44 protein-coding genes (2 of these 44 cut by a window edge) are annotated in these 57671 nt (G+C 43.5%); 28 read left to right on the top strand and 16 right to left on the bottom strand.

Annotated features, from left to right (window positions below; all coding sequences use genetic code 11):
* From ACFSR5_RS20095 to ACFSR5_RS20000, 20 genes are all read left to right on the top strand, one after another.
* Positions 1–253, top strand: partial view of a DUF5106 domain-containing protein gene (locus tag ACFSR5_RS20095; protein WP_380906342.1) — the 3' end only. 656 nt of this gene lie to the left of the window's left edge; the window shows 253 of its 909 coding nt (coding positions 657–909); the start codon falls outside the window, past its left edge; its stop codon occupies positions 251–253.
* 20 nt (positions 254–273) lie between these two features.
* The gene (locus tag ACFSR5_RS20090; RefSeq protein WP_380906341.1) at positions 274–1410 is read left to right on the top strand and encodes an MraY family glycosyltransferase; all 1137 of its coding nucleotides are present in this window, start codon (positions 274–276) and stop codon (positions 1408–1410) included.
* 2 nt (positions 1411–1412) lie between these two features.
* Entirely contained in the window at positions 1413–2372 is a 960-nt protein-coding gene (locus ACFSR5_RS20085; protein WP_380906340.1) for an NAD-dependent epimerase/dehydratase family protein, read from the top strand.
* A gap of 9 nt (positions 2373–2381) precedes the next feature.
* Complete coding sequence (locus tag ACFSR5_RS20080) at positions 2382–3914, top strand: lipopolysaccharide biosynthesis protein (protein WP_380906338.1); 1533 nt, start codon at positions 2382–2384, stop codon at positions 3912–3914.
* The gene (locus ACFSR5_RS20075) at positions 3904–4767 is read left to right on the top strand and encodes a polysaccharide pyruvyl transferase family protein (protein WP_380906336.1); all 864 of its coding nucleotides are present in this window, start codon (positions 3904–3906) and stop codon (positions 4765–4767) included. The genes ACFSR5_RS20080 and ACFSR5_RS20075 overlap by 11 nt, the downstream gene beginning before the upstream one ends.
* A gap of 33 nt (positions 4768–4800) precedes the next feature.
* Positions 4801–5337 carry a serine O-acetyltransferase gene (locus tag ACFSR5_RS20070; protein WP_380906334.1) on the top strand — a complete coding sequence of 179 codons (537 nt, stop codon included), beginning with the start codon at positions 4801–4803 and terminating at the stop codon, positions 5335–5337.
* 9 nt (positions 5338–5346) lie between these two features.
* Positions 5347–6279 (top strand): glycosyltransferase family 2 protein, encoded by a 933-nt coding sequence (locus tag ACFSR5_RS20065; RefSeq protein WP_380906333.1) that lies wholly within the window; start codon positions 5347–5349, stop codon positions 6277–6279.
* A gap of 18 nt (positions 6280–6297) precedes the next feature.
* Positions 6298–7239 carry a glycosyltransferase family 8 protein gene (locus ACFSR5_RS20060; protein ID WP_380906331.1) on the top strand — a complete coding sequence of 314 codons (942 nt, stop codon included), beginning with the start codon at positions 6298–6300 and terminating at the stop codon, positions 7237–7239.
* 2 nt (positions 7240–7241) lie between these two features.
* Positions 7242–8102, top strand: a complete 861-nt coding sequence (locus ACFSR5_RS20055; RefSeq protein WP_380906329.1) for a beta-1,6-N-acetylglucosaminyltransferase — start codon at positions 7242–7244, stop codon at positions 8100–8102.
* A 10-nt stretch (positions 8103–8112) separates the two neighbouring features.
* Positions 8113–9060, top strand: coding sequence for a capsular polysaccharide synthesis protein (locus tag ACFSR5_RS20050; RefSeq protein WP_380906328.1), 948 nt, complete (start codon positions 8113–8115; stop codon positions 9058–9060).
* Between the two features lie 7 nt (positions 9061–9067).
* Entirely contained in the window at positions 9068–9979 is a 912-nt protein-coding gene (locus tag ACFSR5_RS20045) for a beta-1,6-N-acetylglucosaminyltransferase (protein WP_380906326.1), read from the top strand.
* Entirely contained in the window at positions 9969–10964 is a 996-nt protein-coding gene (locus tag ACFSR5_RS20040) for a glycosyltransferase family 2 protein (protein WP_380906325.1), read from the top strand. Before ACFSR5_RS20045 ends, ACFSR5_RS20040 begins: the two co-directional genes overlap by 11 nt.
* Positions 10965–10973: 9 nt before the next feature.
* Complete coding sequence (locus ACFSR5_RS20035) at positions 10974–12230, top strand: hypothetical protein (protein WP_380906324.1); 1257 nt, start codon at positions 10974–10976, stop codon at positions 12228–12230.
* Positions 12227–13378, top strand: a complete 1152-nt coding sequence (locus tag ACFSR5_RS20030) for a glycosyltransferase family 4 protein (protein WP_380906322.1) — start codon at positions 12227–12229, stop codon at positions 13376–13378. The genes ACFSR5_RS20035 and ACFSR5_RS20030 overlap by 4 nt, the downstream gene beginning before the upstream one ends.
* The gene (locus ACFSR5_RS20025; protein ID WP_380906320.1) at positions 13371–14522 is read left to right on the top strand and encodes a glycosyltransferase; all 1152 of its coding nucleotides are present in this window, start codon (positions 13371–13373) and stop codon (positions 14520–14522) included. The genes ACFSR5_RS20030 and ACFSR5_RS20025 overlap by 8 nt, the downstream gene beginning before the upstream one ends.
* Before the next feature lie 13 nt (positions 14523–14535).
* Positions 14536–15654: a glycosyltransferase gene (locus tag ACFSR5_RS20020; protein WP_380906593.1), complete on the top strand. Its 1119-nt coding sequence runs from the start codon at positions 14536–14538 to the stop codon at positions 15652–15654.
* 172 nt (positions 15655–15826) lie between these two features.
* On the top strand, positions 15827–16096 hold the full coding sequence (locus ACFSR5_RS20015) for a PqqD family protein (RefSeq protein WP_380906319.1): 270 nt from the start codon (positions 15827–15829) through the stop codon (positions 16094–16096).
* 1 nt (position 16097) lies between these two features.
* Entirely contained in the window at positions 16098–17180 is a 1083-nt protein-coding gene (locus tag ACFSR5_RS20010; protein ID WP_380906317.1) for a nucleotidyltransferase domain-containing protein, read from the top strand.
* Positions 17181–17233: 53 nt separating this feature from the next.
* Positions 17234–18025 carry a polysaccharide biosynthesis/export family protein gene (locus ACFSR5_RS20005; protein ID WP_380906316.1) on the top strand — a complete coding sequence of 264 codons (792 nt, stop codon included), beginning with the start codon at positions 17234–17236 and terminating at the stop codon, positions 18023–18025.
* A 6-nt stretch (positions 18026–18031) separates the two neighbouring features.
* A complete protein-coding gene (locus ACFSR5_RS20000; RefSeq protein ID WP_380906314.1) occupies positions 18032–20449 on the top strand; it encodes a GumC family protein in 2418 nt (805 codons plus the stop codon).
* Positions 20450–20495: 46 nt separating this feature from the next.
* Here the strand turns inward: ACFSR5_RS20000 and ilvA are convergent, their stop codons facing one another.
* The 15 genes from ilvA to ACFSR5_RS19925 all read right to left on the bottom strand — a co-directional run bounded on the left by ilvA (position 20496) and on the right by ACFSR5_RS19925 (position 38074).
* Positions 20496–21743 carry a threonine ammonia-lyase IlvA gene (gene ilvA, locus ACFSR5_RS19995; protein WP_380906313.1) on the bottom strand — a complete coding sequence of 416 codons (1248 nt, stop codon included), beginning with the start codon at positions 21741–21743 and terminating at the stop codon, positions 20496–20498.
* 119 nt (positions 21744–21862) lie between these two features.
* Positions 21863–23020, bottom strand: a complete 1158-nt coding sequence (locus tag ACFSR5_RS19990) for a 2-isopropylmalate synthase (protein ID WP_380906311.1) — start codon at positions 23018–23020, stop codon at positions 21863–21865.
* Between the two features lie 97 nt (positions 23021–23117).
* Positions 23118–24194, bottom strand: a complete 1077-nt coding sequence (gene leuB / locus ACFSR5_RS19985; RefSeq protein ID WP_380906310.1) for a 3-isopropylmalate dehydrogenase — start codon at positions 24192–24194, stop codon at positions 23118–23120.
* Positions 24195–24375: 181 nt separating this feature from the next.
* Positions 24376–25842 carry an ATP-binding cassette domain-containing protein gene (locus ACFSR5_RS19980; protein ID WP_380906308.1) on the bottom strand — a complete coding sequence of 489 codons (1467 nt, stop codon included), beginning with the start codon at positions 25840–25842 and terminating at the stop codon, positions 24376–24378.
* Positions 25842–26426, bottom strand: coding sequence for a 3-isopropylmalate dehydratase small subunit (leuD, locus tag ACFSR5_RS19975; protein WP_380906307.1), 585 nt, complete (start codon positions 26424–26426; stop codon positions 25842–25844). The genes ACFSR5_RS19980 and leuD overlap by 1 nt, the downstream gene beginning before the upstream one ends.
* Before the next feature lie 16 nt (positions 26427–26442).
* Positions 26443–27846 carry a 3-isopropylmalate dehydratase large subunit gene (gene leuC, locus ACFSR5_RS19970; protein ID WP_380906305.1) on the bottom strand — a complete coding sequence of 468 codons (1404 nt, stop codon included), beginning with the start codon at positions 27844–27846 and terminating at the stop codon, positions 26443–26445.
* Between the two features lie 87 nt (positions 27847–27933).
* A complete protein-coding gene (ilvC, locus tag ACFSR5_RS19965; RefSeq protein ID WP_380906304.1) occupies positions 27934–29415 on the bottom strand; it encodes a ketol-acid reductoisomerase in 1482 nt (493 codons plus the stop codon).
* 50 nt (positions 29416–29465) lie between these two features.
* A complete protein-coding gene (locus tag ACFSR5_RS19960; protein ID WP_380906302.1) occupies positions 29466–29930 on the bottom strand; it encodes a DinB family protein in 465 nt (154 codons plus the stop codon).
* Positions 29931–29936: 6 nt separating this feature from the next.
* Positions 29937–30527 (bottom strand): acetolactate synthase small subunit, encoded by a 591-nt coding sequence (ilvN, locus tag ACFSR5_RS19955; protein WP_380906301.1) that lies wholly within the window; start codon positions 30525–30527, stop codon positions 29937–29939.
* Entirely contained in the window at positions 30527–32269 is a 1743-nt protein-coding gene (ilvB, locus tag ACFSR5_RS19950) for a biosynthetic-type acetolactate synthase large subunit (RefSeq protein WP_380906300.1), read from the bottom strand. The genes ilvN and ilvB overlap by 1 nt, the downstream gene beginning before the upstream one ends.
* A gap of 92 nt (positions 32270–32361) precedes the next feature.
* A complete protein-coding gene (gene ilvD, locus ACFSR5_RS19945; protein ID WP_380906298.1) occupies positions 32362–34062 on the bottom strand; it encodes a dihydroxy-acid dehydratase in 1701 nt (566 codons plus the stop codon).
* Positions 34046–34936: a branched-chain amino acid transaminase gene (locus tag ACFSR5_RS19940; protein WP_380906296.1), complete on the bottom strand. Its 891-nt coding sequence runs from the start codon at positions 34934–34936 to the stop codon at positions 34046–34048. The genes ilvD and ACFSR5_RS19940 overlap by 17 nt, the downstream gene beginning before the upstream one ends.
* 507 nt (positions 34937–35443) lie before the next feature.
* Positions 35444–35692: an ATP synthase F1 subunit epsilon gene (gene atpC, locus ACFSR5_RS19935; RefSeq protein WP_380906295.1), complete on the bottom strand. Its 249-nt coding sequence runs from the start codon at positions 35690–35692 to the stop codon at positions 35444–35446.
* Positions 35693–35728: 36 nt separating this feature from the next.
* Positions 35729–37231 carry a F0F1 ATP synthase subunit beta gene (atpD, locus tag ACFSR5_RS19930; RefSeq protein ID WP_380906293.1) on the bottom strand — a complete coding sequence of 501 codons (1503 nt, stop codon included), beginning with the start codon at positions 37229–37231 and terminating at the stop codon, positions 35729–35731.
* Between the two features lie 246 nt (positions 37232–37477).
* The gene (locus ACFSR5_RS19925; protein ID WP_380906292.1) at positions 37478–38074 is read right to left on the bottom strand and encodes a hypothetical protein; all 597 of its coding nucleotides are present in this window, start codon (positions 38072–38074) and stop codon (positions 37478–37480) included.
* A gap of 370 nt (positions 38075–38444) precedes the next feature.
* Between ACFSR5_RS19925 and ACFSR5_RS19920 the strand changes: the two genes are divergently transcribed.
* From ACFSR5_RS19920 to ACFSR5_RS19900, 5 genes are read left to right on the top strand one after another with little or no spacing between them, the layout of a single operon-like run.
* A complete protein-coding gene (locus ACFSR5_RS19920; protein ID WP_380906291.1) occupies positions 38445–41198 on the top strand; it encodes an alpha-d-galacturonidase in 2754 nt (917 codons plus the stop codon).
* 28 nt (positions 41199–41226) lie between these two features.
* Complete coding sequence (locus ACFSR5_RS19915; RefSeq protein ID WP_380906289.1) at positions 41227–42756, top strand: MGH1-like glycoside hydrolase domain-containing protein; 1530 nt, start codon at positions 41227–41229, stop codon at positions 42754–42756.
* Positions 42756–44330 (top strand): glycoside hydrolase family 28 protein, encoded by a 1575-nt coding sequence (locus ACFSR5_RS19910; protein ID WP_380906288.1) that lies wholly within the window; start codon positions 42756–42758, stop codon positions 44328–44330. The genes ACFSR5_RS19915 and ACFSR5_RS19910 overlap by 1 nt, the downstream gene beginning before the upstream one ends.
* A gap of 5 nt (positions 44331–44335) precedes the next feature.
* Positions 44336–47122 (top strand): glycoside hydrolase family 95 protein, encoded by a 2787-nt coding sequence (locus ACFSR5_RS19905; protein WP_380906286.1) that lies wholly within the window; start codon positions 44336–44338, stop codon positions 47120–47122.
* A complete protein-coding gene (locus ACFSR5_RS19900) occupies positions 47122–50598 on the top strand; it encodes a malectin domain-containing carbohydrate-binding protein (protein WP_380906285.1) in 3477 nt (1158 codons plus the stop codon). The genes ACFSR5_RS19905 and ACFSR5_RS19900 overlap by 1 nt, the downstream gene beginning before the upstream one ends.
* A 75-nt stretch (positions 50599–50673) precedes the next feature.
* Here the strand turns inward: ACFSR5_RS19900 and ACFSR5_RS19895 are convergent, their stop codons facing one another.
* A complete protein-coding gene (locus ACFSR5_RS19895) occupies positions 50674–51549 on the bottom strand; it encodes an AraC family transcriptional regulator (protein ID WP_380906284.1) in 876 nt (291 codons plus the stop codon).
* A gap of 1248 nt (positions 51550–52797) precedes the next feature.
* On the opposite strand from ACFSR5_RS19895, the gene ACFSR5_RS19890 reads away from it, so the two are divergent.
* The 3 genes from ACFSR5_RS19890 to ACFSR5_RS19880 all read left to right on the top strand — a co-directional run.
* Positions 52798–53424, top strand: coding sequence for a DUF3826 domain-containing protein (locus tag ACFSR5_RS19890; protein ID WP_380906283.1), 627 nt, complete (start codon positions 52798–52800; stop codon positions 53422–53424).
* A 103-nt stretch (positions 53425–53527) separates the two neighbouring features.
* Complete coding sequence (locus tag ACFSR5_RS19885) at positions 53528–56794, top strand: SusC/RagA family TonB-linked outer membrane protein (RefSeq protein ID WP_380906282.1); 3267 nt, start codon at positions 53528–53530, stop codon at positions 56792–56794.
* A 22-nt stretch (positions 56795–56816) separates the two neighbouring features.
* Positions 56817–57671, top strand: partial view of a RagB/SusD family nutrient uptake outer membrane protein gene (locus tag ACFSR5_RS19880; RefSeq protein WP_380906280.1) — the beginning only. Its footprint extends 1179 nt past the window's final position; the window shows 855 of its 2034 coding nt (coding positions 1–855); its start codon is at positions 56817–56819; the stop codon falls past the right edge of the window.

Raw genomic sequence — 57671 nt, 5'->3', positions numbered from 1 at the left:
GGATCATGGCACATTGAAAGTGATCGCTGTGAGTCCGGTAGGTGACCTTCGGCACTGGCAAGCTTATCAAACAAATTTGCCAAGAAAGTGGGTAAACGGATTTGATGTTTCAGGAACGATCGTGCAAGAAAGGTTGTTCGACTTGAAAATGTTCCCGACATTTTATTTAATCGATGAAGGGAACCATGTCGTTCTAAAAGATACCGACCTACAGGAAGTTTTAAGTTATATGCAATTCAATAGTAAACAGTAGGAATACCTCACGCCGTTCTCATGGATTTAATCGTACTTGTTTTAGTTCCTTTTATTATTGCTGTGTTCTTAAGCAGGATGATGATCCCTGTGATTCTTTTTATTACCTATAAAAAACGACTTTTTGATCCGATAGATGCCAGAAAATTACATCAGCGCATTGTGCCTAGGTTGGGCGGGGTAGCATTTACGCCTATACAATGTTGTCTATTTGTCATCACACTGGTGATTGCCATCAAGGTGCTCCATATGGATATTGGCCTGGAGACCTGGGCGATTCTGCCGCATTTTATGGTATTGGTATGTGGACTGGTGATTTTGTTTATCGTAGGAATAGCGGATGACTTGGTGGGTGTGAATTATAAAGTCAAATTTGTGGCGCAGGTGTTGGTTGCATCTCTTTTTCCTATTTCAGGCTTGTGGATTAATGATTTATATGGACTGGGATTTGTGACGTCGCTGCCTCCATTAATCGGGATGTCCCTAACGATTTTTGTGGTCGTGCTGATCATCAATGCGATCAACCTCATCGATGGTTTAGACGGGCTTTGTTCTGGCGTTGTAGGCTTGGGATGTCTATCATTAGGGGTATTGTTTATGTACTACGGCGCTTGGTTTCATGCATTGTTTGCTTTTATTACAGCAGGCGTATTGATTCCTTTTTTTTACTTCAATGTGTTTGGTGTAACCAAACGACAACGGAAAATTTTTATGGGGGATACGGGGAGTATGACGTTGGGGTACTCTATTGCTTTTTTGGCGATCAGTTTTGCTATGAATAACTACTTCATAAAACCGTTTACAGATGGTGCTATTATCGTCGCCTTTTCGACATTGATTGTCCCGGTGTTTGATGTTGCTCGTGTAATGTATGTTCGTTGGCACGATAAAAAGCCTTTATTTCATCCCGATAGAAATCATTTGCATCATAAATTTTTACGGGCAGGAATGTCGCATCAAAGTGCTATGGTTGTGATCCAGGCGCTTGCGTTATTGTTCTTCCTCTTCAACATGGTGGCGGTACAAGTGATAAGCAACAATATTGTTGTTATATTAGATGTCCTGCTGTGGGTTGTTTTTCATCAGATTTTCAATGAGCTGGAAAAACGAAAGGTCTTTGTGAAACATTCCGGTCACTTATCTATCAAAAATTCTTAATTATGAAATTAGCCGTCTTGGGAGGTTCCGGATTTGTTGGGACAAAATTCATCACATTGATCCGTCAAACAACTGCTTATCAAATTATTAATGTAGATAAACAGTCCAGCGCCGTACATCCGGATATTACGATCCTAGCAAATGTATTGGACAAACTTGCACTGATCGAACAGTTGAAAGGTATAGATGTCGTTGTCCTGCTTGCTGCAGAACACCGTGATGATGTGACACCTGTTTCTTTGTATTATGATGTGAATGTGCAAGGCATGCGGAACACCCTAGAAGCTATGGAGCACAATGGTATAACACGCATGGTATTTACAAGCTCTGTTGCTATATATGGGTTGGACAAGCATAATCCGGATGAACATGCGCCTTCCGATCCGTTTAATCATTACGGTAAGAGTAAGTGGCAAGCCGAGCAGGTGTTACAAGCTTGGTATGAAGCGCATACTGATTGGAACATTAACATTATCCGGCCGACGGTGATTTTCGGCGAAGGCAATCGAGGCAACGTATTTAATTTGCTGAATCAAATAGCGAATGGTAGATTTATGATGATAGGCAAAGGTAATAATCAGAAATCGATGTCGTATGTCGGAAACATTATTGCTTTTATGGCCTTTCTTATTCAAGAGAAAACATCAGGCTATCGGGTGTACAATTACGGAGATACGCCGGATCTTACGACGAATGATTTGGTCTACTATACAGGAAGGATATTGAAAAAGCAAATACCAACCGTACATATACCGTATTGGCTGGGGATGATTGGCGGGTATGGATTTGATGTATTGGCATTTATCATGGGAAGAAAGTTGAACATTAGTTCTGTTCGTGTAAAAAAATTTTGCGCTGTGACAAAATATAACGCCAACAAGGCCATGCGCTCCGGTTTTGTGCCACCTTACACGCTGGAAGAAGGGTTAACGAGAATGTTGGACGAAGAGTTTGCGAAGTAATACGTTAAGATGAGCGGATCGACTAGCCATAGAGTAGCAAAGAACACCTTGATTTTGTACGTTCAGGTTGTCGTTGGGCTCCTCGTGGGCCTGTACACGTCGCGCATTGTATTACAAACCTTGGGCGTAGAGGATTTTGGGATCTACAATGTGGTGGGGGGAGTCATTACTTTTTTCGGATTATTGAATTCCGCGATGTCTTCATCTACGAGTAGGTACCTGACCTTTGCCTTAGGACGTCAGGACATAGAGCTTTCGAAAACCTATTTTGGGGTAAGCCTATTTGTGCATTTCGTCATAGCGGTATGTATTTGTTTGGTTGCAGGACCGATTGGAACGTGGTTTATCGAACATCGTATGGTGATTCCGGATGATCGATTGGACGCAGCGTTCTGGGTGTTTTATTGCTCAATAGCCACGACTTTCCTAGCGATCGTCAATGTACCACTAGGAGCGACCATTATTGCACACGAAAAGATGGGTTTTTTGGCCTATTTTTCCATTGCCGACACCTTGCTCAAGTTAGGTGGTGTTTTGGTGTTGCAAGTTGTTGGAGCCGACAAGTTGAAGGCGTATGCCCTGATCCTTTTGACCGTTCAAGTCATAGGTCAGGTAGTTTATTGGACCTATTGTTATCGGAATTTTATGGAGGCAAAGACAGGCATGGTTTGGAATAAACGGGTGGTTAAAGAGATGACATCTTTTGCTGGTTGGAGTTTGATCGGGGACTCTGCCGTGGTACTTTTTACCGAGGGTGTGAACCTATTGCTAAATATATTTTTTGGAGCGGTAGTCAATGCAGCCCGAGGTATTGCCGTGCAAGTACAAGGCCTGCTCATGCGATTTGTTGCCGGCTTCCAAACAGCGATCAACCCACAAATAACGAAAAGCTACGCAGGGAATGATCTGGCTTATATGCATAAATTGATTTATACGAGTTCAAAGTATTCGTTTTTTCTCATGCTTCTGCTTTCTCTACCTATTTTTTTGGAAGCGAAGGTTGTGCTTTCCATATGGCTTGGTACGGTACCTGAATATACTGTGGAGTTTCTGCGGTTTATGTTTGTTATATCTCTAATCGATTGTCTGGCAAATCCGTTGGTATTATCTGCGAAGGCTACCGGACGAATACGACAGTATCAATTGATCCTGGGTACATTGCTTCTGACCATCGTACCGATTTCCTATCTGTTTTTGAAATCGGGTTATTCACCATTGATTGTTTTTTGGGTACATCTGATAATTGTTTTAATCGGTCAAGTTGCTCGTGTATTATTGATCAGACGGCTTATAAACTTGTCTGTGCGCCAATATATGTCGAACGTCGTTTGGCCTTGCCTAGGTGGAATGATCGTTTCTGCGATTTTTCCAGTGATTTGTTATTTATCGTTAACGCCTTCTATCGTCCGGCTGCTATCAGTCGGCGCCCTAACCGTTTTCTCTACTGCATCTTATGTGTACTTTGTCGCCATGGAACATAGGGAAAGAAGTTGGGTTAAAAATTTAGTGTTTATGAAAAAAATGTCTCTCCATGAAGATTAACCTTATATACTGGAACGCTCCTAATTATGGAGATGCGTTAAGTCCTCGTTTGGTCGAGGAGTTGACTGGAGGGGTTGTACAATTTAAAGATATTACACTCTCGCGTGGTAAACGGATGAAAGCGCTTTTGACGGGCGATCGTCCCATTATACGAACCATACTGTTCCCGCATCAAGAGGTGTATGGGGTGATAGGTTCTATTTTGAGTTGGATGCCCAAAAGAGCAAAGGTTTGGGGGGCGGGTTTTATGAACGAGCACGACTCCTTCGCTGGGGGCGATGTCTATGCCGTGCGCGGAAAGCTTACGGAACAAAAGTTGATCGACCTGGGCGGGAATGCTTGCGGCATATATGGTGATCCGGCCCTGTTATTGCCACTTTGGTTGGAAGGAAGCTCTGAAAAATCGACAGAAATTGCGTTGATTCCGCATTGGAAAGAGGTAGATTATTTTAAAGATAAGTATGGTGACAACTACGCAATTATTGATTTTCGTAGCAAAGATGTAGAACGTATCACGAGCGAAATCGCTGCGTGTAGATACATTTTATCGAGTTCATTGCACGGATTGATCGTCGCGCATGCGTACGGTATTCCCGCTCTTTGGATCAAGCACGGCTACATCGACACAGATGGATTTAAATTTCACGATTATTTTAGTTCTGTGGATATTCCCCTTTATAACGGGTTTTCAAATATCGACGAGATATTGTCGGACGTGACCCATTGGCGACAACTGTTTGAAGAGCACAGCTCCTGTTCAAAAATCAATCGGTCGCTGAAAGAATTGCAGACAGATTTGTTGAAGGCCGCTCCTTTTGCGCTACAAGCTAAATATAAGAACTATGCCGTGTAGCAATGCCGGATGTTGAATCAATAAACAATAGACATGACACGTAAAGATTATATTGAGCAGGATCCCTATTTTTTTCCTGCGTTTTTGTCCAAGGCATTTTTTGTAGACTCGTTTTTAAAGTCTGAACAATATTATATCCGGCGCTATGTGTCTTTCTTGAGAAAGGAAGAATTTTACACCTTCCATGCACCGAATAAGCTGTTGCGGTATTATTATCAACGACGGAAGAATTTATTAGGTGTGAAATTGGGCTTTTTTATACCAGCCGGTTGCTTTGAAAGCGGATTAAAAATTTACCACTACGGATCCATTATCGTTAATCCGAAGGCTCGGATTGGTAAAAATTGTACGATACATGGGAATTGCTGCATCGGGAGCAAGGGAACATTCCCGGATGATTCGCCCCGTATTGGCGATCAGGTGGATATTGGGCAAGGCGCTCAAGTTCTTGGGGGAATAACCATTGCAGACGGCGTAAAGATTGGGGCAGGCGCAGTGGTCGTTCACGCTGTCTTAGAACCTCATGTTACGGTTGTTGGTGTTCCGGCTAAAATTGTTCATCCACATTAATTGTAAAGTATGGCTTTTGTATCCGTTGTACTCCCAGCCTATAAGGCCGCCTTCCTTCAGCAAGCACTGGACAGCATTTTGGCGCAGACCTTTACCGATTACGAACTCATAATTGTGGACGATGATTCGCCAGAAGATTTGGAGCGTATCGTCCGTCAATATGACGACCCTCGGATTCAATACTATCGGAACCCTCAAAATATTGGGGGAAGAAGTCTAGTTGCACAATGGACAAATTGTATAGCATACGCTTCAGGCACGTATTTAGTTCTTGCGGCAGATGACGACTATTACCACCCGGAGTTTTTGCAAACATGCGTTGGATTGTCCCAGCGATACCCACACGTGGACTTGATACGAACAGGCGCGCAACAAATTGATGAACACAATCAATTGATCGGAATCGACGGCATCCTTCCTGAATACTGTAGTAAATATCACTATCTTTTCTATTGGATTCAGGCCACGGCCTTCACCTGTATGGGCAATATGATGTTCAAGACGGAGGTACTCAAAAAGAATGGCTTTATAGATTTTCCATGTGCCTTCGGTTCGGATACTGCAATTGGGGTACGAATGTCGGAAAAGGGGGTGGCCAGCAGCCCTCGTATGCTGTTCAGTTTTCGAATTTCAGCTATCCACCTGTCGAGTAACATAAACAAGTTGGCGGAAAAACTAGAAGCAAATACTTTGTTGTTTGAATGGCTAAAAAATCTATCGTATGAACGGCCCGAAGATCCTTTGGATCAATTTATGTTCGAGAAAACAACCTGGCCCGTATTGTATGCAAAGTGTACATATGATTATTATAACCTTGTTATTCGGCATTTGCCGTTTTATAAGTTTTACGAGATTAATAAGTGCCGCCTTCTAACTCGGAGGGATAAATTCGTTATGTTTTTACGATTTTGGAAGGATCAGCTAATTGGTCATGGTGGATAAGAAAATCTGAATGAAAAGATGACGAACTTCGCAGTAAATAGTATCCCAATCGTGTTGGCATTTACGCCGAACTATTTTGTTCCGGCAGCTACGTGTATTTTGTCTATTCTAAAATCAGCTAAATCCACGGACCATTTTCATTTCATCTGCCTGCTGACGGAGCCGCTTTCTCCCTCCTATATGGATAAATTGGTGCGCTTAGTTGGCGATAGTGCTGTATTTTCGTATATCAACCTGGAAGGTGCGTTGTCTGATATTTATGTCGATGAGAAATATACAGTAGCGGCTTCTTATCGGCTGCTGTTGCCCACGATCTTAATGGATTACGAGAAAGTATTGTATGTGGATTGTGATATGATCTTTAGAACTAATCTAGCAGATCTTTATAGGGATACAGAAATGGGAGCTCAGTATATGGCAGGCGTATTTGAGGCAACATTAGACTTTCAAGAGGCCTATCTGGAATCCATTGGCTGTCAGCCTGGACACTATATCAATTCTGGATTGTTGGTGATGAACCTACACGCGTTGCGTGAGGATCAGATGGTCGATAAACTGTTGCACGCTGCAAAGGCAGACTATCTGGAATTTCCGGATCAGGATGTCATCAATCAATTGTGTCATGGAAGAATCAGGGGGCTACCACCCTATTGGAACAGTATTCGAACATTTTGGCTACCGCAATATAAAGCCGCATTTTTGAAATACTACACGGAAGCAGATTGGCTAAACGTTCAAAAAACTGGAAATGTACACTACACGGGAGCAAAACCTTGGAACACATTTACGATTGGGTTTGCGATATGGTGGGATCATTTCGAGCAACTGCCGGCCGAGGTGAAGGAGCTGATGGTGGTACCTAAAGGGTTGTACTGGTTGTCAAAAATGTATAGAAATCCTGTAGGAAGACGGCTCATTGACGGGAGTCGTCACCTATATAGACGTTTAAGAAATAGATGAGTATGAGACACGCTTATCTGATTATGGCACATAATGAATTTGGGGTACTTCAAAAGCTGATCGATGCTTTGGATGATGATCGTAATGATATTTTTGTGCATGTTGATCAAAAGGTGAAAACATGTCCACGGTTGAACACGGAATCTGCCGGTCTTTTTTATACGGAAGAACGCATTGACGTGCGCTGGGGAACGATGTCTCAAATAAAAGCAGAATATGCTTTGTTCGAAGAAACTATTCGCCGCGGTGGGAATTACATACGGTATCATGTGCTATCCGGTACGCATCTGCCCTTAAAGCCACAGGATGCTATACATGCCTACTTTGCGAAAGAGGAAAATCGAAACAGTGAATTGCTTCGCTTTATGTATACCAATAAGTATGAAGTAAATATGAAACTTGGACGCTATCATTTTTGTTTAAATGGGTACCAACATCCAAATTCGTTCCTAAGGGCGGTTTCTTCTCGCGTATGGCATGGGTTACTGAAAGTACAATATATGTGTCGCATCCAACGGATGCCGCCTGCGGTGCAGATCAAGGCCAATAATTGGGTCAGTTTGACACCAAAGGCGGTGGCTTATATCGTGCTAAATAAAGCACGTATTCTAAAAGAATTTAGATGGACATTCTGTGGAGATGAATTTTTCATTCCTTATCTATTGGAGACTTCAAAAGATCCCTTTTTCATAAAGAATGATGCACAGTTGCTGTATGATGATATTCAGGAAAATGCCAATGCAAGGGTGTTAACAAATCGGGACTACGCGCTTTTGATGGAATCCGGATGCCTGTTCGCGCGTAAGTTCAGTGAGCAGCATATGGATATTGTATACGATATTTTAAAACAAGTAAAGTCATAACTGTAAACCAATGATTTCTCCCTTCCTAAAGAAAGCAGTACACCAAGAACCTTTTCAGGCGATTTGGCGAGCGATGCGAAAGCGAAAAATTTGGCTTCAGCACAAAAAGGTGTATGACTTTTGGAAGCCTGTCGTGGAAGATTATCATCAGGGAAAACTGTCTACATTTCGTTTTTCACCTAAAATCGATTTTGGATCCGATAAGATTATTTGGCAATATTGGGGACAGGGGTTTGATGATCGTAACGTGCCGGAGGTGGTTCGTATCTGTACGGAGTCGGTAACTACGCATAAAGGGGATTACCGCGTGGTACGATTGCATGACGGCAACATTTTGGATTATCTGGACATGCCCGCATTCGTTCAGGAAAAGAGACAAAATCCAGCCTTCAATCGAACTTTTTTTTCTGATCTGTTACGTGTTTGCTTGCTGTGTACGTATGGGGGAGTCTGGTTGGACGCTACGATCTTGCTGACGAAGCCTTTGCCTGAATCTTTGCGGCAATTGCCTTACTTTGTCTATCAACGGGATGGTGCGGTTTCGGATCGAAAATTTTGGGAACAAAGCTACGCATATTATTGGGGATGGGATGCTCGATTTAAAGTGCGTATGTTAAACAGTATTTTGTTTGCAAGGAAGGAGGGCGTTTTGATCCAAGCATTGCAAGATCTACTGTTACACTATTGGGAAAAGCAAAACGATATCATTGATTATTTCTTCTTCCAGATATTATTTGAGGTACTGACGGAGCATACCGATCGTTATGATCGCTGTCCGGTGGTCAGCGATACGGTTCCGCATTTGTTGCAGGCGAAAATCAATAATCCCGATAGTGCTATCGTCTATGCCGATGTCATAGCATGGAATGATATGCACAAAATGTCCTACTTTGGTGCGGAGGCGATGAAGCGTTTCCGGGAGATGGTTGAACAGTTGAATGGTAAGAGAACGGTTTAGGATTGAAATGATGGAACAGATAAAACATGCGTATTTGATACTTGCCCACCATGAATTTGATATTTTGGGACGTTTATTAATCGCACTAGATCATGAACAGAATGATATTTTTATTCACGTCGATCGAAAGGTAGGAACGTTGCCACAACTGGCAACACGTTTTGCACACTTGTATGTATTGGAAGAGCGCATCGATGTGCGTTGGGGCGACGTGAGTGTCATTGAAGCGGAGTTGCTCTTATTTGAAGAAGCGCAGAAAAGGGGGCCTTATGGGCATTATCATTTGTTGTCCGGAGTAGATATGCCGTTACGTAGCCAAGCGGAAATCCATACGTTCTTCAATAATCACGCAGGAAAACTATTTATCGGATTCTCCGCAGGAGATCAATCGGAACAGATTACTAGAAAAGTGCGCCGGTATCATCTTTTTCCGCGTCATTTTCGCACTGTGTCGGGTACCACTGGGAGCATTAGGAGGGTAATTCGATTTTTAGGTTTGCGACTACAGTTTCTATTCGCCGTATACCGACATCGGGCGATCAATTTCAAGAAAGGCACGCAGTGGGTAAGTGTGACGGAACCCTTTGTATCTTACGTGCTTACCCAGAAAAAGCATATCTTAGCGCAATACAAGATGACATTTTGCGCCGACGAAATCGTTTTGCAGACGTTATGCTGGAACTCATCTTTTCGAGCAGATATTTACGATGTAGCGCTGGAGGGAACAGGCTCACAGCGGCTAATTCGATGGAAGGATAACGTATTGCACGACTGGGGAAATGACGATTTCGATGAGCTGATTTCCGCGAATTATATGTTTGCTCGTAAGTTTAACAGTTCGCAGATAGAAATAGTGGACCGTCTTTTAGCATCGATTGTACCGGCGAAAACCAATAATGAATTAGCACATGGCGAATAAACAACCTTTTGTTTCCATTATCGTACCGGTTTTCAACGCAGAAAAAACGCTGCCGGTATGTCTAGGTGCCTTGGAGAGCCAGACTTATTCTGCTATAGAATTGATTTTTGTCAATGATTGTAGCCAGGATAACAGTTTAACCCTGATCGAAGAGTTTTGCTCGGACGTTTCGCATCGCATACGGGTACAGGTTTACTCCCACGTAATGAATAAAGGAGTTGCTGCTGCTCGTAACACGGGCCTGAACTTAGTGACAGGTGATTTTATTTATTACGTTGATGCAGACGATCGACTTGAACCTGATGCGATCTCGGTCATGGTCGATACCGCACTGGCAACGAAAGCGGATATTGTGGGATGTAATTGGTTCTTGTCTTTTGTGGGCGGCGAACGTAAAATGAAGCAACCTTATTTTGCGGATCCCTGGGATGCTATTTCGAAGATCTTGGCAGGTACGATGCGATGGAATCTTTGGCTATTTTTGGTGAAACGTACGCTCTATGAGGATTATGCGATCCGATTTATAGACGGGATGAATATGGGCGAAGATTTACTGATTATGGTACGGTTATTTAGTGTTGCGCAACATGTTGCCTATGTAGATAGGGGGCTTTATCACTATGAAAAGTCAAATGAAGAGTCCTTAACCCGGTTGTACTCCGCTCAGCATATGGAACAGGTTACCTTTCATGTAGATGAAGTGGAACGTAGTCTGAAAACAAGCAGGTTTGCAGGTCGGGTTGGCAAATTGATCGACCTGCTGAAGTTTCATATTAAACTGCCTTTTTTGATTTCGGATAAAAATTCCAGTTATAGGACCTGGCTGAGTTGGTTTCCGGAGATCAACACAACATCCTGGAGCAAGCGTGAATTACCCGCTCGATTGCGCCTGTTGCGGTGGGCCGCACTAAATAAACAATTCTGGATATTAAAGTTTCATTATTATCTGTTGACAAGAGTGATATATGGTGTCATCTATAAATAAGTAAAGCGCATGGCAATAGTTCGTTTTGTTCAATATATGTTGATGGGGGGATTGGTCAGTTTCTATTTCTTTCCAATAGGCTTTACCTTTCTGCCGTCGTCTTTAAATACAAAAGTTATATTAGCCGGTTTAGGAATCATAGCACTGGGCTTTGATTGTATTCAGAGAAGGGCGGTTCGTGTTCCTAGAGCATTGCTCGGAGCGATTGGTTTAGTCGTCTTATTTTCACTGGTATGTTTTATCGCTGTCGATGTCAATGAAACAAACGACTATTCCTATGCGTCCTATTATTCCAGTTTTGCGGTATGGTTGTTGGCAGCCTATGGCGTCTATGCTTGTTTACGCATGCAACATGGGCGTGTGGATATACCCTTGTTGACATTCTATTTGGCGGGGGTATGTTTTGGACAGTGTGTTGCTGCTCTTTTAATTGATAACATCCCGTCCGTTCAGATAGCTGTCGACAGTTATGTCAGTCAGGGACAAGAGTTCTTTGAAGAGGTAGATCGACTCTATGGTATTGGAGCAGCCTTAGACACGGCTGGTGTGCGGTTTTCGATTGTATTAATTATGATTGCCGGTGTGCTGAGCCGTGATCCGCAGACGCGCAGGACTCCTTGGACAATAGCACTCCTGTTGGTGGCATTTTTTACCATTGCATTGGTCGGTAATATGATCGCACGAACTACGATGGCGGGCGTAGGCTTTGCAACCCTGTACTTCGTTGCTGCGTCTGGACTCTTCCGTATCATTGTGAAATATGAATCCATTAAATTGGGGATATGGTTTGGTGGACTTTTGTTGTTGGCCATTTTCATTGCTACGTATTTGTATCAAACCGACGAAGCATTTCACGATCACCTACGATTTGCTTTTGAGGGATTCTTTAACTGGGTGGAAAAAGGGGAGTGGCGTACCGACTCTACCGATAAATTGAACCGGGAGATGTGGGTATGGCCGACAGACGCAAAAACTTGGTTGATTGGCTCGGGTCTTTTCGACAATTGGGTCTACAGTACCGACATCGGCTACTGTCGCTTTATACTGTATTGCGGAATACTTGGGTTTAGCGTTTTCGCGTTGTTTTTTGTCTATAATGCTGTCTTGTTCGCAAAACTCTATCCCCGTTATTGGGGGATTTTCGCGTTATTACTCTTACTTTCCTTTGTCATTTGGCTTAAAGTAGCCACCGATATATTTGTCATCTATGCCTTGCTTTATGCTATGGGGACTAACCGTAACTTAACACCCGCGACAACTGTATGAAAATCGTATACTGTATCGCCGCAACACATAATTCGGGCGGCATGGAAAGGGTATTGACCAATAAGGCGAACGAGCTGGTGCGTAGAGGATATACGGTCGTTATCGTAACGACGGATCAGAATGGAAAGCCCGCATACTTCGATGTAGATCCACGGATCCATTGCTACGATCTAGATATAAACTATGTTGATGAACAAGGGAAGGGACCAATAACAAAGACGCTAAATTATCTGCGTAAGCAGCGTTTGCACAGAAAAAAACTGACGGCTTTGTTGACGAAACTCCAACCCGATGTCGTCGTCTCGATGTTCGACCACGATGTTTCTTTTCTATACAAGGTGCAGGAGGGAAGTAAAAAGGTGTTGGAAATCCATTTTTCCCGATTTAAGCGCATACAGTACAATCGGACGGGGATTTGGAGAATGATCGATCGATGGCGTAGCCGACAAGACGTGTCCTTGGCTAAAAAATATGATCGTTTTGTTGTATTAACCGAAGAAGATAAGGGGTATTGGGGGGCTCTTCCGAATATGCTCGTGATTCCAAATGCGAATAGCTTTGAGTCTCTTGGTGATGCCCCTTTAACAGCAAAGCGCGTCATCGCTGTGGGACGTTATGACTATCAGAAAGGTTTCGATGAATTGATTCAGGTATGGCATTTGGTGCATGCGTGCCATCCGGATTGGAGGTTGGACATTTTTGGAAAAGGACCTCTTCAGGAAAAATTGCAACGGCAAATAGAGGCGCTCGGTTTGGGAGAAACCGTGTCGCTGCGCGCACCCGTACAACATATTGAGCAGGAGTATATGGCAAGTTCCATACTGGCCATGACATCGCGTTACGAGGGGCTTCCCATGACCCTTTTAGAAGCGCAGGCTTGTGGCCTGCCCTTAGTTGCCTACGCCTGTAAATGCGGACCCAGAGACATTATCGTGGATGGGAAAAATGGATATCTACTAATGGAATACGATCGACAAGGGATGGCGAACAGATTGATGGAAATTATGGAAAATGATGATTTGCGTGCGCACATGGGAAAAGCGTCTAGAGAAAAAAGCATCCTATTTTCGAAGGATCGTGTTATGCAACAATGGATACAGCTATTCGAAGAACTCAACCAACAGATGGGGAGGCATGACCATGAGTAGAAGAACAATCGTCGTTTCGGCCGTTAATCTGGTCGAGGCCGGAACGTTGGCTATTCTGAGAGATTGCTTATCGTACTTGTCGACGTTGGCTATCCAGGAGGATTTTCGTGTGGTTGCCATTGTTTATAAAAAGGAGATGGCTAATTTTCCGAATATTGAATATATTGAAACGCAGTGGCCGAAGAAACGCTGGGTAAATAGGTTATGGTACGAATATGTAAGCCTACGTAGGATATCCAAAAACTTGTCTCCGGTTTACTTGTGGCTATCGCTGCACGACACGTCTCCATCTGTACGAGCAGAACGCAGAGCAGTCTATTGCCATAACGCTTTTTCTTTTTACAAATGGCGGATGCACGACCTGTTGTTCGCACCAAAAATTGCGTTGTTCGCTATGTTCACCAAATGTATTTATAAAACGAATATTAAAGAGAATACCTACGTGGTTGTTCAACAGCAATGGTTTAAGGAGGCTATGCGCCATATGTTTTCCCTTGACTTCCATCGAATTATTGTGGCTCCGCCGCAGCGCGGCACTTCAATTGATATATTATCAAATAACGGCCACGGGGCAAAAAAAACGTACACATTTTTATTCGCGGGATCTCCCAATAGTCATAAGAACTTTGATATCGTTTGCCGAGCTGCTGCTATCGTGGAGAAAGAAGGATATGACAATTTTAATGTGCTTATTACTGTAAAGGGCGATGAAAATCGGTACGCACGTTGGTTACATAAACGCTGGGGACAGGTGAAAGCGTTGAATTTTATGGGATTTGTAAGCAAAGCGGAATTGGAACGTTTGTATCAGGAGACAGATTGTCTACTGTTTCCGTCTAAAGTAGAGACCTGGGGATTACCGATTTCAGAGTTCGCAAGTTTGAAGCGCCCTATGTTGTTGGCCGGGCTGCCGTATGCAAGGGAAACAGCTGCCGGCAGTAAACAGGTGGCTTTCTTCGACCCGGATCAACCAGCTCATCTGGCGGATCAGATGAAGAAATTGATACGAGGGGATCGATCTTTTTTACAGGAGGTGCCCCCGACGGTGTACAAGGAGCCCATGGCGACCTCTTGGGACGAACTATTTTCCTTGCTTTTGACGGATCAAAAACGACAAAATAACAGTTCACTGAAGGATTTGTAAATAGTATAATGTGATGAAAGTATTGCAACTTGGAAAATTTTATCCGATTCGTGGAGGCGTAGAAAAGGTCATGTATGACCTAACGTTAGGGCTTTCCGAACAAGGGATTTCATGCGATATGCTGTGTGCTGCTACGGAAAATCATCCGGCAGAAACCATAGCGCTGAATGCCTGTGGCCGTATATTGGTCATGCCTACCCAGCTAAAATTAGCAGCAACCATGATTGCTCCTTTGATGATCACAACACTCCGGAAGATCGCAAACACCTATGATATCATACATATTCATCATCCAGATCCCATGGCCTGTCTAGCCCTATGGTTATCGGGCTACAAGGGTAAGGTGGTGCTGCACTGGCATGCGGATATTCTAAAACAAAGGATGTTATTGAAATTGTACAAACCATTACAAAATTGGTTGATTAAGCGTGCAGATATCATCGTAGGAACATCGCCTGTATATGTTGCGGAGTCTACGTTTCTGCAACATGTACAGCACAAATTGGATTATATACCCATCGGCGTAGAACCTGCTCAGGTAGATAGGGATCAAGTGCGAGCCATTCGGGCACGTTATGCCGGAAAGCGTCTTGTTTTTTCACTGGGTCGTTTGGTCGAATACAAGGGGTATGAATATTTGATTCGGGCTGCGGCAAACCTTCCTGATAACTATCAGATTTTGATCGGAGGTAAAGGTCCTTTACACGATACCTTGAAGCATTTAATTGCCGACTTAGGCTTAAAGGAGCGCGTTTGCTTATTGGGATTTTTGTCGGACAAGGAAGTTCCTAACTATTTCGCAGCAGCCGATGTGTTTTGCTTAAGCTCGATCTGGAAAACCGAAGCATTTGCTATTGTACAAATTGAAGCGATGTCTGTAGGAGTTCCCGTCGTATCTACCTACATCCCCGGGTCTGGAGTCAGCTGGGTGAATAAAGAAGACGTGTCGGGATTGATTGTAGAAGCCCAGAATGAAGAAATGCTCGCAAATGCATTGCGACGAATCTTTGACGAGGAAGGTTTGCGACAACGGTTGTCGACGGGAAGTACTCAACGTTATCAAAACTACTTTACGCGTGAGGCGATGGTCGCGAAAAGCCGTTCCATTTATACGGCATTACTCAGGCAGTAACTGACGAAGGATTACTCCATCTTATTGGTGTGGAAGACGAAGTTCCGTTAAAGTTCCATACATATTGTAGTAGAAGAAATTCTACAATTATTTAAGAAGTTCCTGAACCATAATGTGCTCACTTCAATAAAGCGTAAATTTGTACGACAACATTTGGAGTTAGACACCGACAATGAAATTAAGAAAAGATTTACGGCTCAGACATTTAGGAGGAGAACATGTTATCGTGGAACCCGCCTTGGGAATGGAGGATCTATCCAATATCCATACCTTGAATGATACCGCGGCTTATGTATGGGAGGCATTGCAAGATAAGGAATTCACAATAGCATCAGTGACAGAGGTTCTTTTGGATCGGTATGATGTTACGGAAGCGATCGCAGCGAGTGATGCCGCGGTACTTGTACGTGACTTTGAAAAACGAGGATTATTGACTTCATAAAATGATAAAGGATCGGGTTGTAGATGTTTTTTTTGTGTTATTGCGAGCGGGGCTCTGGAACCGTCCGGTCGAGTCTACGGCCTCTTTTCCATTATCCGACACAGAATGGGACAGCCTGTTTCAACTAGCCGTACAACAAACCGTTGAGGGAATTGTCTATGACGGACTCGAATCAATAGACGTTGCGTTTCTGCCGCCGAGGAAAACACGTTTTGAATGGTTTGCGCGGATTGAGCATATTGAAAGACGAAACGATAAGATCAACACCATATTAGCGGAACAGGTCGTTTTTTTTTCTGACAGAGGGCTGCATCCATTGTTACTTAAGGGGCAGGCGCTGGCGGCCTGTTACCACAATCCTACCCGACGGATATGTGGTGACATTGATTGGTATTTTGATAACGAACATGCATATAATGAGGCAAGCGACGTTATTGCTCTCGCTGGGATTGACTTAATAAAGGTTGCTGGATCAAGTGTCTGTTATGTATGGAAAGACAGTGATATTGATCATCATCGGCATCTTTTTGATATTCATAATCCCTTTGTTTACCGCTATCTCCGCCGACTCGAGCGAGAGGAAACGGCGTCTTCGTTACGGATAAATGATATAAGTGTTTCAATCCCGTCGCCGATGTTACAGATGATACAGGTAAACGTCCATATTTTAAAACACTTACTATCTTTCGGAATAGGATTGCGACAACTTTGCGATGCTGCACGTGTGTACGCTACCTATGTAGGACAGGTCGATGGAACGAAATTAAAGCAGGTATATCGAAAATTGGGGATTTCTAGATGGATCATGGTTTTGCACAAATTGCTTGTGACGTATTTGGGTATGCCGAAAAGTAATCTGCCTTTTCCTTTGGCAACAGCGGTCTCTGCCGATTGGATGATGCAGGATATTTTAACAGCTGGTAATTTCGGTTTTCATGATGAGCGGTTCCTGACAAAAGGAAAAAATGAGCGTACGAGAAAGGGACAACGTCTGTGGCGTAGTTTTTTGATCTATTTCAGATATGCACCCATGGAGGCAATCTGCTTTCCGCTGGTACACTGGTACTCTGGACTAACCAAATAGGCATTTACGTATTGACAGATCATATATACAACCATAATATAATATAATATAAAATGAATAAGTTTATTTTAGGAATGTGGCTAACGGCGGTGGCCCTGCTAAGTTCATGTGGAGCCTCAAAAGTAGTTTACGTGAAAGATTTAGACGTCAACTCGCCTTATGAGACAGCAGAAGCACCTGCCCTACGCGTTCAGAAAAATGACAGACTAAGTATTGTTATTAGTGCAAAGAATCCAGAGCTAGCAGCCCCATTTAATGGCGGTTATGGAGCGTATAAAGTCAACGACGATGGAAGTGTCGCTTCGGGTCTTATTTCTTCTCCCGGAACACAAGGTTATTTGGTGGATAAAAACGGAAAGATTGATTTTCCCGTTTTGGGTAGCTTAAATGTACTAGGCCTAACTTTAGATCAGGTTCGAACGCTAATACGTGAACGTTTGATTTCGGAAAGCTATATCAGCGATCCAGTTATCAAAGTGGAACTGCTGAATCTGAAAATTAGCATGATGGGTGAGGTCGCAGCCATTAGTGTCATTAATGTGCCAGATGCCCAAATTACGTTGCTAGAAGCCATAGCCAAGGCGGGTGGTCTGAGTAGAAACGCTGATCCTTCCAAAATAGTTGTACTACGCGAAGAGGCGGGTGTCCGTAAGAAAATAATGACGGATATTGAATCGAAAGAAATATTTAATTCTCCAGCATACTACCTGCAACAAAATGATATAGTATATGTAGAACCTAAATCTGCGGTGACTACACCGAAAGAAGAACGTACGTGGAGGGTATTAGGTTTGACGATGGGTATGGTAACTTTCGTATTGTCTTTAGCCACCTTATTAAAATAAATCTTGATGAAGACAAATTTGCAAGAAGAGGTAAATCAACAGGGGAAGGGGGATAGCAGCATCAATATTTTGGATATCCTGAAATATTTGCTCTTCCATTGGAAGTGGTTTTTACTGTCTATCTGGATCTTTGGGACCTATTACTATTACCAGTATAGCAAAACACCTTTTATTTATAGTCAGTCTGAAACGGTGATGATTAAAACGCCAGCAAATACTCAGGCTACGGCAAGGTTGACTCGAACGAACTCTTCTTATAATTCGATAAGTGTGGCAAGCGAAATCTTACAGCTAAAATCCAAAGAACTGATGCGGCAAACTATTGAGCGTATCAATGCAGATAAAAGCTATACTGTAGAGAAAGGATTGCGGACCTACGAATTGTATAAGCACTCGCCGGTGCAAGTGGAGGTTCGCGGTAAGGTTGGCAGCGACAGTTACGCTTTTACGATCACTCCAGTGGATGACGAAATGGTGCTCTTGAGTGCCTGGACCAAAGAAAATCAGGAACCGGCCATCAAAATTCCTTTGAATAAATATGTTAAAACGCCGGTCGGTGAGATTCTTGTAAAACCCACAATACAGTATGTACCTAGTAGCTTTGGCGATGATATACGTGTTACTAAGTATACGCAAGGAGATATGGTTGGATATTTTATGGGTAATCTGAATATCACGCAGCTCGAAGATGACGCTTCGCTCCTCCGTATTACGGCTGAGGATGCGAATCCTGATCGCGCGGCGGATTTGATAACAACGCTTATTAGTGTATATAATGAGGTCAATCTTAGAGATAAAAATCAGATAGCAATTAATACAGCCGATTTTATCCGAGATCGATTGACCATTATGGAAGATGAATTGGGAATCGTTGAATCGGACATAGAAAGGTTACGAACCGCAAACCAAGGTATTGATGTGAACTCGGCAGGGCAGATGTATGTTTCGGATGTGCGCCAATTTCAAACTGAAGGAGCTCGTGTGGAAACAGATATTAAACTGGCGCAAATGATGCGTGAATATCTAAAGACTCAGGGCGAGGGGGGCGACCTTATTCCGAACAACACGGGCTTGGTTGATGCGAGCGTTGAAAATCAAATTGCAGAATATAACTATACATTGTTGCGCCGGAATAGACTGTCAGATGGTAACACGGCTAATCCAGTCATCCAAGACCTTGACCGTGCGCTTTCAGCGATGCGGGGAAATATCGATAGAGCTGTTGATAACGCTTTAACAGGTTTAGACATAAAGAGAAATAATATTTTCCGCGAAGAGCGACAAGCAAGAAGTAAGGCGCTACAGATCCCTGAGAAACAACGGGCTATGTTGTCTGTGGAACGTCAGCAAAAGGTGAAGGAGGAACTGTATCTCTACTTACTAAATAAGAGGGAGGAAAATGCGCTAAATCAAGCCATGACTGAGGATAATATACGGATTATTGATCCGGCTTCAGGATCTCGCCAACCTATTTATCCAAACATGCTGCGTAAAGTGGCTATGGGCGTGGCTATCGGCGGAATGTTGCCTGCAGTTATTTTGTTGTTGTTACTTATGTTAGATACGGGTGTGCGGGGCCGTCGAGACATTGAAGATACGATATCTGTTCCGTTTTTAGGTGAAATACCGTTGGTTAAAGATCGATCCAAGCGAAAAGCCGTTAGCGGAGATATACTAGTTAGCAGGACCGGTCGAGATGCATTAACAGAAGCGTTTCGGATACTACGGACGAATATTAGCTTTATGACAAAGAATGAGGTGGCGCCGAAAGTAATAACATTGACCTCTTTCGGCGCAGGTGTAGGAAAAACATTCAGCGCATTGAATTTGTCGACGACCTTATCCTTTCTGGATAAAAAAGTTGCTATTCTTGATTTGGATTTGCGGAAAGGGACACTATCCTCCCGTATGGAAGTTAACTACGGGAGGGGAGTAAGTCATTATTTAGCAGATGCGTCATTGACATTGGAAGATATTCGTTACGAAAGTGGAGTTGCCGATAATTTGGACTTTTATCCCATTGGAGCGATAGCGCCAAACCCTGTCGAATTGCTGCTCGGGTCCCGACTTGACCAGCTACTGTTAGAATTGAGAAACCGGTATGATTACGTTGTTGTTGACGGTGTACCCGTTGGAGTTGTCGCGGATGCTACCGTAGTAGACCGAGTATCGGATTTGACGTTATTTATTGTGCGCGCTGGAAGGATGGATAAACGACAACTTCCTGAAATCGAAAAGCTATATAAAACAGGTAAGCTTTCGCATTTAGCGATTGTGTTAAATGGACTAAAATTGGGAGGTCCAAGATATGGCTATGGTTATGGATATGGCTATGGTTACGGTTATGGATACGGTTATGGCTACGGGCTTAAAAAAAAGAAGCGAAAAGGATTCTTTCAAAGGCTTTTACCAAAAAAGCGTTAAAAAGATATAGCCGTTCTAATCGAATGGCTATATCTTTTTAAATATCTTAGACCAAATATTCAAAGAGTGTTTGGTCTTTATTTATTTCGATGAAATCAAATTTGTATGCTTTCATCCGTTCAATAAATGTCGTATAATCTTTTGGATCGTTGAGTTCGATACCAATCAGTGCTGGCCCGCGTTCGCGCTCTGTTTTTTTGATATACTCAAAACGGGTAATATCGTCTTTCGGCCCAAGCACTTCAGTTACCAATAAACGCAAGGCTCCGGGACGCTGTGGGAAACGAACGATAAAATAATGTTTGAATCCTTCATAAAGAAGAGACATCTCTTTGATTTCGCTCATACGATCGATATCGTTGTTTCCGCCCGATACAATACAGACGACCTTTTTTCCCTTGATCTCTTCTCTATGAAATTCGAGGGCAGCAATAGAAAGTGCACCGGCGGGCTCAGCCACGATGGCATCTTTGTTGTAAAGCTGCAGAATCGTTGTACAGATTTTGCCTTCAGGTACAGGTTTTACGCTATCCAATAGTTGACTGCTGATAGCATACGTTAATGCACCAATCTTTTTAACGGCGGCGCCATCCACAAACTTATTAATGTGATCCAGCTCGATAGGGCCGTTATGCTGAAGAGCCGCCAACATGGAGGGGGCGCCCTCTGGTTCGATACCGTACAGTTTCACGTGTGGAGCGTACTTTTTCATGTGGTAACTTACACCCGATGATAATCCTCCGCCTCCGATAGGAATAAAAATTGCATCCAAATCCGGAAGGTCTTCCAAGATCTCGACGGCTACTGTACCTTGTCCTTCAATAACCTTCTCATCATCAAACGGAGGAATAAAGGTCATATTATGTTCTTTGCTATATTCCAAAGCGGCTTTCTGACAGTCGTCAAAAGTGTCTCCGGTCAATACGATCTCTATACTGCCATTTCCCCACATTTCAGTTTGTGTGATTTTTTGGCGAGGAGTGGGGCCGGGCATAAAGATAATGCCTTTAATATTGAGTTTTTTGCAAGAAAGCGCGACCCCTTGTGCATGGTTGCCTGCACTAGCACAGGTGACGCCTCGACTGCGTTGGTCATCAGAAAGGCTGACAATTTTATTGTACGCGCCACGTAGCTTATACGAGCGAACAACTTGAAGGTCTTCTCGTTTTAGGTATACATCGGCTCCGTACTTTTCGGATAGATGTAAGTTGTATTGCAGTGGAGTACGGTTAACAATGCCCTTGATGCGTTCAGCTGCTTGTCGAGAGTCTATGGTTAAGGTTGATAGATCCATTTTAAAAAAATAATATAAATATCAGAAAACGTCTGGCGAGCCCTAGGGGCTTCTGTCAGACGTTTTCTGGATGTAGCTTCTCTGGCTTAGCGGGTTTAACAATTTCTCGTTGACGAAAACTACGCTTGCATCAATGCTTTTAGGTCGTCGTCGCAAAGGTCTTTCTTTCCATCAGCTAAAATGAGGAATTTTTCATATGTAGCTGCTAGTTGATCTTTGTCGAGCTGATAACCTAACCGCTCTAAATGATGTTTAAGAGCATGCCGGCCCGAACGCGCTGTCAATATAATGTCGGCCTCGTCTAATCCGACGTCTTCTGGACGAATGATTTCATAATTTTCCCGATGCTTAAGGAATCCATCTTGATGAATCCCCGAGCTGTGTGCGAACGCATTTTTACCTACAATCGCCTTATTTGGTTGCACAGGCATGCGCATCATAGCACTGACTTTGCGAGAAATCGCTGTAAACATCGTGCTATTGATATTGGAGGTTAGACCAGGAAATTGCTGCTGGTGTACCTTTAGGATCATAGCTACTTCCTCTAGTGAAGTATTTCCTGCTCGTTCACCGATACCATTTATGGTGCATTCCACCTGGCGGGCGCCATGTTGCACTGCCGCTATGGAATTGGCCGTGGCCAAGCCTAGATCATTATGGCAATGAGCGGAGATGATGGCTTGATCAATATTACGCACATGGTCTTTTAAATATTGAATTTTTGATCCATATTGGTCAGGTAGACAATAGCCGTTGGTGTCTGGAATATTCACGACCGTTGCGCCGGCGGCGATAACAGCTTCAACCATTTGGGATAGATATCCCAAATCCGCACGACCCGCATCTTCTGCATAAAATTCGACATCTTCTACATAAGACTTGGCGTGTTTGACCGCCGCCACTGCGCGTTCTAAAATCTCTTCCCGTGACGAATTAAATTTATATTTGATATGCATGTCCGAGGATCCTATTCCTGTGTGTATACGTGGACGTTTTGCATATTTTAATGCATCTGCAGCTACATCGATATCGTTTTTATTAGCCCGTGTTAGCGCACAGATAATAACATCATCTACGGCTTTAGACAATTCAACCACAGATTGAAAATCACCTGGACTTGATACCGGAAATCCCGCTTCAATAATATCGACGCCCAGCGACTCTAGGTCTTTTGCGATCTCAATTTTTTCTGGCGTAGTCAATTGACAGCCTGGAACCTGTTCGCCGTCGCGAAGTGTGGTGTCGAAAATGTATAAGTGATTCGGATCGTGTAACATAATTTTAAATTAAAAAGTTAAAATTCAACTAGTTGTAACGTTTTTGAAACGTTTTTTTGAGTCCAATTGGAATCGGGAGTTCACTCGCGTTCGCTCTTTACGATGCTAAAAACTCAAGAACTTTAGCTCCCATCTCATTGGTGCCTAAGATACGGTCCGCAGGTGTTTCTGCATTGGCAATATCTCCAGTTCTCCAGCCTGCTTTTAGCGTATCAGCAACCGCTTTAGTAACGGCCTTAGCCTCCGCTTGAAGGCCAAAGGCAATATCAAGCATCAACGCCGCCGAAAGGATAGAAGCCAACGGATTGGCTTTGTTCTGTCCAGCGATATCATGTGCGGATCCATGTATTGGCTCAAAAAAGCCGGTGCCATCGCCAATGGATGCAGAGGCTAGCATGCCCATAGATCCTGCGATTTGTGAAGCTTCATCAGTAAGAATATCGCCAAACAGATTGGCCGTAAGCACTACATCAAATTTTTTCGGATTCTTTACTAACTGCATCGCCGCGTTGTCAATGAACATATGCTCCGTTTCCACGTCTGCATATTCTTTAGCTAATTCTTGTACGACTTCGCGCCACAGTCGAGATGTTTCTAGTACGTTTGCCTTATCCACTGAGCAAAGTCTTTTGTTACGTGTACGGGCAGCTTCATATGCTTTGCGCGCGATACGCTCCACTTCGTAGCGGTGATAATTCATGAGGTCAGAAGCGAAGGTGTTATCGTCATTCCTTTTCTTCTCGCCGAAATATACATCACCTGTCAGCTCTCGGAAGAATAAAATATCTGTTCCACGTAGCACTTCCGGCTTTAAGCTAGAGGCGTCCAGCAATTCATCAAATAAAAGTATGGGTCTTAAGTTCGCATACAAGCCGAGCTCTTTACGAATTTTCAACAGCCCTTGCTCCGGTCTTACCTTCGCTGACGGATCGTTATCGTATTTGGCATGACCTATTGCACCGAATAAAATAGCATCTGATGCTTTTGCTTTTTCTAACGTTTCGTCGGGCAATGGAGATCCTGTCGCTTCGATAGCCGTGTGTCCCATAATAGCTTCGTCAAAACTAAATGCGTGGCCATACTGTTGTGCTATGGCTTCTAAGACTTGTTTACCCCAGGTGGTTACTTCTTGTCCTATTCCGTCTCCTGGGATAATTAAAATGTTTTTTTTCATCTGTCAATTTTTACTTCTTAGTGATTAGATGGCACCTTCAATGGTTAATACAATGGTCGACCTAAGCCGATATTTGCCATTTTTACCACGCAGGCGTTATCTTTTTTTTTACAATGGCGAATGGCCTGCGATACCATGTGGCGTGAACATGCCTTTTCGTATAGCATCGATCCTTCGGCACCTATTGTACACTTTCTTCTATATATTCAGAGGTTACGACCTCTCCATTTTCCAATACTAAACGATGATCTAGTGAGGATGGCAATTGCGACTCATAATGGCCGACATAAATTAACGTTTTGCCATAAGCACTGAGCTCATCGACGACGGCGTTAAAATGAGCTGTTTGGGACCTGTCTAAACCTTGACACGGTTCATCCAAAATCAATAATTGCGGATTCTTAATAATGGTTCGGGCTAACAAGGCTAACCGTTGTTTTCCCAAGGGCAACGTATGGAGCAATTTATTTTTATCGTCCAATAGATCGAAGAAATCCAACAGCTGTTCTATCTGTTTTTTTTCTTCGTATTTGACTTGAAGAAACCAACCGATACTGTCGTAAAAACCGGATGCGATGGCATGCCAAACCGTCGCGTTTTTATCAAAATACCAATGTAGTTCCGGCGATATAATCCCAATTTTTTCTTTGATATCCCAAATGCTTTCTCCTGATCCTCTCTTTTGGCCGAATAACCAAATGTCACTGGCATATGCCTGCGGATGGTCGCCATTGAGCAAACTCAGTAAGGTCGATTTGCCAGAACCATTCGGGCCCTGTAATAGCCATTTTTCGCCGGCATTGACCCGCCAGTTAATATGCTTAAGAACAACCTTTTCTCCGTATCGTACCGAAACATTGCGTAGCTCAACGAGTGTCTCATGATTTACTGCCGGAGCTTGCTGCAAGAAATAGGGGAGGGGTTTCCGCGTTCGTTTGTCATCCTGCTGTATGTTGGATAGTTCATCCACAATTTCCAGCTGTCCACCTTTAATATGTGCAAATCTGTTGATCGCATTCGGTATATGCGGGTCGTTTGTAATCAAGATGATCGTCGTACCGGTATCCGCTATGTGGTTTATTATTGCATTTAGATTCCTGCGGGATTGTTTGTCTAATCCGGTATAGGGTTCATCTAAAATTAAGACCTGAGGTTTTAGCCACAACGCTTGTACCAATTGTACTTTTTTATGCTCGCCACTAGAAAGCTCAATAAGTTGTGTTTCCCGGAAATTGGTAAAACCAAGGGCTGCCAGTATGGGTTCCGCATCGCTAAAATCGAGGTGATGCTTTTGCCCAAAATGGATTAAATCAGCATAAACAGTCAGTGTGTCATTTTGCTGATGTTTGTTGTATCGTTGTTGATAATAGAAATTTCGATCCCCCTCCAGGTTCGTAAACTGGTACCAATTAGCTACATAATGAGCTATTGCAGGGCGTTTCAGCGTGGGATCAAACCAAAAATCAACAGTTCCGCTTGTGCTTCCTTGTTTCGTTATGGCTTGGGCAAGCGAAGACTTTCCTGAGCCGCTTTTTCCACCGATTACCCAGTGTTCACCGGGATAGATACACCAGTTTAAATCGCGCAACACGGTTTGTTCCGCATAGCGCAGATTTAAATTGGTGATATGGACGACAGGTTTTGTCATTATCTGTTTTGTTCGAATGCTTCAATCGCATCCTTATGGCTAAGGATAAAGTCGATATCGTCGTAGCCATTAATTAAGCATGATTTTTTATAAGGGTTGATTTCGAAGAGGTAGGTGTCGCCGGTTTCGTCAATCCGTACTGTTTGCGCCTCCAAATCAACTGTTAATTCCGTGTTTGGGTTTGCAAACACCACCGCAAATATTTTTTCGAGGAACTCTTCCGGTACTTGAATGGGCAAAACACCATTGTTCAACGCATTGCCTTTGAAGATATCTGCAAAAAAAGAACTGATGACAACATCGAATCCATAATCTTGGATAGCCCAAGCAGCGTGTTCCCGACTGGAACCACAACCAAAGTTCTTTCCGGCAACTAGAATTCTGCCACTATAGGTCGGATTATTCATAACGAATTCCGCTTTCGGTTGGTTGTCTCCGTCAAAACGCCAGTCACGAAACAGATTATCGCCAAATCCATCACGAGTGGTTGCTTTTAAAAAGCGGGCCGGAATGATTTGGTCAGTATCGATATTTTCAATAGGTAAAGGGACGATCTGCGACGTTAATTTTTCGAATTTTTTCATTTTTAGCTCTTTATTTTTAGGCATCTAACAACTCTCTCACATCTACAATTTTGCCCGTTACGGCCGCTGCAGCAGCTGTTAATGGACTAGCCAGCATGGTGCGTGCATTAGGCCCCTGACGCCCTTCGAAATTCCTATTAGACGTGGAGATACAATATTTACCTGCAGGAATCTTATCCTCGTTCATGCCTAGACATGCCGAACAGCCAGGTTCGCGCAACATAAAACCAGCTGCTTCAAATATTTTATCTATGCCTTCTTCTTTGGCCTGTGCTTCTACCTGTTTGGATCCAGGAACAATCCAGACTTCCACGCCATCTGCTTTTCTCTTTCCTTGAACGAAAGCCGCAACTTGACGAAGATCTTCAATCCGCGAATTGGTACAGCTACCGATAAAAACATAATCGACAGGCTTGCCTAATAGCTGTTCTCGATCATGAAAACCCATATAGTTTAATGCTTTTTCATAGGAAGGCCGTTCGCTCTCCGGTTGTGCTAACGTAGCCGGTATAGGTTCTGTGATTCCGATTCCCATACCAGGGTTTGTGCCGTAAGTAATCATTGGCTGTATGTCTGCAGCGTCGTATGTGAGCACCACATCGAATGTTGCGTCTTCGTCGGAGTAAAGGGTTTTCCAGTAGGTAAGTGCTTTATCCCATTCTTCTCCTTTTGGCGCAAATTCGCGCCCGTGCACATAATCAAAGGTGGTTTGGTCTGGTGCGATAAGTCCACCACGTGCACCCATTTCTATACTCATATTGCAGATGGTCATGCGTCCCTCCATGCTGAGCGAGCGAATGGCAGAACCTGCATATTCGACAAAATACCCGGTGCCTCCAGCTGCGGATATCTTCGAGATGATATACAAGATAATATCTTTTGCTCCTACACCTTTGGCCAACTCGCCGTTTACTTCGATTTTCATGGTTTTCGGTTTCTGCTGAAGCAAACATTGCGTCGCAAAGACTTGTTCCACCTGCGAGGTGCCAATCCCGAAGGCGATCGCGCCGAAAGCACCGTGTGTCGATGTATGGCTATCACCACATACCATGGTTTTTCCAGGCTGCGTGATACCAAGTTCCGGACCAATTACATGCACGATACCTTGGTAAGGATGTCCTAATCCGTAAAGCTCTATACCAAATTCTTTGGTGTTTTTTGTCAACATGTCCACCTGATAACGGGACAGTTCCTCTTGGATGGGTAAATGCTGATTTAGGGTCGGTACATTGTGATCCGCCGTTGCCACGGTTTGCTGCGGACGCAATACGGGCAGTCCTCTCTGACGGAGACCATCGAAGGCCTGAGGAGAGGTTACCTCATGAATTAAATGCGTGTCAATGTACAAGATGTCGGGGAAGCCCTCTTGACGCTTCACCACATGTGCATCCCAAATCTTCTCTACTAGTGTTTTTCCCATTTTTCTCTTCTCTATTTATTAGCTAAGGGGTAAAATTTTAATTGTGTGAATTTTACCCCTTTTTTGACCGTCTAATTTACGAAATTATTAAACAGTTTTGATCGCTTTCATAGCAGTCATTGCTTTACGTAACTTAACTCCGACTACTTCCACCGGATGGCTGCGTAAAATTTCATTGACTTGTACGAGTTGCACATTATCCACCGACCCGTCTTTTCCGTCGTTGTAGTTTTTACCAACTAGATCTGTATCAACCTTTTTCATAAAGTCTGCCAATAAAGGTTTGCAGGCTTGGTCGAATAAATAACAGCCATATTCCGCTGTGTCTGAAATGACACGGTTCATTTCGAACAGTTTCTTACGTGCAATGGTGTTTGCGATCAATGGTGTCTCGTGCAATGATTCGTAATATGCAGATTCCGGTTTGATACCTGCTTCCACCATGGTCTCGAAAGCCAATTCTACACCTGCGCGAACGAAAGCAACCATCAACAGATAGTTGTCAAAATATTCCTGTTCGCCGATTTTTACGTCTCCGGCAGGCGTTTTTTCAAAAGCTGTTTCTCCAGTTTCCGCTCTCCATTTCAAGAGATTGGCGTCGCCATTCGCCCAGTCTTCCATCATCGTCTTACTAAACTCTCCCGACATGATATCGTCTTGGTGTTTCTGAAATAACGGGCGCATAATATCTTTCAGTTCTTCCGAGATTTGGAAAGCTTTGATTTTCGCAGGGTTCGACAAACGATCCATCATTCCGCTCACACCGCCATGTTTTAATGCTTCTGTAATCACCTCAACACCATATTGGACTAGTTTAGAAGCATATCCTGCATCAATTCCTTTTTCAACCATTTTATCGAAGGACAGGATCGATCCTGTTTGTAATAGGCCACAAAGAATCGTTTGTTCGCCCATTAAGTCGGATTTTACTTCGGCTACGAAGGAAGATTTCAATACGCCAGCACGGTGACCACCAGTGCCAACGCAGTACGCTTTAGCATAAGCCCATCCTTTGCCCTCTGGGTCGTTTTCTGGGTGAACCGCGATTAATGTGGGCACACCAAATCCACGTAAATATTCGGCACGGACTTCCGATCCAGGACATTTAGGAGCGACCATTAATACGGTGATATCCTTACGGATCTGCATACCTTCTTCTACAATATTGAAACCGTGTGAGTAAGAAAGAGCAGCACCTTGTTTCATTAAGGGCATAACGGCAGTGATAACAGCAGTGTGTTGCTTATCTGGCGTTAAATTAATCACCAAATCGGCTGTCGGGATTAACTCATCGTATGTTCCTACCGTAAAATTATTATCGGTAGCATTTTTCCAAGAATCTCTTTTCTGTTCAATAGCTTCTTTACGTAAAGCATAGGAGATGTCGAGGCCACTTTCTCTCAGATTTAATCCTTGGTTCAAACCTTGTGCACCCGCGCCTACGATCACGATTTTTTTACCTTTTAAAGCGTTAACGCCATCTGCAAATTCAGATGTCTCCATAAATTCAGCGTGACCTAGCTGGTTTAATTGCTCTCTAAGAGGTAACGTGTTGAAATAATTTGCCATTGTTTTTTACTATTAAAATTTTGTCTTTTCTATTGGGTTGATTACTGTTATTATTTTAATACTCTTCGTTGGGCTTGTGCGTAACCGAAGTGGAGGTTGTCATGGCCAGCAGTCGTGATCAGAACATCTTCGATGGTCAGCAAATTGGCACCATAGGTAGATGTTTCAAACGCTTGAATCTGCGTAAAAACACCATTCTGATAATCTTCTTCGATCTTTTTCAAGCTAGCAATAGCTAAACCTTTTAGCTCTTCCACCTCTTCACGCCCCACGATATATGTTGGTTTGGAACCTTTCTTATAGCCCTCAACATATTTAACGGTAGAGGCATCGTTGAGAATGCCCGTGCGTACATAGCACAGGGTCTGTGTACTAACCACGATATGGCCGAAATTCCAGATAATATTATTGTTGAATCCTTCTGGGATCTGGTTGAGTTCGTCGATGGATAGTTTATCGACCAATTCAATAAATGCGCGGCGCGTATTGATGATAAATTGAAATACTTTTTCCATAGCGCACTACATCGTAAATACCTTGTCGGCTTGATCTAAATATTCGTTTTCAACAATTTCGGGAGCGGGTTCTTCGCGCTCAAACTGTTTAAGTTTCGAGTGGAACCCTGCGCTGTCTTTGATAATAGCGATACGTGCTCCCCGTACAAACTCAATTAGTCCGTATTTGGTAAGTTCTGCTGTGAGTTTATCGATTTCTTCTCGGTGGCCAGCAGTCTCAAACACCGTATAATCATTTCGAATAACGACTGCCGAAGCACCGTATTCGCGAAGTAGACGTTCTACAGGAGCTTTTTCAGCAATGATATCTGTAGGGACTTTATAAAGGGCCTGTTCTTGCCAAATGAGCTCTTCATCTGTATTGTAATAGGCTTTTAGTGCCTCCACCTGCTTTTCGATCTGGCGACAGAGTTTACGAACAACTTCTTCACTTTCGTGAATCAAAATCGTGAAGCGGTGAATGCCATCCACCTCGGAAGGTGAAGTGTTTAAACTTTCGATGTTGATTTTCCTTCTGGAGAAAATCCCAGAGATGCGTCCGATCATACCGATGGAGTTCTCTGTATATAACGTAATGGTATATTCTTGCTTTTCCATTATTTTAGTCTAATTTCGGATACCGAAGTCCCTTGTGCAACCATCGGAAATACATTGTTCTCCTTACCTACCATCACCTCTAGAAGATAAGCGCCGTCATGATCCAACATCGTTTTTAAAGCCTGATGTAAATCTTTACGCTCGGAAATTTTGTTTCCCTCGATGTAGTATCCTTTTGCTACAGCAACAAAATCGGGGCTTGTAATATTAACAAAGGAGTAGCGTTTGTCATGGAATAACTGTTGCCACTGCCGCACCATGCCTAAGAATTCGTTATTTAGGATTAAAATCTTCACTTTCGCACCGAATTGCATGATGGTTCCTAGTTCTTGAATAGTCATTTGAATCCCCCCATCACCAATAATCGCCACGACATCACGGTCGGGAGCTCCATACCAAGCGCCAATAGCTGCAGGCAACCCAAAACCCATGGTACCCAATCCACCTGAGGTAACATTCGATTTCGAACTGTTAAATTTCGCATAACGACAAGCAACCATTTGGTGTTGCCCCACGTCGGTTACAATCACCGCGTTACCGCCTGTTAGTTCATTCAGCACACGGATGACTTCACCCATGGTCATAATATCTGATGAAGGATTTAGTTCATCGTAGATGACCTCTTTGATTTCTTCTTTTTCCAGTTCGCGGAATTGAGATAGCCATGCACTGTGATCGTTCTGTTCAATCAGTTCCGTCAGCAGTGGGAGTGTTTCTTTACAATCTCCCCATACCGGAACGGTCGTCTTTACGTTTTTGTCTATTTCTGCAGGATCGATATCCAAATGGATTACTTTCGCTTGTTTGGCATATTTATCCAAACGGCCGGTAACACGATCGTCAAAACGCATTCCTACGGCAATCAAAACATCGCATTCATTGGTCATTACATTTGGTGCATAATTTCCATGCATGCCAAGCATGCCCACATGTTGCGGGTGATCTGTCTCTAAGGCGCTTAAGCCCATGACTGTCGTAGCTGCCGGAAAACCTCCCTTTTCAATGAACGCTTTAAAATCGGCTTCTGCCTTACCCAAAATAATTCCTTGCCCAAATAAAACAAACGGCTTTTTTGCTTCGTTAATTACCTTCGCAGCTTCTTCAATATACTCTTTCCGAACGATCGGTTTTGGCCGGTAACTACGCACGTGGTCACACGTTGTGTAGCCTTCGTAATCAAATAATTGCAGCTGCGCATTTTTCGTAATATCGATTAATACCGGACCTGGTCTTCCTGTCTGTGCGATATAGAAAGCTTTGGCCAACACGCTCGGAATTTCCGTCGCGTCGGTTACCTGATAATTCCATTTCGTAACTGGAGTCGTAATGTTAATGACATCTGTTTCTTGGAATGCATCCGTTCCCAAGAGTGAGGCAAAGACCTGTCCTGTAATACAGACTATAGGGTTACTATCGATCATGGCATCTGCCAAACCTGTGACCAAGTTGGTAGCGCCGGGTCCGCTGGTAGCGAAAGCTACGCCGACACGTCCGGAAGTTCGTGCATATCCTTGAGCTGCGTGTATGCCTCCTTGCTCGTGACGTACGAGAATATGTGTTAATTTCTCGTTGTAATCGTACAATGCGTCATAGATCGGCATGATGGCGCCCCCTGGATAGCCGAACACGGTGTCTACTCCTTCGTGGATTAAAGCCTCCAATACCGCTTGCGAACCGCTAAGTTGCGCTACCGATTTCGTTTCTTGCTGAGGCTTTGTTTCCGTTTTTTCCAGTGTACTCATTTTTTATAGATTATAGATGTTAGATTGGAGAGGTTAGACCCCGTCTTTCTGCTCTCTTGTCTAGTATAGTTGATTCATTCGTTTTGCGGGCACTACAAATCGGTCACACACCCTTGCGATGCGTCGGCTACCGTTTTCGCATATTTATAAAGAACACCCTTCGTGACTTTCAACGCGGGTTGTACCCACGCAGCGCGTCGCTGTGCGATGATTGCGTCATCAACCTTTAGATTTAACGTGTTGTTTACAGCGTCAATCTCGATAATGTCGTCGTCTTCCACTAAACCGATCAATCCACCAGAATAAGCTTCCGGAGTAATATGGCCAACAACAAATCCATGTGTGCCTCCAGAAAAACGCCCATCGGTGATCAACGCGACCGATTTACCAAGTCCGGCCCCAATAATTAGCGATGTCGGTTTTAGCATCTCAGGCATACCCGGTGCACCTATCGGTCCAGAATTTTTAATGACCACAACATCGCCCGGTTTAATGCGCCCCGACGAGATTCCATCAACAAGCTCATGTTCACCGTCGAATACGCGTGCTGGCCCTGTGAATTTTTCTCCTTCTTTACCCGATATTTTTGCGACAGATCCTTTTTCTGCAAGGTTACCGTACAAGATCTGTAGGTGTCCGGTGGCTTTGATCGGGTTGTCCATGCGTTGGATAATCGGTTGGTTGTAATCCATGATTGATTTTATCTCTGCCAGATTTTCCGCTACCGTTTTTCCGGTGACGGTCAAGCAGTCGCCATGTAGTAGGCCTTGGTCCAAAAGAAACCGCATAACAGCAGGCGTGCCACCATACTGGTGTAAATCCTGCATTAAGAACTTTCCGGAGGGTTTGAAATCTGCTAACACTGGCGTTATGTCTGACATACGTTGAAAATCATCTTGTGTGATGTCTACCCCAACAGATTTTCCAATGGCTATAAAATGTAAGACGGCGTTGGTGCTTCCTCCTAAAACAATTATCGTCCGTAATGCATTCTCGAATGCCTTACGGGTCATGATGTCTGAGGGTTTAATGTCGTTTTCCAAGAGGATGCGGATATACTTACCGGCCTCTTCACATTCCGCTTTCTTTTCTTCGGATATAGCCGGGTTGGAAGAAGAGTATGGTAAACTCATACCCAACGCTTCAATCGCAGAAGCCATGGTGTTTGCTGTATACATTCCTCCACAGGCACCTGCTCCCGGACATGTATGTTTGATGATTCCTTCGTAGTCCTCATCCGATAAATTTCCGCATAGACGCTGTCCCAACGCTTCGAAGGCAGATACGATATTTAATTCTTGTCCCTTATAATGACCAGGTGCTATTGTGCCACCGTAAACCATAATAGAAGGACGGTTTAATCTTCCCATAGCCATGACGGCGCCAGGCATATTTTTATCACAACCCGGAATAGCGATCAAACCGTCGTAATATTGACCGCCACAAATTGTTTCGATACTATCTGCAATAACGTCACGCGATACTAACGAATAGCGCATGCCATCGGTTCCGTTGCTCATTCCATCACTGACACCGATTGTTCCAAAGGTTAACCCCACCAGGTCATTATTCCATACGCCTTTTTTGACAACTTGAGCCAGGTCGTTCAAATGCATGTTACACGTGTTTCCGTCATACCCCATGCTCGCAATACCCACTTGAGCTTTGTCCATGTCTGCATCGGTTAATCCGATACCATATAGCATCGCTTTGGCGGCCGGCTGCGTCTCATCTTGAGTAAAGATGCGACTGTACTTATTTAATGCTTTTTCTGTGTCAGATGATGACTTCATAGTTCTCTTCTTCTAATACTAATTTTTTATATTTTCGTTGGATAGATGCTCCTATCGTGTGTTCCCAGTCCTCTTTGTATATTACGCCATCAACTTCTTTGATGCCGATAATTTCAGCAGCAGTTCCACTTAAAAAAGCGCTGTCGGCATGGAGCACGTCGTCAATCGAAAGGTTTTTTTCAATAATATCGATGTGCAGCTCCCGACATAAGTCGATCACAGTTTGGCGTGTGATACCCGGGAAAACCTTGTTCAATGGCGGCGTGTATAATTTAAAATCCCTTTCAATAAATAGATTTTCGCTGGCCGCTTGAGCAATAAACCCATCTTGATCTAATAATAGCGCTTCGTCAAATCCTTGCTTAATGGCGTCACTCGAGGCTAGAATAGCGTGAATGTACTGTCCAGACACCTTAGCATCAATCCGGGATGATTTCGGATTGGGTCGTTGGATACTTGACGTGCAAACTCGCAGAAGATTTTGTCCTAAGTAAGGCCCCCATTCCCAGGCTGCTATCAGGATATTGGATGACGTTGCTGACGTGAGGTGCATATTGGAACCTGAGAAAATCAGGGGGCGTATATAAGCCGCACGTAAGTTGTTGGCCTCTAATAATTCATACGTACGGGCGATCAACTGTTTGTTATCCCATACATAGGGTAAATTTATCGCCTCACACGATCGCTTTAAACGGTCGAAATGTTCTTCAGCTTTGAAGATTCTAGTGCCATGGTGGGTGCTATATGCGCGTAGTCCTTCAAAGGCACCATATCCATAATGGAGAGATTGACCGAAAAGATCCGCACCGGCTTCTGCAGCCTTTACGAAGTCGCCGTTCAAATAGATGTACGTGTCCTGATTATAATATTGCATATAAATTCTTGATTTTGTCTATTGCGAATTGATCTCCTCCCCAAAGATTGTACGCAGACGAATTTCACTTTTGTTAAGTTAGGTCTATTAAAAATTCTTTACAATAGCAAAACAAACTATTTTGAAAAAGTTTAATATTTTGATTTTTCTTATTTTATCTTTTTTAGTTCTATGATGTTAATACATATCAGAATATAATTTTGTTGTTAGTAGACTAAAATGAAAATCGGTATATTTTTTACTCCATAGGATTTTTTTTAAAAATGGTCGAATTCTTCTTAAAATGGGGTGAAGGTCGGATAAAATTGTTAAAATCTCGTGCCGCCCTCTGTTACTTTTGATGGGCGTAGACTAGCTAAGTGTATATCCCAATGTCGACTCAAATGGTGTCTTTTCGTCTTTCAACGCTGTTTCCTCTGGTGGTCGTTATACCTTCGTAACTATGCATAAAAAAGCCCTTAAAACTCGGAAGTCTTAAGGGCTTTCTACCGTTGTATGTGTCTTCAGTTATTCTTCAATAATTCCTTCGGCTAATACGGTAATATTATTGTCCTTCGCTTCCACAACACCACCTTTAATGACCAGGACAATTGCGCCTCCGTTTCCTTGAATAATGACTTTTCCATCCTCTAAAGTAGATACAATGGGAGCGTGATCCTTCAAAATTTGAAATGATCCAGCGCTTCCCGGTACTGTTACCGCTGTAACATCACCTTCGTATGCTAGTTTATCTGGAGTAATGATTGTTAACTTCATGTTTGTATCACTTCTTCTACGTGTAATATAGCGCTACTAAACGGCTTCTGCCAATAGTTTTTTACCTTTTTCGATAGCATCTTCAATGCTACCTACCAAGTTGAACGCGGCTTCAGGGTATTCGTCAACTTCCCCATCAATAATCATATTAAATCCTTTGATGGTATCTTTAATGTCAACTAGGACACCTTTCAAGCCTGTAAATTGTTCCGCAACGTGGAACGGTTGCGATAAGAAACGTTGAACACGGCGCGCACGGTGTACAGTCAACTTATCTTCTTCTGAAAGTTCGTCCATACCGAGGATGGCGATAATATCTTGAAGCTCTTTGTAACGCTGTAAAATTTCTTTAACACGCTGTGCTGTGTTATAATGTTCGTCACCCAATACCGCCGGAGAAAGGATTCTAGACGTAGAGTCCAATGGGTCTACGGCTGGATAGATACCTAACTCGGCAATTTTACGGGATAACACAGTTGTTGCATCCAAGTGGGCAAATGTTGTCGCCGGAGCAGGATCCGTTAAGTCATCGGCAGGTACATATACAGCCTGTACAGATGTGATTGATCCGTTTTTGGTAGAGGTGATACGCTCTTGCATCAAGCCCATCTCCGTTGCAAGTGTTGGTTGGTAACCTACAGCCGACGGCATACGGCCTAAAAGTGCCGACACTTCGGAACCAGCCTGTGTAAAACGGAAGATGTTATCAATAAAGAAAAGTACATCACGACCTTGTCCTTGACCGTCTCCATCGCGGAAATATTCTGCTACCGTTAGGCCAGACAAAGCGACACGCGCACGCGCCCCTGGAGGCTCATTCATCTGTCCGAATACAAATGTACATTTAGAATCTTTCATCAACTCATTGTCGACTTTGTCCAAAGGCCATTCACCTTTCTCCATGCCTTCCATAAAGTGTTCGCCATATTTGATGATGCCCGATTCTAACATCTCACGTAATAAGTCGTTCCCTTCACGTGTACGTTCACCAACGCCGGCAAATACAGAAAGACCACCGTGTCCCTTTGCAATGTTATTAATTAGCTCTTGGATCAATACCGTTTTTCCAACACCGGCACCACCGAATAAACCAATCTTTCCACCTTTTGCGTAAGGTTCCAAAAGGTCAATTACTTTAATACCTGTAAATAATACCTCTGATTCAGTAGATAGTTCGTCAAATCTAGGAGGAACGTTGTGGATTGGACGTCCGTTCTCTTTGTCGAGGTTTTGGATACCGTCGATAGCATCTCCTACTACGTTAAAGACACGGCCTTTAATCTCTTCGCCAACAGGCATCTTGATCGGAGCTCCTGTGTCGACGACCTTCATTCCACGAACCAACCCTTCGGTTGCGTCCATGGCGATTGTACGAACACGATCCTCACCTAAGTGTTGTTGAACTTCTAATACAATACGTTGACCGTTGTCTTTTTCAATATACAAGGCGTCGTAAATCTTTGGAAGCTTGTCATTGTCGGCGAAGTTGACGTCAACTACCGGGCCGATAATCTGCGCTATTTTACCAATATTGGGCATATTATAGGGACTAAATAATTATTAATCAATTTAAAACAGATGGATTTAACACCTGGATTTCGGAATGCAAAAATAAGTGATATCTAGTTAAAAGCAAAACGCTTATTGATAATAATTTATTTTTTTCTTTATCCACTTCTATAAATCGGGTACGATCGCGTACTGCAATTAATTTTTTTGTCACTCTCCCTAAAAAGAATAAAGCTCACCTAGGCGAGCTTTATTCTTTTTAGGGAGAGCATCCAATTATGAATTTCGTTTCATTTGTTCATCCAACAATTGGCGCTTTAATATTTGTTCTTTCTCCATGGATTTCTTACGGAGTGTCTGTAGCTCCTCTTGAAGCTCTTCGGTAGTTTTTTTATGCTCGTTCGTGTCGACTTTTGCTTTTCTGAAAGAGGCCAATGTGGCAATAAATGCAATGGCCAATACGATAATAACAAGCCAAACAAACGTGTGGTAGGTGCCTTTCGCGAAATCAATTCCCAAAAAGGCAATGCTATCTGTTTTTTGTTTTTCGTTTTGTAATTGGGTGTCCAGCGTGCTGACGGAATCTCGCAATGATTTAACCGTTGTTACAGATGACGACGAATTTGCTTTTAACTGAGCAATCTCTTTTTGGTAGTGCGAGATCGAGTCAATTACGTTTTTCCTCACAATCTCTAAGTTGGTTTTACGGATCAACTTAAAGTCGGCGCTTTGCGAACGAGAGAGATTACTTAAGTTGATGAACTGTTCATTCAGCGTGCCCTTTTGGATGGCATAAGGGAGCATTGGTTTGGTTTGTCCAAAAACAGTGAATGAAAATAGCATAAACGCAATGAACAAATGTTGTTTCGTCATAAATTGATGTAATTAATAGCGGACGATTTTAGTTTGTCGCCCATGTAAAAATAATGGCTGTAACTACCGGATGGTTAAAATTGAAAAATAATTAATGAATTTGCAAGAATAATCGAAGGAAACGTTAAATTCCATCGCATTTTCTGTTTTATTGTAGCATATTTACCCGTTTGCTAATCCATTGCTAACCGTGGTTTCGACCTCATGATAACATGTTGTAGTAACTAGATAATTATACATAGGAAAGATATGGGATAAAATCGTTCTTTTGAATACCGTTATAAGCGACAATGTGAGCGTTTGAATGTATTATGATGTGTTTTTTTCTGTTACGCAGGTTACAGAGACTTGAATACGTATGCCAGAGGTGATGAGTTATTGTTTTAGAATATATATCGTACTGCTTTTTCCGTTAATTACGGCCATGACTGCGCTGCCTGTTTCGGCGAAGACTAATCGTCTACTTTTTGCCGGAGGGGGAATTACGAACCAGAGCCGGTTTGAATACGCCCTCTCCCGGTTGGAGAAAGATAAAAGAGAATGGTTACGGCTGACCTCTTTGAAAACGCAAGATAAACTTTCGCACGAGGATATCGTTGTCGGATTGTTGAACGGAACAGCTTGGAATGCACAGGTGCCAGCACATCTACTTAAACAGCTGGATAAGCAGGAGTCGTTTTTAGTATACCGAAAAGATAAGAATTCACCTTTATTTATCGTAGGGAAGGACGAAAGCGGGTTGCTTTACGGTTGCGAGGAAGTTCTAACCAGACAATGGACGACTCCGTCAGCAACGGAATTTTCAGATGCGCCGGAAATGGTCATGCGGGGCACGAGTATCGGTCTGCAAAAAACAGCTTATCTGCCTGGGAGAGATGTATATGAATATCCCTATACTGAAGAGCTTTTTCCCTGGTTTTACGATAAAGAGCTTTGGACTCGGTATTTGGATATGATGGTCGAAAACCGCTACAATGCCCTTTACCTTTGGAATGGTCATCCTTTTTCCTCATTGGTGAAGCTGAAAGATTATCCGTATGCCTTGGAAGTGGACGAACCCACGTTTGCGAAAAATGAAGCAATCTATAGTTTTCTTACCGAAGAAGCCAATAAACGCGGAATCTGGGTTGTACAAATGTTTTATAACATCATTCTGCCGAAACCGTTTGCGGAAAGACATGGATTAAAGACACAGGAAAGAAACCGGGTCATTACACCGCTTATTGAAGATTATACACGAAAATCTATAGCTGCATTTGTGGAGAAATATCCAAATGTCGGTTTATTGATTACATTAGGCGAGGCGATGGAGGGCGTTGGGCAAGACGATATTAACTGGTTTACGAAAACCATTCTTCCCGGTGTTAAAGATGGCTTGGCTGCTGGTGGCAGTGACTTAGAGCCGCCCATTATTCTCCGAGCGCACGATACCGATGCACCAGCAGTGATGAAAGAAGCGTTGCCTATTTATAAAAACCTGTACACGATGGCCAAGTACAATGGAGAGGCGCTTACGACCTACACGCCCAGAGGTAAATGGGCTGAACTTCATCAGAGGCTAGGGAAAATTGGTACAGTTCATATTCAGAATGTCCATATTCTAGCAAACCTTGAACCTTTTCGGTACGCATCTCCGGATTTTATCCGAAAGTCGGTAGGGGCTATGCATGATATTCACCTTTCTAACGGGATCCACATTTATCCACAGGCTTCCTATTGGGACTGGCCGTACGCCGCGGATAAGGTAGATGGACGCCTTTTACAGTTGGATCGCGATTGGATGTGGTACCAAGCGTGGGCTAGATACGCCTGGAAGGTTGGGCGCACGAAGGCTGAGGAAGACCGGTTCTGGTCGGAACAGTTAACAAACTATTACGGTTTGCAGAAACAAGATGGGCTCGTCCTCTTAAAGGCATTGGAAGAAGTGGGCGAAATATCGCCAAAGATCTTGCGTCGCTTTGGAATTACGGACGGCAATCGACAAACGTCGTCACTGGGCATGCTGATGACGCAGCTCATCAACCCTTACCGGTACGGCCTGTTCACCTTATTATATGAATCTGAAGCACCCGAGGGAGAGATGATCTTGGAATACGCAGAGAAACAATATAAAGGAGAACAGCATGTTGGAGAGACGCCTGTGCAGGTGGCCGACGACATCGTGACCCATGGAAATCGAGCTGTCGAATTAATTGAGTCCATGGAGCCGGGAACAAAAAATACGGCAGAATTGAAACGTTTGCTTAATGATATATATATCCATCAAGCATTAGCAAAACATTATAGTGCAAAAGTCAAAGCGGCCATACACGTATTATCTTATAAATATTCGCAAAATATCAGCTCGTTAAAGTCTGCGATTCCTGATCTGGAAGCCAGTGTAGCTGCATACGAAGCGCTTACTGCCCTTACACAGAACAGTTATTTGTATGCCAACAGTATGCAAACCAAACAGCGTAAAATACCCATGCGCGGTGTGGATGCGACATTTAAGCATTGGACAGAGATGTTACCTGTATTTGAGGCGGAACTTCGTAATTTTAAGGGAGCGATTGATTCACTTGAGCAGAATCCCGGAGTTCGTGATGCACAGAAAAACCAGTTGGTGTCGGCCACTGTAATATTACCGAAGGATATAAAACAGACCTCCTTAAAGAAAGGTGCAAAACCATATAACGATCAGGAATTGGTCATCACCCATCTTCCAGAAGAACTTGAAGGGCTACAGATGGTACAAGTCAATTCGGAGAAACAAAAGTTATCGGGAACTTCGTTGCCGTTTGAGAGCAGCAAGCCGGTAAAAGTACTTGTCGGGTATTATAATAGTGTAGATAAAGTATTTGCGCCTAAGCCTATATTAGAAATAGATGCTACCGCCAATGACTACGGGCAGGCGGATGCTAAAATCCGGAACGCGTTGCGTGTGCAATATATGCCGATGCTGGACATCCATACATACACCTTTCCGGCAGGAAGCCATGTCTTGAAACTACCAAAAGGAGAGGCTATCGTGCTGGGATTTGTAGATGACAAAGAACTACAGCAGCCCTATAATGCAGATATTGACAACCAAGGTGACGATCTGGATGATTTGTTTGGATATTATCAGCAAACCAAACTGTAATAAATTAAAAAATAGAAGTAAAAGATCCATGAAGAAAATACGCCTAATTATCCTGTTCTTTTTGCCTTGTCTGGTATGGGGACAACAAGATCTAGAAACCAAATTGCAGGACTACGTGCGACAATTTAATGCGAACGATGATGAAGCGGTCGTGAACCTGATTCCCAATAGTCAGTCGGCGGAATGGCTGAGGACGAACATCCCATTGCTCGATTGTCCCGATCCAACCATTGAGCAAATTTATTATTTTCGGTGGTGGTCTTTTCGCAAACATATTAAACAAACGCCGGAAGGAACAATTGTGACCGAGTTTATCACACCTGTCAAACATGCCGGAAAATATAACTCCATCAGTTGTGCGTTAGGGCATCATATATATGAGGGACGATGGCTGAAAGGAAATGATTTTCTAAAAGAGTATGTTGATTTTTGGTTGTACCATGCGGATAAAGGACAAACCAGACCCCGTTTTCATCAATTTAGTTCTTGGCTTCCGGACGCGCTATTAGCCTATTACATGGTGACCGGAGATAAAGAATACATCGTTGAGCGTTTGGCTGATCTAGACAAGGATTATGCCGTTTGGGAAAAAGAAAGGCAGTTGAGCAATGGTTTGTTCTGGCAGCATGACGTCAAGGATGGGATGGAAGAATCGGTATCTGGAGCGCGCCGGGAAGAAAACATGCGTCCGACGATAAATAGCTATATGTACGGAAACGCACGTGCTCTCGCGACGATAGCTCGACTCGCACACCAAACAGAACTGGAACAAAAATACCGCATAAAAGCGGATCGATTGAAAACGTTACTGTTGGACTCCCTTTGGGATAAAGACGATGTTTTTTTTAAGACACGTTTGCAAAAAGGTGGCCTTCATTCCGCGCGGGAAGCCATTGGCTTTATCCCTTGGTACTTCCATGCCGTACCCGATAAAAAAACATATGCAGCGGCTTGGCAACAGGTGCGTGATACGGCTGGTTTCAAAGCCCCATGGGGCCTTACGACTGCCGAAAGACGGGAGCCGACATTCCGGACACGTGGTACTGGACATAGTTGCGAATGGGACGGCGCGATCTGGCCCTTTGCGACCTCACAAACGTTACGTGGAATGGCCAATTTATTGGCCGATTACAAACGAAAAGCAGGTATCCGCCCCGAGGATTTTTACGAAGAGGTTGCTCAATATGCAAAATCACATGTGATGTACGGCAAGCCATATATCGGGGAGTATCAGGATGAACGTACAGGCGAATGGCTTAAAGGAGACGACCCCCGTAGTAAATTTTACAACCATTCTACATTTGCAGATGTGGTGATTCAAGATCTAATTGGATTCAAACCTATGTTAGAAGATGCGTTTGCTATTAAGCCATTAGTGCCAAGTGGGAAATGGCCATACTTCTCGCTTCAGCGACTAACCTACAAGGGACATCAATTAGATATTTACTGGGATCAACAGGGGAGTCGCTACGGCAAGGGTAAGGGATTGCATATATATGTCGATGGTAAACAAGTGGCGCATTCGAAAAAATTGAAATCAATAACAGTTAACTTATAATGATAGGAAAAAGAGTCTTGACCTTTCTTACAATGGTCATCATGGGTACGAATATTTTACAAGCACAGCAGTTTTATAATGTGTTAAACTACGGTGGTAAGAACGATAGCACCGGAACGAATACGCAAGCCATTGCGAAAGCTATTGAAGCAGCCGCGAGGAAAGGGGGTGGAACCGTATATTTCCCGGCAGGGAAATATATTACCGGACCGATCCATTTTAAAAGTAATATCACATTATTTATTGATGCTGGTGCGGAACTGCATTTTAGTGATAATTTCGACGATTATCTACCGATGGTAGAATCTCGGTGGGAAGGAACTGCAGTGACAAATTTTTCTCCATTGTTTTACGGCGCAGATTTAGAAAATATCGCTATTGTAGGAAGAGGACTGATCGACGGACATGGAAAGAAATGGTGGGGATATTCGGAAGTGGAAGTAAAGAAGCAAACGGAAGACAGTAAATGGCAAAAAGAATTTAAGCGACTGAATGTGAATGTGCTGGCGCCAGATCTGCCTGGATGGATCGAACGTGGGTTCTTACGCCCTCCGTTTATACAGTTCCTGCGTTGTAAAAACATACAAATCAAAGACATCAAGATTCAGAATTCGCCATTCTGGACAATCAATCCGCAATACTGTGACAATGTGACTGTGGATGGCGTGACAATCGATAACCCGCCGTCGCCTAATACGGATGGAATTAACCCGGAGTCCTGCAGCAACGTCCGTATAGCGAACTGTCATATCAGTGTGGGGGACGACTGTATTACCATTAAATCTGGAAAAGACCGTTCTGGCAGACAGGTGAATATTCCTGCAGAGAATTATACCATAACGAACTGCACGATGTTGCGGGGTCACGGCGGGGTTGTTATAGGCAGCGAGATGTCGGGCGGGGTGAAGAATATTGTGATTTCCAATTGTGTATTCGACGGTACAGATCGCGGTATTCGTTTAAAAACTGCGCGGGGTCGTGGAGGCATCGTGGAGAATATTCGTGTAAGCAATATTGTGATGCGTAACATTCGTGATCAGGCGATCGTAATGGATATGCAGTATGCTAAAACAGAGGTGGCGCCGGTTAGTGAACGTACACCGCAGTTTAAGAACATTTTTATTAGCGATTTGGCAGGATCAACGAATAGAGTGGGGCTGCTTCGCGGACTGGATGAGATGCCGATTGAAAACGTTAGTTTTAATAATATCAACATGCAGGCTAAGGCTGGGTTTTCCCTTGAAAATGCACAGAAAATCATGTTCAACAATGTACAGGTTGACGTCGCAAACGAACCATTTATAAAAGCGAAAAATGTACGCATGTTAACGATACAGGGGATTCAAAATTATACGCCTGTGACCAACCGGCCAATGGTTGTTTTCGAAAATGTACAGCAGGTGAGTGTACAGCAAAATACACCAATGGTAGGTACTGGAACGTTTTTGGAATTGGTTGGGAAAACGCACAAAGATATTGTCATTCAAGGGAATAATTTTACGAACGTGATGAAGGTCGTAGACGGTGATTTAGACGGTGTGACGCTCATCAACAATATCGAACCCAAGAGATAGTGGGTATGCCTAGACTGCTTTTGATCGGAATATTGGTATGTAGTGCATTATGTTCCGTAGCACAACATCGCCTGTGGTATACGCGACCTGCAACGATCTGGGAAGAAGCTCTTCCTATCGGAAACGGACATTTAGGCGCAATGATCTATGGGGGTGACCTGGAAGAAGAAATACAGTTTAATGAGGAGACTTTATGGACCGGAGAGCCCAGATCGTACGACCAGCCAGGAGCGTATCGTTACCTCGATAGTATACGTACGCTTTTAGATAAAGGAAAACAACGGGAGGCTGAAGCCTTAGCGATGGAACACTTCATGGGCCAAAAAAGCATTTCGGAAGATAATACCGCTTGGCTATCCGCGATAGGCAAAGAGCGCGCTAATACATCTGGAGCGGCGTCTAGCATGTTTGACGATAAGGCATGGAAAAATATTTCGGTACCGGCTTACGAGGGTTGGGAAGAGGTTGGGCTAGAGGGGCTTGATGGCGCAGTCTGGTTTCGTACGACGTTTACGTTGACCGCCGAAGATCTAAAATCGGCCTGGGTGCTCGATCTTAATAAAGTTCGTGAGCAAGATTTTACATATATAAACGGGCACTTAGTCGGCCATACCATAGGCGATCAGGAAAAACGGAACTACGAGATCCCGAAACGACTGTTGCAGGAAGGTAAAAATACGGTCGCTGTGCAGGTGATTAATCTGGCCGGTAAAGGTGGAATCGCCGGTTACAAGGACACCAAACAACAGATTGGATTACGAAATGATGGAGGACGTTTGATTTCCTTGGTAGGACAGTGGAAATATTGGATTCAGGACGCCAACGTGCCCAAAGTTGGAACCTATCAGGCCTCTTATCAGCCGTTCGGATCGTTGCGGTTGATGTTTCCAGAAGGTGAGACGGAGGCCTATACGAGAACGCTCGATCTGGACCGTGGTACCGCAACGGTAAATTATCAGCAAAACGGTGTACATTTCTCACGGACTTATATAGCAAATTATCCAGACAATGCCATAGCAATTCGGTTAAGTGCTGATCAGCCAAACCAGGTCTCTTTTCGACTCACGCTCGATAGCAAACATGCCAACCGGCGGATTTTTCGGGTGGATGATCAAACGTTGGCGATCACCGTAAAAGTTAAAGGGGGGGTGTTAGAAGCCACCTCTTTTGTGACAGTCAATACCAAAGGAGGGAAAATTTTCGAACGAGAAGGCTTCCTTCATATTGAAGGAGCAAATCAGGCTGAGGTGTTAGTAACTGGCGCGACTAATTTTAAAAACTTTAAAGAACTCGAACCGAACTATTTCGTGACCGCGCAAAGGCACCACAGCAAGGTGCGTTCGATGTCCTTTAAAAGACTGATGGTTCGTCATGAAGAGGACTACCGAAAACTATTTGGACGATTTGATATTCAGTTGGGAGAAACAGCTGCGGATTCATTACCGACAGATGAACGACTGCATCATTTTTTATCGAACGAGGATCCGGCACTGGTGGCATTATATGTCCAATACGGTCGTTACCTCCAAATAGCCAGTTCAAGAAAAAGTACGCAACCAGCCAATTTGCAAGGGATTTGGAACCATCAATTGGAGCCTTCCTGGGGAAGCAAATACACCACCAACATTAACTTGGAGATGAATTATTGGCCCACGGAAATGTTTAGCTTGAATGAGTTGCATGCACCCCTGTTCCAAATGATTCAGGATTTAAGTGAGACGGGAAGGAAAACTGCGCAAGAATACTATCGCGCCCGGGGCTGGGTGTTACACCATAACACCGATATATGGAGAGGGACGGCACCTATCAATAATTCAAACCATGGTATATGGCCAACGGGAGGAGCTTGGTTGGTCACCCATTTGTGGGAACATTATCGGTACAATCAGGATCCGAAATTCATACAGCAATACTATAACATCATTAAGGGAGCCACTTTATTCTTTAAGGATGTTCTGGTGAAGGATGATAAAACGGGTTGGTACGTAAGCTCGCCATCGAATTCTCCAGAGAACGGTGGCTTGGTAAAGGGGCCGACGATGGATCATCAGATTATCCGGGCTCTTTTCCGGATATTTGTCGCTTCGGCTGATCTCGTCGGGAAAGATAAATCTTTGCGCGACTCTATCGGAAACATGATTCCAGCAATTGCGCCCAACCAAATCGGAAAGTATGGGCAGCTCCAGGAATGGATGACCGATATCGACGATCCGGAAAACAAGCATCGCCATGTTTCGCACCTTTGGGGATTGCATCCCGGAAATGAGATCAATGCGGACGATACACCGGAACTAGTCGACGCGGCTAAACAATCCTTACGTATGCGAGGCGATGATGGTACAGGATGGAGTCTGGCTTGGAAAATAAATTTTTGGGCACGGCTGCACGACGCTGCACACACCTATAAGATGATTAAGATGTTGCTCCGTCCAGCAGGGAAGGCTGGTGGATCGTATCCAAACTTATTTGATGCCCATCCTCCATTTCAAATAGATGGTAATTTCGGTGGAGCCGCGGGGATTGGAGAAATGCTTTTGCAAAGTCATGCTTCCTATATAGATGTTTTACCCGCGTTGCCTGAAGAACTTGGGACAGGTAGTGTGACTGGGTTTAGGGCTCGTGGAGGATTCGACTGCTCTTTTCAATGGGATCAGCAACAGCTCAAAACGTTGCAAATTCGATCCAACGCAGGGAAGGAATTGCGGCTGCGCTACCAAAATAAGACGATCAAACTACCCACACAAAAAGGTAAAGTATACCTTTTCGATAGCAAACTAAACTTGATAAAATAATGCGTAATTTCCTTGTCCTGTCTTTGTTGTTCGTTCAAATGGTGTGCATTACCCGAGCCCAGGAGCCGCGTAGGGTGCTTTCGTTGGATAAAGACTGGCGAACCGTCATGGATGAACACGATACATTACGGTATGCAGGTTTCGAACAGATTGATTTTCAGGAAGGCGCAGCATGGAAACAGGTGAATGTACCGCATAATTGGGATGCATACGCCGGATACCGTCGACTTGTACATGGCAATTTACATGGCTACGCTTGGTATAGGAAGACATTTCAATTCAAGGAAAAAGCACAGGGGAGACGGTTCTATCTGTTTTTTGAAGGGGTAGGCTCGTACGCCACAGTTTGGTTAAATAATAAGCGGGTGGGCTATCATGCAGGAGGGCGAACTACATTCACGCTCGATGTCACTGACGCAATATTTGCCGATGGACGCGTCAATGTGTTAGCTGTACGAGCAGACCATCCAGCGGAAATCCGTGATCTCCCGTGGGTTGATGGTGGATGTTCGTCCGAGCGTGGTTTTTCCGAGGGCTCTCAGCCCTTAGGTATTTTTCGGCCGGTTAGCCTGCTCGTCAAAAACGACGTAAATATTGCTCCCTTTGGCGTACATTATTGGAACGACGAAACGGTCTCTGCAAAGGCCGCGACGATCCATCAGAAGGTGGAGGTTACAAATACCTCTTCTCAGGCGCGTATGCTGCGGATCGTGACAAACGTTATGGATGAGCAAGGTAAAAAAGTGGCGAGTACTATGGATGAGAAAAAGATGGGTGCCCAAACCGCGCAGGAACTCGTGTTATCTGACTTGGTAATGAGCGACATTCATCTTTGGCAGCCCAAAGCGGGTTATTTGTATACCATCGAAACAACCATCTATCAAGGTCGTAAAGCACTGGATAGAATCCGTACGCCTTATGGTATTCGTTCTATACGTTGGCCCAAAGGTGTTAAGCCGGTAGGAACAAATCAATTGCTCGTTAATGGTGAACCGGTTTTTATTCATGGCATTGCCGAATACGAGCATAAAATAGGAAATTCACACGCATTCTCTGAGGCAGAGATACAGGCCCGGGTAAGGGAAATGGAGGCGCTTGGATTTAATTCCTTTCGAGATGCACACCAGCCGCATAATCTTCGCTATCAAGAATATTGGGATACCCATGGGATTCTGTTGTGGACTCAAATGGCGGCGCATATTTGGTTCGATAATCCAGCTTTCCGTCGTAATTTTAAGCAACTTTTGCGCGACTGGGTGAAAGAAAGAAGAAATAGTCCTTCCGTTTTTCTTTGGGGGCTAGAGAATGAAAGTACGTTGCCCGAAGACTTCGCTAGAGAGTGCACGGAGATCATCCGATCATTAGATCCAACGGCATCTATCCAACGTCTAGTAACGACCTGCAACGGAGGGTCGGGAACAGATTGGGATGTGCCGCAGAACTGGACGGGAACCTACGGTGGAGACCATCGTACCTATGGAGAAGATCTAAAAAATCAGTTGTTGGTCGGCGAGTACGGAGCATGGCGTACGCTGGAGATGCATGCGGAATTGCCGTATCTTCCGAACCATCCCGTATATAGTGAGGACCGTTTTACGGATATTTTAGAGACAAAATTACGGTTAGCCGATTCCGTGAAACAAGAAAGTATAGGACACTACTTATGGCTGTGGAACTCCCACGATAACCCCGGAAGAGTGCAAGGAGGAGAAGGGCTGCGTGATCTGGATAAAATTGGACCGGTTAACTACAAAGGACTGCTTACACCGTGGGGTGAACCTACCGATGCGTATTTTATGTATCGTTCACATTATGGCGACAAAAGTCCGATGGTTTATATTGCGTCCCATACTTGGCCAAATCGTTGGCTTAAACCCGGTATAAAGAATGATATTCGCGTATATTCCAACTGCGAAGAGGTGGAACTGTTCAACGATGTGCAACATGTCTCGTTGGGTGTCCTGCCGAACCCTGGATTTGGCAAGCCGTTTGTCTTTAATGGCGTCAATGTACAATACAACGTACTGTACGTCGAAGGACGAAATCAAGGTAAGGTCGTTGCGCGCGACACCATCATTTTATTTAACCTCCCGGAGAGTCCGAATTTTTCTTCGTTGAAGGATGCATCCTCTTCTCTTTTGAAAGGCGATACCCGGAAAAACTATATATACCGGGTCAATTGTGGGGGTGGGGCTTATGTGGATACACATGGGCAAAAATGGCTTGAAGACCAGCCTTACCGTGAAACATCTGAGTGGGGAGCGCTTTCGTGGACGGATAGTTATGACGGGATCCAACCTTTTTTTGCGAGTCAACGCCGCACTTTTGATCCCATCAAGGGCGTGGCGGATTGGACGTTGTTCCAATCCTTCCGTTATGGACAGAACCAGCTCGCCTATCGCTTTGATCTTCCTAACGGAGACTATGATATAGAGCTTTATTTCGCAGAACCTTGGATCGGAACCGGGGGGGGCGAAGACGCGAGTGGTCGACGTATTTTCGATGTGGCGATTAACGGGAAAGTGGTGGAGAAAAACCTGGACCTTTGGAAAGAAGCGGGTCACGACGTGGCTATGAAACGTGTATACCGAGGACGTGTTGAAGACGGTGTTTTGTCAATAACTTTTCCAGAAGTTGCCGTAGGACAGGCAATTATTCAAGCTATTGCTATTGCTACCGAAGATAAGGACATGACCATGACAGCTGTACCGCATTACAATATGCAGGTTATCGAAGGTCAAGTTCCGCCAATACAGTCATGGATGGATATCGGTCAAATATATGATACGCAGCAACAACTTGCGTTGCAACAGCTTCCGGGATCACTCTACGGTGCTAGCTTTTTCAAAGCAGCGCAAGAGAACGTTACAGTTTCTTTTCGATATCCGACTGATTTTTATGTTTGGGGCACGGAGATTCCTTCAGGGTTCGAATCTATTGGTGATTCCATCATGAACAACCGGGGCGAAATATATCCTGTATTCCGGAAGGTTCTAAGGATGAACGAACCCATGCTGCTTCCTACCACCCAAGGTGGATATTGCGCTTTTCAAATTCAAAGCGGACTACAACCAGCATATGATTTGAAAAAATCAGATACTTACAAAGCAAATGCCATTAAGGTTTATCATGGATTGAGGAAAGTGAATTTTCTTAAGCAAGAACGTTTACAATTTGAGCAAGCTAAAGGGACACTGACATTTGAAGTTAAAGTCGGAGTAGCCGACGTTTATTCGCTCACATTAAAATACCACAACCCGTTTAAGGAATCGAAATCGGTGAGCCTGGAACTACAGATGCCCGACGGAAAAATATTAAAACCAGCGGAAGGGCTTCAGCTAGATCCTACACGTGAGGGGAAATGGAACTATGTCAATACGAATACCGGAACTATGATTAACGCGGGGACATATCGGGTGATCCTACGGGGGATCGACACAGACGGGGTATATATCGACGCATTGGATGTGCAGTAGTTAATTGCAGGGTTTCTTGTCAAATCGAAATGCTAGAATAATTTCGCCGCTAGCCTGTGCGCATTGCATCGTTCTTTAATTCCGGCTTAAGTACCGCTTTTTATACTCCAACGGTGTTAATCCCATGACTTTTTTGAAATGTCGATAAAAATTTGATACGTTATTAAAACCACACTCAAAGCAAATCACTTCAGTAGGGAGTTTGTTTTCTACGAGTAGACGGCAAGCGTGGCTGATGCGTATCTCTACCAGAAAGTCGTAGTATGTTTTACGCGTCATCGTCTTGAAATAACGACAAAAGGAGGTCACGCTAAGATTGGCAATATTGGCTACTTCCTCTAAAGTAATGTTCTCCTTGTAATGCGCATGCGTATAATTGAAGATATTATTTAGGCGTATATTATCTGCCTCATTCGATTGATGGAAGGTCGTTTGTGTTTTTACAATGCTTTCGCACTCGTCGCTTTCAGCCAAAATTTTTATGATCTGCAACAACGAGATGATTTTTCCCAGGCCTTCTTCTTGCACACAGTTATGCATCAATTGGGCAACGGTACGTTTGGTTTCCCCTTTAACGATCAAACCGCTTTTCGCTTTCTCAAATAGTTTGGGAATTAAATAAGACTCCGGAAGTTGCAATAAGGGCTTACCAAAACAGTCGGGTAAGAATTGGAGTACGATCGCTTCGATATTATACTCTGGGTTATTTTGATAATATTCATCTTTGCATCGCCATGCGTGCGAAAGCTTCTCACCTACTAAAATAATTTCGCCCGCTTCAAATGTACTGATGTTATCGCCGATAAAACGCACCCCTTCTCCTCGGATGGTGTAATGCAACTCCAATTCCTCGTGGTAATGCCATACATTTCCGAAATTGGGCATAATGTCGTGTCTCGCAGAAAAAGAACTCTCAAGTTTTGCTGGAAGTTTTCTGTAAAGCGGTTTCATAGGAAATAGTTTTTAAACACATTGTATTGAAACACCAGATACGTCCGGACTTCGCAATGGCATGCATACGCTCCGTGCCTACCGTTCGGTTCGTCCCAACACGTTACTAAACATGGGTTTACAATTATCAATCGTTTGGCTAATATACGTTTTTTATTTTGTAGCACATGGTAATATAGTAGAATGAATGGATAATGTTACATTCGAAAAGCACTATGGGGTCATTTTCGTTTGAAGTCGTTTGCTGTCTGTCAGCTCGGCCGTGTGGTAGCCGCTTTTCCGTGTTAAACAAAGGTGATGGAGCCTGCTGTAAATCCATCTATTGGATAAGCCCAAGCATAACGTCGAATATCTTGCGCATGTACAATCCATAATCACCATGTTTGTGGAGAGCAATTTTACAACATATTAACAAAATGAGATCAAATCACGTGTTGTCATCTTTTTTATTCAGTAATAGAAAGACGTATCTGAAGAATGTCTTTGAAAATCGAGACGGCACGCAAGTCTCGCGAAATGTCGTTCCGATGCAAGCAGAGTGCAAATAGCGCTATTTAGTTTTTAGGAGATGAACGGAGTCGGGAATTGTGCAGAGAATAGAGTCGTTGGTATAATTTGAAAACCTGTGAGTTAACAAGGGACTACCTTTTGGAAAGAAATCCAGATGTGGGCAATTGTTGTAGGACAGTGTGCATGAGATTCGGCCACTTCCGCACGGATAAATTAATTCGAGCAGTAAATTTGACGGGCTTCAGAATCGGATATTTACCATACAATGTGTCGAGCGGAGGGGGGCGCATAGCATGCCAGGGTTTCAAACGAACAGAAGATAAAGTATCGGCACCTTGATAATTTATTGCATAACTAACTGTTTGTGGAAGATGTATGTTAATATCTTATAATAAATAGATAATCCTACATATTATTAAAGCGTTAATAATACGTTAATTTGAAATGATAATTACAGGTGTAAAACCTGAGAGAGACTTGTGTTTAATGTAATGTATTCATAGTGAATTTGTTTTGCGTTTAGTCGATGCTTTACCGTATCGTCGATTTTATAAATCAGGAGTCTTTTTTTTATATATTTTGTTAACATTCCGTGATAGCCGCTCGACGGTAATTCACATAAAGAAAAAGGGAACGGTAGGCTGTTTAAAACCACCATTGTAAATCATAGTTGAAATAATAACCATTTGTAAAATGAATACAGCGATAAAAATGTGTCTAGCTTTAGTGTTTGCATGTATGCTACAGCTAACGTACGCTCAGTCAGAGAGGGAGCAATATCTTCAAGTAATTACCGAGCGTTCGGATAAGATCGTGGCTAAGTTAGGGATAGTGGATTCGACCACATACTATGCGACAAGAAAAACATTGGTGCAACAATATGATCAATTGAACACGCATCACGAAGCGAGAGCGGAAAAAATCAAAGCTTTGAAAGATGCTTACGTCGGTCAGAAGGATGTTTTGGAAACAAAACGTACGGAGCTCGAAAGCAAAGAGGACGTAGTACTGCGCCAAATACATACGGGATTTCTAGCTAAGTTGGGCCAGTTTTTGACAAATGAGCAAATTGATCAGGTTAAGGACGGGATGACTTATGGCGTGTTGCCATTAACGTATGGAGCGTATCAAGATATGATTCCTCAACTAACCGAAAAGCAGAAACAGCAAATCTTGATTTATCTAACCGAAGCACGCGAATTGGCGATGGATGCGCCAGGTTCCAAAGAAAAGCATGGTGTGTTTGGGAAGTATAAAGGCCGTATTAACAATTACTTATCTAAAGAAGGGTATGACCTCAAGGTAGAAGGCCAGAAGTGGGAAGAACGCCGTTCAAAAAAACAAACAACAAACGCAAAGAGCTAACATAATATATAAGACAACAAGCAAAGTAGAGATTGGTATCATCGTCTAGATGTCAATACATTGTGATGCCGATTAAACCTATTTTATATCTACAATAGTAACTATGAAGTTTAAACCATTTTTTAAGAGGGGGCTTTTATATCAGAGCATGGGTATACTATGCCCATTACTCATATTGACCCCATCTGGAAAAGCAAACGCGACGGCGATAAAAGTTGATGTAGCCAGCTACATAGCGAATTTCGTCAATGTGACAGGGAAAGTTCTTGATCCTGAAGGACAGCCGGTTATTGGTGCCACAGTCACAATCAAAGGCACTAAAGCTAGTGCGCAAACAGACGAAACAGGAACCTTTAGGTTAAACGTACCTCCCGGAAGCGATATTCTTGTCATTACCTATGTTGGATTTAAAACGCAAGAAGTTTCCATTAATAACCGTACGGCCATCAATATTCAGATGGAAAGGGCAGACGATGCGTTGGAAGAAGTCGTGGTGGTTGGATACGGAACGCAGAAGAAAGCGCATTTAACAGGAGCGGTTGAAACGGTGGATATGAAAGCCATCGAAGATTTACCGGCGACAAATCTGGGTGCCGGTTTAGCTGGTCGAATAGCTGGCCTTGGGGTTAGTGGTGGCACAGCACGTCCGGGTGCTAAAGCTACGTTGACCGTTCGTAAACCTGTCATATACGGAAAAGATTCTGGTACAGGAGAACCTCTATATGTGATCGATGGAATGATTCAGGTGGACGCGCAAAATAAACCGGAAGCAACTCAGTTTAATAATTTAGACCCCTCCGAAATCGAAAGTATTTCGATTCTGAAAGATGGTGCTGCTGCAGTGTACGGCGTTCGCGGTGCAAATGGTGTGATCTTGGTGACGACAAAAAAAGGAAAAGTCGGAGCTCCTAGGATCTCATACAATGGTTCATTGGCATTAAGCGACGAAGCCTATCGGACAAAAATGATGAATGCCTACCAATTTGGTCAGTACTTTAATATCATGAACGGACCGAACGGATCAAATGCAACGCCTGATAATTATCCCAACCGTTTATTTAGTTCAGACGAACTAGAACATTTTAAAACGTTGGACTATAATTGGTTGGACGACGCATGGAAAGTTGCATACAATACCCGTCATGCGTTAAATTTAAGTGGAGGGGCGGAACGAGCTACCTATTTTGCAGGCGTTTCCTACAACAAAAACAACGGTAACTTAGGAAGCTTAGATTACAACAAGTGGAATTTCAGAGCAGGAAGCGATGTGAAAGTATCGTCCAATTTTAAAGTGTCTTTACAAGTTTCGGGTAACGAAGATCAATTGGATAAAACCTTTAATAAAGTTTCTGGAGAGGGGGCGGAAGATGATTATAAAAATTTGCTATTAGCGGCACCTTACGTGCCAGCATATATTGATGGACTTCCAGTCAAGCTACCCGGACGATCAAACGATCTGTCGGCCTATCACTTTTTTGAGATACAACGTTTGGGTAACCAAGCAAAAACAAATTCTAAATTTTTCTCGGTCAATGTCGGTGCGGAGTATGATTTTAAATTTGTGCCCGGATTAAAAGCTCGAGGAACCTATTCGAGAAATATGCGTAATTCCGTCGGTAGCCAGATAGGTACCAAATACGATGTATACGAATTTCAAAAACAAGGAGAATATGGGCATATATTTGAAGGGGCTACCGACCCAACTGCTGTAACGGTTAGCAACGGAAACCGCCTGTACTATTCCAATACCAATGGGACAAATACACAGTACAATTTTTTCTTGACCTACGAAAAGCAAATCGGAAAGCATAACATCAGTGGTTTGTTTTCTGTCGAACGTGCTGAAGCAAAGGGTCAACAAGAAGATGTTTGGAAATCAGACCCTTTGGAAACGACAAATGGCCAGTTTGGAACGGCTTTCGGCGAAATTGATGGACGTACGTTTGCCTATGAATCGGGATCGCTCGGCTACATTGGGCGTGCCAACTACCGGTATGCAGAAAAATATCTTGCTGAATTCTTATTTCGGACGGATGCATCGACAAAATTTGCGCCCGAGAATTACTGGGGGAAATTCTATTCGGCCTCCGTCGGATGGGTAGTTAGCGAGGAGGATTTCTTTAAGTCTGTAAAAGGAGTAGATTATCTTAAACTGAGGTATTCTGCAGGTCTTATGGGAAATGATCAATTTCAGCCATGGACTTGGCGCCAACGTTTCACGTATGAAGTTGGTAAGGGAGCTGTCTTTGGCGGAGACGGAAATTCCACGACCGGCATGAAGATGGGAGTTTCACCAAATAGAGATGCGACATGGAGCGATGAATTCAAAAACAACTTGGGGATCGAAGCTCGGTTTTTGAATAATCGACTTTCGACGACTTTAGATGGCTATTATAACAAAGCTTCCAATATTTTATTGCAGCGTATCGGGAATATGCCTGTTTCCGTTGGAGGATCCGTTGCCTCGGAAAACTATGCGAAGGTCAACACGTTTGGCTATGAGATTAGTTTAGGATGGAGTGATAAAATTGGGTCAGACTTCAACTATGGTATTAATGGTCGTCTCTCTTGGAATGACTTGAAAATTGTAAATATTGACTATGATCCTGTGTCGGTATTAAAACCATGGTTGCCCAGAAATGGAGCTTCGGAAGATGTGGGTATGTGGGGGTACGATTATTTGGGCATGTTCCGTAGCCAAGAGGAAATTGATGCATATGTCGAGGAGTATAATATCACCCAAGTTTTCGAGACGAGCGTAGATAGATTACGACCGGGAATGCTCTATTACCGAGACGTCCGAGGACAACTGCAGGCAGACGGTACTTTCGGTGCGCCGGACGGAATCATAGATGAAAATGATCAAATCCAGCTCAGCAAAAGAAAAGATAGTCACTACGGTTTTGGACTAACGTTACGTGCGGGATATAAAAATATCTCTTTCGAAACGGTGATTGCCGGCAGTTTTGGAGGGTATTCTGAGGTGGGATCCACCGAGCGTAAAAAATTGAATAACGATATCACGAGGGTGTATAACAACCTTCCTGCGATTTGGGGAGACGTCTATGATCCAGTTCTCAATCCCACAGGCACTATGCCCAATCCAGAATGGGAAAATATCTATAACGTAAGTTCAGATTTTTGGCGCGTGAGCGCCTTTAGGATGCGGGTTACGAGTTTTAATCTAGGGTACACGTTGCCGAAAGGTTGGGTTGATAAAATGAGTGTATCCAATGCGCGCTTCTACTTTTCGGCCATGAATCCACTCGGTTTATATAGCGCATTTGATTATAAAGATACGTACGGTACAGCCTGGGATTCCTATCCAAACTTAAAGACGTTTTCTTTCGGATTGAATTTGACTTTGTAATATGTTTTTAAAAGAAATTAAAATGAAAAATCGTTCGTATATAATTGCAATCTTATCGCTGTTCGTGTTTGCGGCAAGCTGTAGCGACGACTTCTTGGAAGAAAAGCGCGACCTGACCGGCGTGAATGAAGATGTCTTTAAAGATCCGGTCTTGGGACAAGCTTACGTAGATTACATATACGGTATGTTTCTACCTGCAAATAATGGGACCGGCTTTTTGTCGACACAAACGGCTTCTGAAAATGGAACATTTAATACCATTTTTGCTCAGACGACGGACGAACTTGCTGGCGAAACTGATTTCAATAAAGTGTGGGCCACGATATCGAATATAAACAACCACGCCAACAAGTATTTTGGGCAACCAATGAGTAATAACATTAATAACAATACGTGGACAAGATTGCGTCAGATTAACATGTTTTTAACCGAGGTTGATAAGTACGGTATGGAAGAGGAGGTAAAGAACAAGTTGAAAGGCCAACTGTATTTTTGGCGTGCGTGGCAATATTTTGAATTGGTGCGGCTATATGGTGGTGTTCCCATTGTTTTGACAGCGCAAATCCCTACGGTTGAAAATATCGAAGAAAATTCTATACCTCGTAGTAATACCTCTGACTGCATCGCTCAAATTTCCGCTGATTTAGATCAGGCCATGGAGCTGCTACCCGGAAAATGGGACGACAGCAATTGGGGCCGGATTACGAGTGGCGCAGCGGCAGCACTTAAAGGACGTGTCTTATTGACCTATGCAAGTCCGCTTTTTAATCCGAATGACGACCAAACAAAATGGCAAGCTGCATACGAAGCAAATCTAGCAGCTAAAGAATTATTAGAACAAAATGGATTTGGATTGTATCGTACAGGAACTCTCGAA

Origin of the sequence: Sphingobacterium suaedae, assembly GCF_042684625.1 — a bacterium.
In the GTDB taxonomy this organism is placed as follows: domain Bacteria; phylum Bacteroidota; class Bacteroidia; order Sphingobacteriales; family Sphingobacteriaceae; genus Sphingobacterium; species Sphingobacterium suaedae.
The sequence above is the reverse complement of the archived record's forward strand: the minus strand, read 5'-3'. Positions and strand labels throughout refer to the sequence as shown.

What these genes read in the sequence shown, in the direction of transcription:
- ACFSR5_RS20090 (WP_380906341.1), top strand. Translation starts at nt 274, where the DNA reads ATGGATTTAATCGTACTTGTTTTAGTTCCTTTTATTATTGCTGTGTTC.
- ACFSR5_RS20085 (WP_380906340.1), top strand. Translation starts at nt 1,413, where the DNA reads ATGAAATTAGCCGTCTTGGGAGGTTCCGGATTTGTTGGGACAAAATTC.
- ACFSR5_RS20080 (WP_380906338.1), top strand. Translation starts at nt 2,382, where the DNA reads ATGAGCGGATCGACTAGCCATAGAGTAGCAAAGAACACCTTGATTTTG.
- ACFSR5_RS20075 (WP_380906336.1), top strand. Translation starts at nt 3,904, where the DNA reads ATGAAGATTAACCTTATATACTGGAACGCTCCTAATTATGGAGATGCG.
- ACFSR5_RS20070 (WP_380906334.1), top strand. Translation starts at nt 4,801, where the DNA reads ATGACACGTAAAGATTATATTGAGCAGGATCCCTATTTTTTTCCTGCG.
- ACFSR5_RS20065 (WP_380906333.1), top strand. Translation starts at nt 5,347, where the DNA reads ATGGCTTTTGTATCCGTTGTACTCCCAGCCTATAAGGCCGCCTTCCTT.
- ACFSR5_RS20060 (WP_380906331.1), top strand. Translation starts at nt 6,298, where the DNA reads ATGACGAACTTCGCAGTAAATAGTATCCCAATCGTGTTGGCATTTACG.
- ACFSR5_RS20055 (WP_380906329.1), top strand. Translation starts at nt 7,242, where the DNA reads ATGAGACACGCTTATCTGATTATGGCACATAATGAATTTGGGGTACTT.
- ACFSR5_RS20050 (WP_380906328.1), top strand. Translation starts at nt 8,113, where the DNA reads ATGATTTCTCCCTTCCTAAAGAAAGCAGTACACCAAGAACCTTTTCAG.
- ACFSR5_RS20045 (WP_380906326.1), top strand. Translation starts at nt 9,068, where the DNA reads ATGATGGAACAGATAAAACATGCGTATTTGATACTTGCCCACCATGAA.
- ACFSR5_RS20040 (WP_380906325.1), top strand. Translation starts at nt 9,969, where the DNA reads ATGGCGAATAAACAACCTTTTGTTTCCATTATCGTACCGGTTTTCAAC.
- ACFSR5_RS20035 (WP_380906324.1), top strand. Translation starts at nt 10,974, where the DNA reads ATGGCAATAGTTCGTTTTGTTCAATATATGTTGATGGGGGGATTGGTC.
- ACFSR5_RS20030 (WP_380906322.1), top strand. Translation starts at nt 12,227, where the DNA reads ATGAAAATCGTATACTGTATCGCCGCAACACATAATTCGGGCGGCATG.
- ACFSR5_RS20025 (WP_380906320.1), top strand. Translation starts at nt 13,371, where the DNA reads ATGAGTAGAAGAACAATCGTCGTTTCGGCCGTTAATCTGGTCGAGGCC.
- ACFSR5_RS20020 (WP_380906593.1), top strand. Translation starts at nt 14,536, where the DNA reads ATGAAAGTATTGCAACTTGGAAAATTTTATCCGATTCGTGGAGGCGTA.
- ACFSR5_RS20015 (WP_380906319.1), top strand. Translation starts at nt 15,827, where the DNA reads ATGAAATTAAGAAAAGATTTACGGCTCAGACATTTAGGAGGAGAACAT.
- ACFSR5_RS20010 (WP_380906317.1), top strand. Translation starts at nt 16,098, where the DNA reads ATGATAAAGGATCGGGTTGTAGATGTTTTTTTTGTGTTATTGCGAGCG.
- ACFSR5_RS20005 (WP_380906316.1), top strand. Translation starts at nt 17,234, where the DNA reads ATGAATAAGTTTATTTTAGGAATGTGGCTAACGGCGGTGGCCCTGCTA.
- ACFSR5_RS20000 (WP_380906314.1), top strand. Translation starts at nt 18,032, where the DNA reads ATGAAGACAAATTTGCAAGAAGAGGTAAATCAACAGGGGAAGGGGGAT.
- ilvA (WP_380906313.1), bottom strand. Translation starts at nt 21,743, where the DNA reads ATGGATCTATCAACCTTAACCATAGACTCTCGACAAGCAGCTGAACGC.
- ACFSR5_RS19990 (WP_380906311.1), bottom strand. Translation starts at nt 23,020, where the DNA reads ATGTTACACGATCCGAATCACTTATACATTTTCGACACCACACTTCGC.
- leuB (WP_380906310.1), bottom strand. Translation starts at nt 24,194, where the DNA reads ATGAAAAAAAACATTTTAATTATCCCAGGAGACGGAATAGGACAAGAA.
- ACFSR5_RS19980 (WP_380906308.1), bottom strand. Translation starts at nt 25,842, where the DNA reads ATGACAAAACCTGTCGTCCATATCACCAATTTAAATCTGCGCTATGCG.
- leuD (WP_380906307.1), bottom strand. Translation starts at nt 26,426, where the DNA reads ATGAAAAAATTCGAAAAATTAACGTCGCAGATCGTCCCTTTACCTATT.
- leuC (WP_380906305.1), bottom strand. Translation starts at nt 27,846, where the DNA reads ATGGGAAAAACACTAGTAGAGAAGATTTGGGATGCACATGTGGTGAAG.
- ilvC (WP_380906304.1), bottom strand. Translation starts at nt 29,415, where the DNA reads ATGGCAAATTATTTCAACACGTTACCTCTTAGAGAGCAATTAAACCAG.
- ACFSR5_RS19960 (WP_380906302.1), bottom strand. Translation starts at nt 29,930, where the DNA reads ATGGAAAAAGTATTTCAATTTATCATCAATACGCGCCGCGCATTTATT.
- ilvN (WP_380906301.1), bottom strand. Translation starts at nt 30,527, where the DNA reads ATGGAAAAGCAAGAATATACCATTACGTTATATACAGAGAACTCCATC.
- ilvB (WP_380906300.1), bottom strand. Translation starts at nt 32,269, where the DNA reads ATGAGTACACTGGAAAAAACGGAAACAAAGCCTCAGCAAGAAACGAAA.
- ilvD (WP_380906298.1), bottom strand. Translation starts at nt 34,062, where the DNA reads ATGAAGTCATCATCTGACACAGAAAAAGCATTAAATAAGTACAGTCGC.
- ACFSR5_RS19940 (WP_380906296.1), bottom strand. Translation starts at nt 34,936, where the DNA reads ATGCAATATTATAATCAGGACACGTACATCTATTTGAACGGCGACTTC.
- atpC (WP_380906295.1), bottom strand. Translation starts at nt 35,692, where the DNA reads ATGAAGTTAACAATCATTACTCCAGATAAACTAGCATACGAAGGTGAT.
- atpD (WP_380906293.1), bottom strand. Translation starts at nt 37,231, where the DNA reads ATGCCCAATATTGGTAAAATAGCGCAGATTATCGGCCCGGTAGTTGAC.
- ACFSR5_RS19925 (WP_380906292.1), bottom strand. Translation starts at nt 38,074, where the DNA reads ATGACGAAACAACATTTGTTCATTGCGTTTATGCTATTTTCATTCACT.
- ACFSR5_RS19920 (WP_380906291.1), top strand. Translation starts at nt 38,445, where the DNA reads ATGAGTTATTGTTTTAGAATATATATCGTACTGCTTTTTCCGTTAATT.
- ACFSR5_RS19915 (WP_380906289.1), top strand. Translation starts at nt 41,227, where the DNA reads ATGAAGAAAATACGCCTAATTATCCTGTTCTTTTTGCCTTGTCTGGTA.
- ACFSR5_RS19910 (WP_380906288.1), top strand. Translation starts at nt 42,756, where the DNA reads ATGATAGGAAAAAGAGTCTTGACCTTTCTTACAATGGTCATCATGGGT.
- ACFSR5_RS19905 (WP_380906286.1), top strand. Translation starts at nt 44,336, where the DNA reads ATGCCTAGACTGCTTTTGATCGGAATATTGGTATGTAGTGCATTATGT.
- ACFSR5_RS19900 (WP_380906285.1), top strand. Translation starts at nt 47,122, where the DNA reads ATGCGTAATTTCCTTGTCCTGTCTTTGTTGTTCGTTCAAATGGTGTGC.
- ACFSR5_RS19895 (WP_380906284.1), bottom strand. Translation starts at nt 51,549, where the DNA reads ATGAAACCGCTTTACAGAAAACTTCCAGCAAAACTTGAGAGTTCTTTT.
- ACFSR5_RS19890 (WP_380906283.1), top strand. Translation starts at nt 52,798, where the DNA reads ATGCTACAGCTAACGTACGCTCAGTCAGAGAGGGAGCAATATCTTCAA.
- ACFSR5_RS19885 (WP_380906282.1), top strand. Translation starts at nt 53,528, where the DNA reads ATGAAGTTTAAACCATTTTTTAAGAGGGGGCTTTTATATCAGAGCATG.